Origin of the sequence: Streptosporangium sp. NPDC006930, assembly GCF_040635605.1 — a bacterium.
Classification (GTDB): domain Bacteria; phylum Actinomycetota; class Actinomycetes; order Streptosporangiales; family Streptosporangiaceae; genus Streptosporangium.
Genome location: NZ_JBEYID010000018.1, coordinates 1 through 56,725, shown reverse-complemented (window position 1 = coordinate 56,725; position 56,725 = coordinate 1). Strand labels below are relative to the sequence as shown.

54 protein-coding genes and 1 riboswitch (1 of these 55 cut by a window edge) are annotated in these 56,725 nt (G+C 70.6%); of the genes, 20 read left to right on the top strand and 34 right to left on the bottom strand.

The window, feature by feature from the left end:
- Positions 1–1,024 carry the 3' portion of an aminoglycoside phosphotransferase family protein gene (locus tag ABZ664_RS27855; RefSeq protein WP_362516013.1) on the top strand. It extends 245 nt beyond the left edge of the window, so the window shows 1,024 of its 1,269 coding nt (coding positions 246–1,269); the start codon falls outside the window, past its left edge; the stop codon is at positions 1,022–1,024.
- A 114-nt stretch (positions 1,025–1,138) separates the two neighbouring features.
- Here the strand turns inward: ABZ664_RS27855 and ABZ664_RS27850 are convergent, their stop codons facing one another.
- Positions 1,139–1,324, bottom strand: a complete 186-nt coding sequence (locus ABZ664_RS27850) for a hypothetical protein (RefSeq protein ID WP_362516011.1) — start codon at positions 1,322–1,324, stop codon at positions 1,139–1,141.
- 532 nt (positions 1,325–1,856) lie between these two features.
- Between ABZ664_RS27850 and ABZ664_RS27845 the strand changes: the two genes are divergently transcribed.
- Both ABZ664_RS27845 and ABZ664_RS27840 read left to right on the top strand, forming a co-directional pair.
- Positions 1,857–2,984 carry a S1 family peptidase gene (locus tag ABZ664_RS27845; RefSeq protein ID WP_362516007.1) on the top strand — a complete coding sequence of 376 codons (1,128 nt, stop codon included), beginning with the start codon at positions 1,857–1,859 and terminating at the stop codon, positions 2,982–2,984.
- A 65-nt stretch (positions 2,985–3,049) separates the two neighbouring features.
- Complete coding sequence (locus ABZ664_RS27840) at positions 3,050–3,616, top strand: snapalysin family zinc-dependent metalloprotease (RefSeq protein ID WP_362516005.1); 567 nt, start codon at positions 3,050–3,052, stop codon at positions 3,614–3,616.
- Positions 3,617–3,743: 127 nt separating this feature from the next.
- Here the strand turns inward: ABZ664_RS27840 and ABZ664_RS27835 are convergent, their stop codons facing one another.
- Positions 3,744–4,235 carry a GNAT family N-acetyltransferase gene (locus tag ABZ664_RS27835; protein WP_362516003.1) on the bottom strand — a complete coding sequence of 164 codons (492 nt, stop codon included), beginning with the start codon at positions 4,233–4,235 and terminating at the stop codon, positions 3,744–3,746.
- 253 nt (positions 4,236–4,488) lie between these two features.
- Between ABZ664_RS27835 and ABZ664_RS27830 the strand changes: the two genes are divergently transcribed.
- Positions 4,489–4,932, top strand: a complete 444-nt coding sequence (locus ABZ664_RS27830) for an SRPBCC family protein (protein WP_362516001.1) — start codon at positions 4,489–4,491, stop codon at positions 4,930–4,932.
- On the opposite strand, the gene ABZ664_RS27825 is transcribed toward ABZ664_RS27830, so the two are convergent.
- The 4 genes from ABZ664_RS27825 to ABZ664_RS27810 form a co-directional block, all read right to left on the bottom strand.
- Positions 4,919–5,482, bottom strand: coding sequence for an FxsA family protein (locus ABZ664_RS27825; protein WP_362515998.1), 564 nt, complete (start codon positions 5,480–5,482; stop codon positions 4,919–4,921). The genes ABZ664_RS27830 and ABZ664_RS27825 overlap by 14 nt on opposite strands.
- Before the next feature lie 213 nt (positions 5,483–5,695).
- Entirely contained in the window at positions 5,696–6,448 is a 753-nt protein-coding gene (locus ABZ664_RS27820; RefSeq protein ID WP_362515996.1) for a polyprenol monophosphomannose synthase, read from the bottom strand.
- Positions 6,448–8,403, bottom strand: coding sequence for an apolipoprotein N-acyltransferase (gene lnt / locus ABZ664_RS27815; RefSeq protein ID WP_362515994.1), 1,956 nt, complete (start codon positions 8,401–8,403; stop codon positions 6,448–6,450). Before lnt ends, ABZ664_RS27820 begins: the two co-directional genes overlap by 1 nt.
- Before the next feature lie 595 nt (positions 8,404–8,998).
- A complete protein-coding gene (locus ABZ664_RS27810) occupies positions 8,999–11,110 on the bottom strand; it encodes an ATP-binding domain-containing protein (RefSeq protein WP_362515991.1) in 2,112 nt (703 codons plus the stop codon).
- 409 nt (positions 11,111–11,519) lie between these two features.
- On the opposite strand from ABZ664_RS27810, the gene ABZ664_RS27805 reads away from it, so the two are divergent.
- The 4 genes from ABZ664_RS27805 to ABZ664_RS27790 all read left to right on the top strand — a co-directional run bounded on the left by ABZ664_RS27805 (position 11,520) and on the right by ABZ664_RS27790 (position 15,276).
- Complete coding sequence (locus tag ABZ664_RS27805) at positions 11,520–12,716, top strand: ROK family transcriptional regulator (RefSeq protein WP_362515989.1); 1,197 nt, start codon at positions 11,520–11,522, stop codon at positions 12,714–12,716.
- Between the two features lie 99 nt (positions 12,717–12,815).
- The gene (locus tag ABZ664_RS27800) at positions 12,816–13,052 is read left to right on the top strand and encodes a hypothetical protein (protein WP_362515987.1); all 237 of its coding nucleotides are present in this window, start codon (positions 12,816–12,818) and stop codon (positions 13,050–13,052) included.
- A complete protein-coding gene (locus ABZ664_RS27795; protein ID WP_362515984.1) occupies positions 13,049–14,308 on the top strand; it encodes a 6-phospho-beta-glucosidase in 1,260 nt (419 codons plus the stop codon). The genes ABZ664_RS27800 and ABZ664_RS27795 overlap by 4 nt, the downstream gene beginning before the upstream one ends.
- A complete protein-coding gene (locus ABZ664_RS27790) occupies positions 14,305–15,276 on the top strand; it encodes a BadF/BadG/BcrA/BcrD ATPase family protein (RefSeq protein WP_362515982.1) in 972 nt (323 codons plus the stop codon). The genes ABZ664_RS27795 and ABZ664_RS27790 overlap by 4 nt, the downstream gene beginning before the upstream one ends.
- A 94-nt stretch (positions 15,277–15,370) precedes the next feature.
- On the opposite strand, the gene ABZ664_RS27785 is transcribed toward ABZ664_RS27790, so the two are convergent.
- On the bottom strand, positions 15,371–16,288 hold the full coding sequence (locus ABZ664_RS27785; protein ID WP_362515980.1) for a LysR family transcriptional regulator: 918 nt from the start codon (positions 16,286–16,288) through the stop codon (positions 15,371–15,373).
- Between the two features lie 223 nt (positions 16,289–16,511).
- Here ABZ664_RS27785 and ABZ664_RS27780 point away from each other — a divergent pair, with 223 nt between their 5' ends.
- Entirely contained in the window at positions 16,512–17,570 is a 1,059-nt protein-coding gene (locus ABZ664_RS27780; protein WP_362515978.1) for an SDR family oxidoreductase, read from the top strand.
- Here ABZ664_RS27780 and ABZ664_RS27775 read toward each other — a convergent pair.
- The 3 genes from ABZ664_RS27775 to ABZ664_RS27765 all read right to left on the bottom strand — a co-directional run bounded on the left by ABZ664_RS27775 (position 17,560) and on the right by ABZ664_RS27765 (position 20,826).
- Positions 17,560–18,531 (bottom strand): nucleoside hydrolase, encoded by a 972-nt coding sequence (locus ABZ664_RS27775; RefSeq protein ID WP_362515975.1) that lies wholly within the window; start codon positions 18,529–18,531, stop codon positions 17,560–17,562. The two genes, ABZ664_RS27780 and ABZ664_RS27775, sit on opposite strands and share 11 nt — an antisense overlap.
- A 176-nt stretch (positions 18,532–18,707) precedes the next feature.
- Entirely contained in the window at positions 18,708–19,184 is a 477-nt protein-coding gene (locus tag ABZ664_RS27770; RefSeq protein ID WP_362515973.1) for an Lrp/AsnC family transcriptional regulator, read from the bottom strand.
- A 46-nt stretch (positions 19,185–19,230) separates the two neighbouring features.
- On the bottom strand, positions 19,231–20,826 hold the full coding sequence (locus ABZ664_RS27765; protein ID WP_362515969.1) for an ATP-binding protein: 1,596 nt from the start codon (positions 20,824–20,826) through the stop codon (positions 19,231–19,233).
- Between the two features lie 163 nt (positions 20,827–20,989).
- On the opposite strand from ABZ664_RS27765, the gene ABZ664_RS27760 reads away from it, so the two are divergent.
- Positions 20,990–21,952: a pirin family protein gene (locus ABZ664_RS27760; RefSeq protein ID WP_362515967.1), complete on the top strand. Its 963-nt coding sequence runs from the start codon at positions 20,990–20,992 to the stop codon at positions 21,950–21,952.
- Between the two features lie 233 nt (positions 21,953–22,185).
- Complete coding sequence (locus tag ABZ664_RS27755; protein ID WP_362515964.1) at positions 22,186–23,595, top strand: NAD(P)/FAD-dependent oxidoreductase; 1,410 nt, start codon at positions 22,186–22,188, stop codon at positions 23,593–23,595.
- A gap of 111 nt (positions 23,596–23,706) precedes the next feature.
- On the opposite strand, the gene ABZ664_RS27750 is transcribed toward ABZ664_RS27755, so the two are convergent.
- Positions 23,707–24,822: a Xaa-Pro peptidase family protein gene (locus tag ABZ664_RS27750; RefSeq protein ID WP_362515961.1), complete on the bottom strand. Its 1,116-nt coding sequence runs from the start codon at positions 24,820–24,822 to the stop codon at positions 23,707–23,709.
- Positions 24,823–25,114: 292 nt separating this feature from the next.
- Here ABZ664_RS27750 and ABZ664_RS27745 point away from each other — a divergent pair, with 292 nt between their 5' ends.
- The 3 genes from ABZ664_RS27745 (at position 25,115) to ABZ664_RS27735 (ending at position 28,727) form a co-directional block, all read left to right on the top strand.
- Positions 25,115–26,263: a SpoIIE family protein phosphatase gene (locus ABZ664_RS27745; protein WP_362515959.1), complete on the top strand. Its 1,149-nt coding sequence runs from the start codon at positions 25,115–25,117 to the stop codon at positions 26,261–26,263.
- Between the two features lie 17 nt (positions 26,264–26,280).
- Complete coding sequence (locus ABZ664_RS27740; protein ID WP_362515957.1) at positions 26,281–27,183, top strand: 5'-3' exonuclease H3TH domain-containing protein; 903 nt, start codon at positions 26,281–26,283, stop codon at positions 27,181–27,183.
- Positions 27,184–27,299: 116 nt separating this feature from the next.
- The gene (locus ABZ664_RS27735) at positions 27,300–28,727 is read left to right on the top strand and encodes an RNB domain-containing ribonuclease (protein ID WP_362515954.1); all 1,428 of its coding nucleotides are present in this window, start codon (positions 27,300–27,302) and stop codon (positions 28,725–28,727) included.
- A gap of 113 nt (positions 28,728–28,840) precedes the next feature.
- Here ABZ664_RS27735 and ABZ664_RS27730 read toward each other — a convergent pair whose 3' ends face one another.
- The 4 genes from ABZ664_RS27730 to tatA form a co-directional block, all read right to left on the bottom strand.
- The gene (locus tag ABZ664_RS27730) at positions 28,841–31,570 is read right to left on the bottom strand and encodes a DEAD/DEAH box helicase (protein ID WP_362515951.1); all 2,730 of its coding nucleotides are present in this window, start codon (positions 31,568–31,570) and stop codon (positions 28,841–28,843) included.
- 127 nt (positions 31,571–31,697) lie between these two features.
- The gene (locus tag ABZ664_RS27725; RefSeq protein WP_362515949.1) at positions 31,698–32,573 is read right to left on the bottom strand and encodes a YegS/Rv2252/BmrU family lipid kinase; all 876 of its coding nucleotides are present in this window, start codon (positions 32,571–32,573) and stop codon (positions 31,698–31,700) included.
- A gap of 17 nt (positions 32,574–32,590) precedes the next feature.
- A complete protein-coding gene (gene tatC, locus ABZ664_RS27720; RefSeq protein ID WP_362515947.1) occupies positions 32,591–33,532 on the bottom strand; it encodes a twin-arginine translocase subunit TatC in 942 nt (313 codons plus the stop codon).
- 58 nt (positions 33,533–33,590) lie between these two features.
- The gene (tatA, locus tag ABZ664_RS27715; protein ID WP_362515943.1) at positions 33,591–33,926 is read right to left on the bottom strand and encodes a Sec-independent protein translocase subunit TatA; all 336 of its coding nucleotides are present in this window, start codon (positions 33,924–33,926) and stop codon (positions 33,591–33,593) included.
- A 74-nt stretch (positions 33,927–34,000) separates the two neighbouring features.
- Here tatA and ABZ664_RS27710 point away from each other — a divergent pair, with 74 nt between their 5' ends.
- Positions 34,001–34,156, top strand: coding sequence for a hypothetical protein (locus ABZ664_RS27710; protein ID WP_362515941.1), 156 nt, complete (start codon positions 34,001–34,003; stop codon positions 34,154–34,156).
- A gap of 48 nt (positions 34,157–34,204) precedes the next feature.
- On the opposite strand, the gene ABZ664_RS27705 is transcribed toward ABZ664_RS27710, so the two are convergent.
- The gene (locus ABZ664_RS27705) at positions 34,205–35,161 is read right to left on the bottom strand and encodes a WYL domain-containing protein (protein ID WP_362515939.1); all 957 of its coding nucleotides are present in this window, start codon (positions 35,159–35,161) and stop codon (positions 34,205–34,207) included.
- Positions 35,158–36,114 (bottom strand): WYL domain-containing protein, encoded by a 957-nt coding sequence (locus ABZ664_RS27700; protein ID WP_350948310.1) that lies wholly within the window; start codon positions 36,112–36,114, stop codon positions 35,158–35,160. Before ABZ664_RS27700 ends, ABZ664_RS27705 begins: the two co-directional genes overlap by 4 nt.
- A gap of 39 nt (positions 36,115–36,153) precedes the next feature.
- Here ABZ664_RS27700 and ABZ664_RS27695 point away from each other — a divergent pair, with 39 nt between their 5' ends.
- Positions 36,154–37,257: a DUF3866 family protein gene (locus tag ABZ664_RS27695; RefSeq protein WP_362515937.1), complete on the top strand. Its 1,104-nt coding sequence runs from the start codon at positions 36,154–36,156 to the stop codon at positions 37,255–37,257.
- On the opposite strand, the gene ABZ664_RS27690 is transcribed toward ABZ664_RS27695, so the two are convergent.
- Entirely contained in the window at positions 37,203–37,679 is a 477-nt protein-coding gene (locus ABZ664_RS27690; RefSeq protein WP_362516249.1) for a DUF3291 domain-containing protein, read from the bottom strand. The genes ABZ664_RS27695 and ABZ664_RS27690 overlap by 55 nt on opposite strands.
- Positions 37,680–37,711: 32 nt before the next feature.
- Positions 37,712–38,353, bottom strand: a complete 642-nt coding sequence (locus tag ABZ664_RS27685; protein ID WP_362515934.1) for a transcriptional regulator — start codon at positions 38,351–38,353, stop codon at positions 37,712–37,714.
- Between the two features lie 293 nt (positions 38,354–38,646).
- On the opposite strand from ABZ664_RS27685, the gene ABZ664_RS27680 reads away from it, so the two are divergent.
- A complete protein-coding gene (locus ABZ664_RS27680) occupies positions 38,647–38,847 on the top strand; it encodes a hypothetical protein (protein WP_362515932.1) in 201 nt (66 codons plus the stop codon).
- 197 nt (positions 38,848–39,044) lie between these two features.
- Here the strand turns inward: ABZ664_RS27680 and ABZ664_RS27675 are convergent, their stop codons facing one another.
- The 9 genes from ABZ664_RS27675 to ABZ664_RS27635 form a co-directional block, all read right to left on the bottom strand.
- Entirely contained in the window at positions 39,045–39,629 is a 585-nt protein-coding gene (locus tag ABZ664_RS27675; RefSeq protein ID WP_362515928.1) for a hypothetical protein, read from the bottom strand.
- Complete coding sequence (locus ABZ664_RS27670) at positions 39,626–40,255, bottom strand: MauE/DoxX family redox-associated membrane protein (protein WP_362515925.1); 630 nt, start codon at positions 40,253–40,255, stop codon at positions 39,626–39,628. Before ABZ664_RS27670 ends, ABZ664_RS27675 begins: the two co-directional genes overlap by 4 nt.
- On the bottom strand, positions 40,245–41,228 hold the full coding sequence (locus ABZ664_RS27665) for an MvdC/MvdD family ATP grasp protein (RefSeq protein ID WP_362515923.1): 984 nt from the start codon (positions 41,226–41,228) through the stop codon (positions 40,245–40,247). Before ABZ664_RS27665 ends, ABZ664_RS27670 begins: the two co-directional genes overlap by 11 nt.
- A 458-nt stretch (positions 41,229–41,686) precedes the next feature.
- Entirely contained in the window at positions 41,687–42,643 is a 957-nt protein-coding gene (locus ABZ664_RS27660; RefSeq protein ID WP_362515921.1) for an FKBP-type peptidyl-prolyl cis-trans isomerase, read from the bottom strand.
- A 95-nt stretch (positions 42,644–42,738) separates the two neighbouring features.
- Positions 42,739–44,097, bottom strand: a complete 1,359-nt coding sequence (gene pafA, locus ABZ664_RS27655; protein ID WP_350948306.1) for a Pup--protein ligase — start codon at positions 44,095–44,097, stop codon at positions 42,739–42,741.
- 161 nt (positions 44,098–44,258) lie between these two features.
- Complete coding sequence (locus ABZ664_RS27650) at positions 44,259–44,888, bottom strand: hypothetical protein (protein WP_362515919.1); 630 nt, start codon at positions 44,886–44,888, stop codon at positions 44,259–44,261.
- 432 nt (positions 44,889–45,320) lie between these two features.
- Entirely contained in the window at positions 45,321–46,121 is an 801-nt protein-coding gene (gene prcA, locus ABZ664_RS27645) for a proteasome subunit alpha (protein ID WP_362516247.1), read from the bottom strand.
- A 25-nt stretch (positions 46,122–46,146) separates the two neighbouring features.
- Positions 46,147–46,965: a proteasome subunit beta gene (prcB, locus tag ABZ664_RS27640; protein ID WP_362516245.1), complete on the bottom strand. Its 819-nt coding sequence runs from the start codon at positions 46,963–46,965 to the stop codon at positions 46,147–46,149.
- Positions 46,966–47,473: 508 nt separating this feature from the next.
- Positions 47,474–47,683: a ubiquitin-like protein Pup gene (locus tag ABZ664_RS27635; protein ID WP_329079325.1), complete on the bottom strand. Its 210-nt coding sequence runs from the start codon at positions 47,681–47,683 to the stop codon at positions 47,474–47,476.
- A 230-nt stretch (positions 47,684–47,913) separates the two neighbouring features.
- Here ABZ664_RS27635 and ABZ664_RS27630 point away from each other — a divergent pair, with 230 nt between their 5' ends.
- The 3 genes from ABZ664_RS27630 to ABZ664_RS27620 all read left to right on the top strand — a co-directional run bounded on the left by ABZ664_RS27630 (position 47,914) and on the right by ABZ664_RS27620 (position 50,418).
- Positions 47,914–48,318 (top strand): hypothetical protein, encoded by a 405-nt coding sequence (locus ABZ664_RS27630; RefSeq protein ID WP_362515917.1) that lies wholly within the window; start codon positions 47,914–47,916, stop codon positions 48,316–48,318.
- Positions 48,319–48,520: 202 nt separating this feature from the next.
- Positions 48,521–49,315 carry a serine/threonine-protein kinase gene (locus ABZ664_RS27625; protein ID WP_350948302.1) on the top strand — a complete coding sequence of 265 codons (795 nt, stop codon included), beginning with the start codon at positions 48,521–48,523 and terminating at the stop codon, positions 49,313–49,315.
- Positions 49,316–49,530: 215 nt separating this feature from the next.
- Positions 49,531–50,418: a serine/threonine-protein kinase gene (locus ABZ664_RS27620; protein ID WP_362515914.1), complete on the top strand. Its 888-nt coding sequence runs from the start codon at positions 49,531–49,533 to the stop codon at positions 50,416–50,418.
- A 230-nt stretch (positions 50,419–50,648) separates the two neighbouring features.
- On the opposite strand, the gene ABZ664_RS27615 is transcribed toward ABZ664_RS27620, so the two are convergent.
- The 6 genes from ABZ664_RS27615 to ABZ664_RS27590 all read right to left on the bottom strand — a co-directional run bounded on the left by ABZ664_RS27615 (position 50,649) and on the right by ABZ664_RS27590 (position 56,383).
- A complete protein-coding gene (locus ABZ664_RS27615; protein ID WP_362515912.1) occupies positions 50,649–51,971 on the bottom strand; it encodes a cobyrinate a,c-diamide synthase in 1,323 nt (440 codons plus the stop codon).
- Positions 51,965–52,567, bottom strand: coding sequence for a cob(I)yrinic acid a,c-diamide adenosyltransferase (gene cobO / locus ABZ664_RS27610; RefSeq protein WP_362515910.1), 603 nt, complete (start codon positions 52,565–52,567; stop codon positions 51,965–51,967). Before cobO ends, ABZ664_RS27615 begins: the two co-directional genes overlap by 7 nt.
- Before the next feature lie 113 nt (positions 52,568–52,680).
- Complete coding sequence (locus tag ABZ664_RS27605; protein WP_362515908.1) at positions 52,681–54,807, bottom strand: VWA domain-containing protein; 2,127 nt, start codon at positions 54,805–54,807, stop codon at positions 52,681–52,683.
- Between the two features lie 64 nt (positions 54,808–54,871).
- Positions 54,872–55,444: a histidine phosphatase family protein gene (locus ABZ664_RS27600; protein WP_362515906.1), complete on the bottom strand. Its 573-nt coding sequence runs from the start codon at positions 55,442–55,444 to the stop codon at positions 54,872–54,874.
- On the bottom strand, positions 55,441–56,181 hold the full coding sequence (locus tag ABZ664_RS27595) for a CbtA family protein (RefSeq protein ID WP_362515904.1): 741 nt from the start codon (positions 56,179–56,181) through the stop codon (positions 55,441–55,443). The genes ABZ664_RS27600 and ABZ664_RS27595 overlap by 4 nt, the downstream gene beginning before the upstream one ends.
- Positions 56,182–56,188: 7 nt before the next feature.
- Positions 56,189–56,383 (bottom strand): CbtB domain-containing protein, encoded by a 195-nt coding sequence (locus ABZ664_RS27590; protein WP_362515902.1) that lies wholly within the window; start codon positions 56,381–56,383, stop codon positions 56,189–56,191.
- 34 nt (positions 56,384–56,417) lie between these two features.
- A riboswitch (cobalamin riboswitch) is annotated at positions 56,418–56,548 on the bottom strand.
- Positions 56,549–56,725: the final 177 nt, after the last annotated feature.

Sequence of the window (56,725 nt, the reverse complement as noted above, 5' to 3'; positions counted from 1 at the left end):
GGCCGGTCTGGCCCGCCTCCGGCCCGGCGCCCCGGACACGATCGGCAGGCCGGTCCCGGGAGACCTGGCGGGCCCCGTGGCGCACCGGGCGGAGTGGGCGAAGGCGTCGGGAGTGCGCGAGGCACTGGCCTGGGCCCAGGCCGCGCTGCGTGAGGCGGGCAGGCCCGCCGAGGGGCCTGCCCGGCAGGTGAAGACCTGGAACCTGGCGGGGCTGTTCCGCATCCCCACGCGCCCGGGACCGGTCTGGCTGAAGATCACTCCTGGGTTCGCCGCCGACGAGGCCCGCGCGATCGGGATGCTCGCGGCGAAGGATCCCGGTCTGGTGCCCGCGATCGTGGCGGCCGACGTCCCGAACCGGCGGGTGCTCCTGGAGCACGTGCCCGGCGGCGACTGTCACGGGGCGTCGCGGGAGATCGTCGCCGAGGCGGTGAGCCGCCTGGCGAGGGCACAGGCGGCTCTCGCCGAACACGGGTGCGGGCCACCCGATGGACTTCCCGACCGCACCCCCTCGGCTCTGGCCGCGCTGGTGGGCGAGCTGCTCACCGGTGAGGCGGCCGACGACCTGAAAGCCGGGGAGTTGCGCCTCGCCCACCGGCTCGCCGATCGTCTGCCGTCGCTCGCCGCCTCGCTGGAGTCATGCGGCCTGCCGTGCACGCTGGTGCACGGCGACTTCCATCCGGGCAACTGGATGGCGGGACCGCGCGGCACCGTCGTGCTGGACCTCGCCGACAGCCACTACGGCCATCCCGTCCTCGACGGCCTGCGCCCCCGTGACTTCCTGCCCGCCGACCTCTGGGAAGCGGCCGCGGAAGCCTGGTGCGAGACGTGGGCGGCGGCCGTCCCCGGCTGCCACCCGGCCCGCGCACTGATCCTGGCGGAACCTCTGCAGCACCTCGCGTACGCCGTCCGCTATCAGGAGTTTCTCAACAACATCGAGCCCAGCGAGCGGCGGTACCACGAGGGCGACCCGGCGCAGGCCGTCCGCGCGGCCGTGGCCGCCGCCGAGGCGATCGGCGTTCTCTGAAGGACGCCTGTTCTTCAGAGAGGCCTCCCGCCGGAAGGTCATCGGGGACGGCGCGGCGCCGCCGGACCTCTCCGCGCCCGCGGGCCGTTTCCCCGCCGGCCGTTCGATCGCCTGTCACTCACCCGCGCACAGGACGGGAGCCTTCTGGTGCGGGTAGACGTGGTCCAGATCGTGGCCGGGAGGCAGGACGCAACGGCGCTCGCCGCCCTCGGTGTGCGGGCACCGCAGCGCGTCGCTGCGGCGCGGCAACGTCGCCGTCTCCTCGCTCCCGGCGTCGGTGACGACGGCTTCGTCAGTCATGATGCGTGTCCTTCTGTGACGTCCGGGCGGTGACGGCCGGATGGTGGGCGGCCTGGACGACGGCCCGCGCGGGAGAGGAGGGGAACGGGCGTCGTGAGGACTCCTGTCCACCGATCGGCCGCACGTGCGGCGCGGCGATGCGTCCTCGCGAGTTCCGGATGCACAGAACAAGTCATTGACGCTGCTCTGTTTGGTCACTGTTGGTCACTGTTGGTCACTGTTGGTCACTGTCGAGAATCGGCACCTGCGCGCCGAAGGCGCGGCGACCAGTCTTTCAGAGTCCCGCCCGACCGCGCGAGTAGGGGGGAGCACCCGATCGTCACTCACTCCCTCGCCGTTTCGGCCACATTCCTCGGCTGTTTCGGTCGCATCATCTCTCCGGGAGGAAGGTGTTCGCGAGCGCCGTGCCCTCCAGCTCACCCCAGGCCCTAAGGTGATCAAGCCCCCATAACATCGCGATAGGGATTTTTTGGGAGATCCCTCCGCATGCTTCTCACTAATACCTTGACATCACCCCTCACAAGGAGTGTGCATGTTACGTCGAGGTACCCTTCTGGCTGGAGCCGCCACCGTGGCTCTGTACCTGGTCGCCACCGTGTCGCCCGCCGTCGCGACGACCGCCCCCCCTGCCCCTGCCCCCCAGCCTCCGGCCGCGATGCTTGAGGCTCTCCAGCGCGACCTCGGCCTCACCGCCGAGCAGGCCGTCCAGCGCCTGGCCAACGAGCACCGCGCGGCCGCCTCGGAGTCCGCCCTGACCCGGGAACTGGGCGCCAAGTACGGCGGCGCCTGGCTCAACGGCGACGCCTCCCAGCTCTCCGTGGCCACCACCGACGCCTCCGCCGCGGCTGCCATCAAGGCCAAGGGCGCGCAGCCCGTGGTCGTCAGCCGCTCCCTCGCCGACCTCGAGGCCGTCAAGGCCAAGCTCGACGGCGCGTCGGCGGAGGCGAAGGCCGGCGCCTCCCTCTGGTACGTCGACGTCACGACCAACAGCGTCGTGATCCTCACCGGCGACCAGGCCGCGGGCGAGGCCCTCGCCGCGGCCGCGGGCGCGGACAAGGGCGTCGTGAAGGTGACGCTCTCCACCGAGAAGCCCGAGCCCTTCATCGACATCATCGGCGGCAACGCCTACTACATCGGCGGCAGCCGCTGCAGCATCGGCTTCTCCGTGTGGCGGGGCAGCACCCCCGGCTTCGTGACCGCCGGTCACTGCGGCAGGGCGGGCAACACCACCACCAGCCCGTCCGGCACCTTCCAGGGCTCGTCGTTCCCCGGTAACGACTACGCCTGGGTCGCCACCCCCGGTCACACTCCGCGGCCCTGGGTCCGCGGCTCCGGCGGCGCCAACGTGGTCGTCCGCGGCTCCACCCAGGCCTCGGTCGGCTCCTCGATCTGCCGCTCCGGCTCCACCACGGGCTGGCGCTGCGGCACCATCCAGCAGCACAACGCGAGCGTCACCTACGCGCAGGGCACGGTGAGCGGCCTGACCCGCACCAGCGCGTGCGCCCAGCCAGGCGACTCCGGCGGCTCCTTCATCTCCGGCAACCAGGCACAGGGCGTCACCTCCGGTGGTTCGGGCAACTGCTCCATCGGCGGCACCACCTACCACCAGCCGGTCAACGAGATCCTCTCTGCGTACGGGCTGACACTCGTCACCGGCTGATCTCGCCTCCTCACCAGCCTGCTCCCCGTGAGCAACCCCCCGATGGCCGAGGAGGCCCGCCAGAAATGTCAAGGATCATTCGCTCCTGCGTCGCCCTCATCCTGGGGCTGGCCTTCCTGGTGACGGTCACCCCCGCCCAGGCCGCGCCCGCCCACGCGGCGGACGCCCGCACGGCAGCGGTTCGCGTGCTCAGGTATGACGCGAGCAGGGCCGCGGAGTTCCGATCCGCCGTCGACCAGGCGGCCCAGATCTGGAACTCCAGCGTCTCGAACGTACGACTGGTGGCCGGCAGCCCCGCGGACTTCGTGGTGCTCGCCGACAACGGCTGGCCCCGTGCGCAGCCCACCAGCCTCGGCCGCGGAACCGTGTGGATGGGCCGTCAGGCGACCGCGGAGGGTCACAACCCACTGCGGATCGCCGCCCACGAGATCGGCCACATCCTGGGCCTGCCCGACCGGCGTACCGGCCGGTGCACGGACCTGATGTCCGGTGCGAGCGCGGGTACGAGTTGTACCAACGCGAACCCGAACGCGGCGGAGAAAGCCGAGGTCCAGCGCAACTTCGCCGGATTCGCCCCGGCGGTCGACTTCGGTCGGATCTACGTCGACAGTCCCGAGCACGCGGCGTCCTAGACTCCCGCGAGCACCTCGCCGGTCCGGCCGTCCCCTCGGCCGGGCCGGCGAACCCGTGTCCGGGCACCGGCCCGGCCCGGCCCCGGCGCCCCGGAGAGCCGCCCTTCGCCGCGAGCGAAAGGGCGGATCAAAGAGGCTTCTCGAAGCAGAGGGAGCCCGGGAGACGGTCGTAGGGCGGGAAGACCGGGACGGGCGTGTAGCCCTCCCTCTCGTACATCCTCACCGCGTCCGGCTGGCGGGGACCGGTCTGCAGGACGACCCGGGGCGCGCCCAGCGCGCGGGCGGCGTCCTCGGCGGCGGCCAGCAGGGCCCGCGCCACGCGGGTGCCCCGATGGGACGGGGTCACGAACATCCGCTTGAGCTCCAGGTCGCCACCGAGCCTGCGCAACGCCACGTGCCCGACCGCGACGCCCTCCGCCACATAGGCGACCCCGGTGTAGGCGACGGTCTCCGGCTCGACGTTCATGCCATCGGGCACGAGGCCGATGACGGCGAGCAGGTCGGCGTAGCGGGCGTCCATCTCCTCCGTCATCGCTCCGCGGAGCGCCACGGCCGCCGCGTCGTTCCAGCCGACCGGCCTGACCTCGACCAGGCCGGCTCCCTGTGCGAACGCGGTCATCGCGAACCCGCCCCTCTCCACACTCTCCCGGTGTCGTTCTTCCCGCCGCGAACCGTCCCGGGCGCGCCGTGCGTCACGTCTTCACACCCTCACGGTCCACAATCACACTAAATCCCGACCTAAAAAGAAGAAAAACGGGATTCTCCATCACCTTCGTCGGCGCCCGTCATCGTCCACGGCAGGATCTCACGGGCACAGGGGCACGGCGAGGTGTCCGGAGGGTCGGCCGGCGGAGACGGGGAAGGAACCGGGGATGACCCGTTCCCACATCAGCGTCTCCGTGGACGCGCACGCCCGGCCCGAGCAGGTGTTCTCGGTCCTGACCGACTGGCCGAGGCACCACGAGTGGATGGTCCTGACCCGGGCGCGCGTCACCGCCGGGGACGGTCGCGGCACCGGGAGCCGTCTGGAGGCCTTCAGCGGGGTGGGACCGGCCGGGTTCCTCGACACCATGGAGATCACCGAGTGGGATCCGCCGAGGAGCGTGGGAGTCCGCCACACCGGACGACTGGTGCGCGGCACCGGGGTTTTCCGCGTGCTGCCCCGCGAGGGCGGCGGCAGCACGATCGTCTGGAAGGAGGACCTCGACGTGCCGTTCGGCGCGGCCGGGCGGCTCGGCTGGCGGGTGATCAAACCGCTGAACGCGGCCCTGTTCCGGCTCTCGCTGCGCCGCCTGGCCGCGCTCAGCGACCGATGATCCCCCGGTCGGAGTCCTTGGTCCCGCCTGGACCTCCCGCGTCACCCGGCTCGTCGCGGATGACCTCGCCGTGGACGACCGGCCCGGAACCCGGGGGCCTCCCGCCGTCGCGCAACACGTCGAAGGGCGAGCCCGCGCCGAACGGCGAGCCGAGCCCGGCACCCCCCGCGTTCCTGGCGACGAGGGTGCGGATCCGGCGGGCGAGAAGCCAGGATCCGAGCCCGCGGACCATCGGCCGGGTGAACGGCAGCAGGCACAGGAGACCGAGGACGTCCGAGAGGAATCCCGGAGCGATCAGCAGCATGCCGCCCACGAGGGTCAGCCCGCCACCGGCGAGCTCGCGCTCGGGTGCCCGGCCGCTCTGCAGCGCCTCCTGGAGGCTGCGCCAGGCCCGGCGGCCCTCGCGGCGCACGACCCAGGCGCCGAGCAGGCTGCCGGCGAGCAGGAGGGCCACCGTGGGCCACCCGCCGATGAGCTGACCGACCTGGATGAGCACCCATATCTCGAGGAACGGCACCACGAGAAAGGTCAGGAACAGCAGAATGCGCATTTTTCGCCTCAACTCGTGCGACAGCCGTACGACATGAACAACGTCCCGGAGCGGCGGCGCGTTCCGCGTTCGCTCAGCGTGGACGGTTTCCTCACCGTCCTCACCGTCCTCAGCCGACTCTCAGGACGGCGCTCCCCTCCGAGCCGGGGGCGGCCTCACGGAAGCGGCGCGGGCGGCCAGGATCGGCCGGTCGCGCGACCGCGGGGCCAGGGGTCAGCGACCTCGGCGGCGGCGCAGGCGGGCGGGCAGGCCGGTGACACCCCAGACGGTGACCCGCCACAGCGCCTCGACCACGATGCCGCGGCTCATCTTGCTCGCCCCGACGGTGCGCTCCACGAATGTGATGGGCACCTCGGTGACGCGCATCCCACCGCGAGCCGTACGCAGGGTCAGGTCCACCTGGAAGCAGTAGCCCCGCGACTCGACGTCGTGCAGGCTGATCTCCTCCAGGGCCGAGGCACGGTAGGCGCGGAAGCCCGCCGTGGCGTCCCGGACCGGGAGGCCCAGCATCAGCCGGGTGTAGACGTTCGCACCGCGTGACAGGAACTCCCGCGAGACCGGCCAGTTGACGACCTTGCCACCGGGCACCCACCGGGAGCCGATCGCCAGATCGGCCCCCTCGGCCAGCGCGTCCAGCAGCTTGGGCAGCTCTTCCGGCTGGTGGGATCCGTCGGCGTCTATCTCCACGAGGACGCCGAACCCCTCCCCAAGACCCCAGTGGAAACCCGCGATGTAGGCGGCGCCCAACCCCTGCTTGCCACCCGGCCGGTGCAGCACGTGGACGTGGTCGTCGTCGGCCGCCAGCTTGTCGGCGATCGCCCCCGTGCCGTCGGGGCTGTCGTCGTCCGCGATCAGGAGGTGGGCGTCGGGGACGGCCTCGCGCAGCCGCCGGGTGATCAGCGGCAGGTTCTCCCGCTCGTTGTACGTCGGGACGATGACGAGCACCCGACCAAGCATCCGCTCCATCACGCGTCTCCCACCTGCTGATCGTCCTCCCGGTTCGCGAGGTGCCCCGCACCGGGCGTCCGGCGCCGCCAGGCGGTGGCCACCGCACCCGCACCCACAAGTATCAAGGCCCACTCGGGCAGCGCACCCACGCGTGTGGCGATGGTTTGCGCGGTCCTGACCGGAACGGTCAGGACGTTCATGGCGGGAACCAGCTCGCCGGTACGCCAGGCGATCGAACCATTCGGGGTCACATATGCCGATATACCAGTAATTGCGGAAGTGATCACAGCCCGATTGTGCTCCACGGCCCGCAACTGGGACATGGCGAGTTGCTGCGACGGCAGGTTGGTCAGGGCGTAGGTGGCGTTGTTGGTCTGCACCACCAACGGTGTGGCACCCGTCCTGGCGGTGTCGCCCACGATGCCGTCGAAGGCCACCTCGTAGCAGTTGATCGCGCCGACGGTCACCGGACCCAACCTGAGGTCGCCGTCGCGGGTGCCCGCCACCGACTGCTTGCCGACCAGGGAGGCCCGCTCGAACAGGGCGAGCACGAGACCCTGGAGCGGGGTGAACTCCCCGAAGGGGACCAGCTGCTGCTTGTCGTAGTGGGCGCCAGGGCCGGTGACCGGGTCCCAGACGATGCTGCGGGTCGCCCGGTTGTTCTCCCCGATCCCGACCACGGCGCCGACCAGGACGGGCACCCCGATGTCCTTGACCGCCGCGTCGATCTCGCTCCGGGCGAACTCGTTGCGCAGCGGGTCGATGTCGGTGGAGTTCTCCGGCAGCACGACCAGGTCGGGACGGGGTGTCCTGCCCTCTCGCACATCCCGTGCCATCTGGTGGAGCATCCGGGTGTGGTTGCCGAGGACCACGGCGGGCTCGTCGCCCAGCGGGTGCATACCCCGGCCGGGAACGTTGCCCTGGATGACGCCGACGGTCACGCTCCTGCCCTCGTCGCCGTACCGGGGAACGGCGAGGGCCGCGACCGGCACGGCCAGCGCCCCGGCGAGCGGCAGGGCCAGTGCCCGCCCCCAGCGCGAGTCCCGGGCACGACGGGAGCCGGGAACCACGGGAGAGCCGGAGGATTCGGGCGGAACCTCGGCCGAGGCCGGGAGCCGATCCTTGCGCGAGAGCGAACCTTGGGACTCGGCCGGGGTCGGAACCTGAGCCGAGGCCGTGCTTGGGGCCGGGGCCGGGGCCGGGGCTGTGGTCGGAGCCGGGGCCGGGAAAAAGCGCAGCGCCGCCAGGGCGAGCAGGCCACCGCACAAAGCCACCGCGAAGCTCACCAGCGGCGCCCCGCCGAGCGCGGCGTACGGGGTGAAGATCGACTCTCCCTGGCTGAAGGCCACTCGCGCCCAGGGAAATCCACCGAAGGGGAACTGCCCCCGCGCCCACTCGGCCGCCACCCAGAGCGCGGCGCCCCACAGCGGCCACAGACGCAACCGGGTCACCACGGCGACGCCCGTCCCCCATGCGGCGTAGAAGGCGCTCTCCATGGCGACCAGACCCAGCCAGGCGTCGGTGCCGATCGGGCTCACCCAGTGCAGAGCGGGCAGCAGCAGGGCGAGCCCGGTGAGGAGGCCGAGCCACGTGCCCCGGCGCGGGCGAGTGCCACGTACCGCCAGGATCGCCGAGGCCATGCCGAGCGGCGCGAGGAACCAGAGCCCGAGCGGCGGGAAGGCGAGGAACATCAGCAGACCGCCGACCACCGCGCCCGCGGCCCGGGCGAGCGGCACCAGGCGCGACCCGGGGGACGAAACCTCCGCGCCGGGCGGGACGTCCGCGACACCGTCTACCGAAGCGGCCGCAGGTACGGCCGCGGCATCCTCCACCGAGCCGTCCACCGAACCGGTGGTCGCCCTCCTCGCGGGGCCGGTCGCCAAGCCGGCCACGGAACCGGCCGCCGCACCTCCCGCGGGAACGCCCCGCGCGGGCCGCTCCGGTACCGGAGCGGCCGTCTTGTCCTGCACCACGGGCGAGGCTCCTTGCGATGTCGTGCGGCGGTTGACGTCTGGCCTTCCTGACCGGTCTTGCTAGCCGGAACGCTACCGTCCAGCAGGCACGCCCCCAAAAGTTCTCCGCCACATTAATCAGAAACAACACCAAAGCACTTCAAACCCAGCAAAACCACGATAAGCAGACTCCAGACGCGGCAACGGGGCGACCCGGGATGTCGATGGACACCCCGGGCCGCCCCGACGCTTGCGGCGCTCGCACGGGAGCGGGAAGAGGGCCCGGACGACCCTTCGGACCGGTTCCGTCCCGTCGGCGGCGAGCGCGGATTGCCGTTGTCTACTGGGTGCCCGGACCCCTCCTGGGTCCAACCCCCCGCCCGGAAGGAGTGCCCCGCCTCGACGGACTGCAGGCCCTGCGCCTGGCTGTACGGACGGGGGAAACCCCCGTCACGGGCGCAGGAGACTGCTATGTCGAAAAGCGGCCGACCGGCCAGTCCCGTGCTGGACTGGGCAGCAAACTACCGAGCCCAGCGCAGATGTCAACCGTGTCACTAACAGCGGAAACATCAAGTTTTCGCAGCTGGGACATGATCGACGAGAGCCGTCAATGCTCTCATGTGATCCGATGTCGCTCAAGTCGAACGAGGGCACCGGGAAGCGGGCCGTCGTGCACGACGCCAAGCCGCTGGGTGGCGCGGGTCAAGGCCACATAAAGATCGCTCGCCCCGCGCGGGGACTCGCCCAGGATCAGCTCCGGTTCGACCACGACGACCGCGTCGAACTCCAGCCCCTTGGCCTCGGCGACGGTCAGCACCGCCACCTGCGCGTCCAGGGCCGCCGCTCCCGGTCCGGCCACCGCGCCGTCGACGGAGCGGACCACGATCGTCCCGAACTCCTCGGCGCGCGACTCGGGGACGATCACGACAAGCCGCCCGCCCTCGACGACCTCGGCCTTGACGACCTCGGTGAGGGAGGCCGTCGGGGAGGCCGCCCACGGCCGCGCCCCCGTCTCCCTCACCGAGGCCGGGGCGCTCAGCGCCGGATCCACCAGGGTGAGCACGTCGGCGGCCACGGCCATCAGCTCGGCCGGGGTGCGGTAGTTGACGCTGAGGGTCTCCTCACGCCAGCGTCCCGCCACGTACGGATCCAGAACCCGCCCCCAGGAGCGCGCCCCGGCCGACGAACCGGTCTGGGCCAGGTCGCCGACGATCGTCATCGACCGCGTCGGGCAGCGGCGCATCAGCATGCGCCAGTCCATCGGCGACAGCTCCTGCGCCTCGTCGACGATGACGTGCCCGAAGGCCCAGGTGCGGTCGGCCGCCGCGCGCTCGGCGGTGGTCAGGAAGACGTCGTCACCGAGGTGACGGGCGGCGAACCTCTCCGCGTCCATGATGTCGGACAGGCCGGTCAGCTCCAGGACCTCCTTGGCGTAGGCGAGCTGGTGCTGTCGTTCGTCGAGCGCGGCGGCACGCTGCGCGGCCTGTTCCTCCTCGGCCATCCACGCTCCGGCCCGCAGCACGGCGGGGTCGATGTCACCGAGCAACTCGGCGGCCTCGTCCAGGAGCGGTACGTCGGACTCCGACCACCAGTCCTCCCCCTTGCGGGGCGGCTCGCGCAGCATCAGCTCCCGCTCGGCCTCGCCGAACTCGGACGCGGCGTGGTCGAGGCGCTCGCGGGAGGTGAACAGCCCGATCAGGAGCTGCTGCGGGGTGACGTAGGGCCACAGCCGGTTCAGTGCCGCCTTGACGGGCCGCTCGGTGCGAAGGTCCTCACGGATGTCGGCCAGCTCGTCGTCGTCGATCATCCCCTTGCCGAGCTGCCTGGCGGCCTGCCGGGCGAGCGCGTTGAGCAGGTGGCGGACGAAGACCGCGCGGGCCTCGTTGTGCGCCCTCTTGGAGCGGGCCGCCCGACTGCGGGCGGCCTCCAGGACGTTTCCCTCCAGCTTGAGGGTGTAGCGGTCGAGCTTGATCTCGATCGGCTTGCGCGGCACCCGCTGCCGCTCGCGCACGGCCCGCGCGACGACCTGGGCCATCCGGGCGTCCCCCTTGACCGCGGCCACCTCCGCACGTTCCCTGCGGCGGGGGACGACCCCCGGGTACAGCTCGGAGACGGTCGACAGCAGCACGTCGGTCTCGCCCAGGGAGGGCAGCACCTGCTCGATATAGCGCAGGAAGGTCAGGTTCGGACCGAGGATGAGCACGCCCCTGCGGGCCAGTTTCTCCCGGTGGGTGTAGAGGAGGTAGGCGGCGCGGTGCAGCGCGACCACGGTCTTACCGGTGCCGGGACCGCCCTGCACGACCAGCACCCCGTTGAGGTCGGAGCGGATGATGCGGTCCTGTTCCGACTGGATGGTGGCCACGATGTCACGCATCCGGCCGGTGCGCTTGGCCCCGAGGGAGGCCAGCAGCGCGGCCTCCCCGTTGAGGGTGGCCACGTCCTCCTCGGTGAGGCTGTCGAGGTCGAGGAGGTCGTCGTCGATCCCGATCACCGTACGACCCTTGGTCTGCAGGTGCCTGCGCCGGGTGACGCCCATCGAGGCCGCGGGAGTGGCGCCGTAGAAGGGCTGCGCCACCGGCGCCCGCCAGTCGATCAGCATCCGGCGCTGGTCGTCGTCGGCCATGCCGATGCGGCCTATGTAGAGTGAGGTGTCGTCGGCGTTGTCGAGCCGGCCGAAGCACAGGCCGTTCTCGACCGCCCACAGACGGCCCAGGCGTTCGGCGTACATCCCCGCGAAGCTGTCGCGCTCGGAGCGGTTCTGGTGCGTGCCGCCACTTCCGCCCTGCGCGAGAACACTGTCCAGCTGTCGCTGAGTGCGCTCGCGCAGCAGATCAAGCCGGGCATAAAGGCGGGAAACATACTCCTGCTCCCTGGCCAGCTCGATTTGACGGGTTGCCGTCGCTCCATTATCGTTACTAGTAATGGGATACTCCGGGCCATTGCACTGGTTGTTATGACAAACCATCACCCTAGCAGGTCCGTCGAGAAGTTTACCCACCCCGCCGTCATCACAGCTTGATTGCGGCCTCCCCTGCCCGCTTGACGAGAATCCGTTGGGTTCCTTAACTTCACTCGAAGTTAGGAAACTTTCCTAACTTCGCCTCACAGGTGGACGCGAGGACGTACGCGGAGGACCAGTGACCCAGCCGACGCCCGGCACCCCCAGCCTGCTGCGCGCGATCAACGACCGGGCCGCCCTGCAAGCGCTGCTGGAGCGCGGCCCGCTGACCCGCCCGGAGATCGGCGCCCTCACCGGCCTGTCCAAGCCCACCGCCTCGCAGCTCCTCATCCGCCTCCAGGAGGCGGGCCTGGTCATGCTCGACGGCATCCGCGAGGGGCTGCCCGGCCGCACCGCCGAGGTCTACCGGCTCAACCCCGCCGCCGCGCACGTCGCCGCGCTGGACGTCACACGCGCGGGCATCGACGTCAGGGTCGCCGACATCACCGGCACCGTGACCGGCGAGCACCACCTGCCCAGCTCCGGCCGCTCCGGCGGCGACGCGCTGGAGCGGGTCCGTGCCGCGCTGCAGGGCGCGAAAGCCCCCGCGGCACTGCGGCGCGTGGTCATCGGTGTGCAGGGCACGATCGACCCCGGCACGGGAAAGATGGCGTACGCCACCAGCAAGGACATGCCCGGCTGGCACATCCCCGACCTGGTCCGCACCCTCGGCGACGGCCTCGGCGTGCCGGTCTCCGTGGAGAACAACGTCAACCTCGTCGCCCAGGCCGAGCAGGCGCACGGCGTGGGCCGCGGGCACAGCGACTTCGTGCTGCTCTGGGCCGACGAGGGTCTGGGCGCCGCACTGGTCCTCGGCGGCCGGTTGCACCGGGGCGCCACCGGCGGCGCCGGGGAGGTCGGCTACATGCCCACCCCCGGCGCCCCGACCGCCAGGGACACCGGCCGCTACGCCAACCACGGCTACCAGGCCCTGACCGGCGGCCCGGCGGTACTCAAGATCCTCAGATCGTACGGCGTGCGCGGCACCACGCCCGCGCAGGCGGTGCTGAACGCCGTGCGGGCCTCCACCTCCACCGGCAGGCGTGCCGACGACGCCCGCGCGGGGCTACGCGACATCGCCTCCCGGCTGGCCGTCGGACTGGCCTCGATCACCTCGGTCGTCGACCCCGAGATCATCGTGCTGACCGGCGGAACCCTCCTCTCCGGCGGCGACACCCTGCGTGAGCTCGTCGAACACGAACTTCACGCGCTCACCATCCCCCGGCCCCCGCTGCTGCTGTCGACCGTCGAGGGCAACCCCGTCCTCGCCGGCGCGCTCGACCTCGCCCTCGCGACCGCCCGTCACGAGGTCTTCGGCTCCACCGTCCCCTCCTGACCCTCCCTGCCCTCGGCTGCCCTCCCCACCTCGTACGAAACCTCGCACGGAACTCCCCGGCAACTCGCCCGGATCCACCGCCATCAGGAGGCAGCCGTCGTGCACCGACGCCTTCCCACCTTCGCCCCGACCCCCCTGACCACCCGCACAACGGCCACAGCGAAGGAGAACCGGACGCTCTTTCCCGGGCCGATGTCCTCGCGAGCACCTCGCGGTGTGCGGTGGAACCCCACCGAGGTGACGCCCCTGCCCGTCATGGCCCCGCTGATCGTCGTTTTCCTCTTCGCCCGGAAGGTCTTCATCGAGGGCGTCACGCTGACAGGAGTAAAAGGGTGAAACTCGCCGTTGTCGGAGGCGGTTCGACATACACGCCGGAGCTGATCGACGGTTTCGCACGGCTGCGCGACGAGCTGCCGCTGAGCGAGGTAGCGCTGGTCGATCCGGACACCCGGCGGCTGAAGTCGGTGTCCGGCATGGCGCGCCGGATGCTGGCGCGGGCCGGGCACCCGGCCACGGTCGTCGCGACCACCTCGGTCGAGGAGGGCGTCACCGGAGCGCACGCGGTCCTGCTGCAGTTGCGCGTCGGCGGCCAGGCGGCGCGCAACGTGGACGAGACGCTGCCGTTGGAATGCGGCTGCGTCGGCCAGGAGACGACCGGCGCCGGTGGGCTGGCCAAGGCGCTGCGCACGGTGCCGGTGGTGCTGGACATCGCGGAGAAGGTCAGAAGGCACGCGCCCGGCGCCTGGATCGTCGACTTCACCAATCCGGTCGGCATCGTCACCAGGGCGCTGCTGGAGGCAGGGCACCGGGCCATCGGCCTGTGCAACGTGGCCATCGGCTTCCAACGTCGCTTCGCCGCCACCCTGGGCGTGGCCCCCGCGAGGATCTCGCTGGGTCATGTCGGTCTGAACCACCTCACCTGGGAGCGGGCCGTCCACCTGGACGGGGTGGACGTGCTGCCCAAGCTGCTGGAGAGCCACGCCGAGGAGATCGGCGGGGACGTCGGCCTGCCCGCCGCGCTCATCCGCCGCCTGGGCGTGGTGCCCTCCTACTATCTGCGCTACTTCTACGAGCACGACCTGGTGGTGGAGGAGCAACGCACCAGACCGTCACGCGCGGCCGAGGTCGCGGCGATGGAGGCGACACTGCTTGAGCTGTACGCCGACCCCGCCGTGGACACCAAGCCCGAGCTGCTGGGCGAGCGCGGCGGGGCCTTCTACTCCGAGGCGGCGGTGGCGCTGATCGCCTCGCTGACCGGCGACCGCGGCGACACCCAGGTGGTCAACCTGCGCAACGACGGCACGTTGCCGTTCCTGCCCGACGAGGCGGTCATCGAGGTACCGGCCACGATCACCTCGGCGGGCGCGGCCGCACTGCCCGTCGACCCGGTGGAGCCCCTCTTCGCAGGGCTCATCGCCCACGTCACGGCGTACGAGACGCTGGCGCTGGAGGCCGCGCTGCACGGCGGCGAGGACCGCGTCGCCGACGCGCTGCTCGCCCACCCGCTGATCGGCCAGGCCTCGCTCTCCGGCGACCTGGCCAGGCGCCTGGTCGAGGCCAACCGCGGGCACCTGTCCTGGGCGACCGCGTGAGAACGGTCCTGGCGGTCGACGGCGGCAACAGCAAGACCGACGTCGCGCTGGTCGCGGAGGACGGCTCGGTCCTCGCCACCGGACGCGGCGGCGCCTTCCAGCCGCAGACCACGGGGGTGGGCGTCGCGATCGACGTGATCGGCGACACCGTGCGCTCCGCACTCGGCCCGGGCACGGTCACACCGTACGCCGACCACGTGGCCGCCTACGTGGCGGGCGCGGACCTGCCCGTCGAGGAGGAGGCTCTCCGCGCGGAGATCCTCTCCCGGGGGTACGGCAGGCGGGCGACCGTCGGCAACGACACCTTCGCTCTGCTGCGCGCCGGGGCCTCCGGGCCCGCGGGGGTGGCCGTGGTCTGCGGCGCCGGGGTGAACGCGGTGGCGGTCTCCTCCTCGGGGGAGGTGGCGAGATACCCCGCGCTGGGACGGATCACCGGCGACTGGGGTGGCGGTCTCGGCCTCGGCGAGGAGACACTCTGGCACGCCGTGCGCGCCGAGGACGGCCGGGGCCCGGCCAGCGCGCTGGCCGCCGCGGTCCGCGAGCACTTCGGCACCCGGACCGTCGAGGAGGTGTCCCTCGCCATCCACTTCGGCGAGTTGCCCTACGGCAGGCTGAACGAGCTGGTCCCGGCGCTGATGGCGGCCGCGAACCGGGGTGATGCGGTGGCCCGATCGCTGGTGACGCGGATGGCCGAGGAGGTGGTCGTGCTCGCGGTGGTCGCGATGCGACGCCTGGACCTGCTCTCCGTCCCCACGGAGGTGGTCCTGGGCGGAGGCGTCCTCACCGCCCGCGACCCGCTGATGAGCGAGCTGCTGGAGCGAGGCTTCGCCGAGCACGCCCCGCAGGCCAAGCCGATCGTCTCCGACGTCGCGCCCATCATGGGCGCCGCCCTGCTGGGCCTGGACGCCCTCGGCGCCACCGAGGAGGCCAGGGCCCGGCTGCGGGCCCACTTCCACACCCTGACATGACGCTCCCGGGCGGCCTGGCATGACGAGGTGACATCGCGCCGCGCACGGCCCACGTCTCCCGGCGCGGGCCGCCGTGTGCGGGAAGCCCGAACGCTCAGAGAGCAGGGGGGGTGTCCGGCGGAGGGGGAAGGAGGATGGCCGCCGCACTCTCGGCGAGCAGGGTGAGGAAGGCCCCGCCGAGGGCGTCGAACCCGGTGCACGCGTAGGCGGTGAGGACCCTGGTCACGGCGGGCCTCGGCCGAAGAACGCGGCCCTCGTACTGCCCGGGCACGATGTTGGCGGGGATGAGGGCGGGTCCGAGACCGGCGGCCGCGAGGGTCGGGGCAGACGCCGTCTGCTCGGTGCGCACCGCGATCCTGGGCTGGAACCCGGCCTCTGAGCAGGCGCGGTCCATGATGTCGGCCAGGCCGTTGCCGGGGGCGTAATGAACCCAGCGGCGGTCACGCAGGTCGCTCAGGTCCACCGAGGACGCCCCGTCGGACGCGAGTGGATCGCCGGAGGAGACGGCTACGACGAACTCCTCGATACCGAGCGCGCGCACCGGCCCCGCCCAGGACGCGGGCCGGGGACCGACCGCGAGGTCGGCCTGCCCACTCGCCATCGCCTCCGCCAGTTCGTCTGCGTGGCGGTGCTCGAACAGCCTGACGTCGACCCCGGGATGGAGACCGCTCCAGGCGCGCAACGCGGCGGGCAACACGCCCAGGCTGACCGAGTAGACCGTCGCCAGTCTCAGCTCTCCCCCGGCCAGCCCGGTCGTCCGGTGTACGGCCGACAGGGCGCGATCCGCGTCGGCCAGGGCGGCCCGCGCGTGGGGGAGCATCGCGCGCCCGGCCGCCGTGAGGCGGACGGCCCTGGGGAGCCGTTCGAGCAGCGGGGCACCGACCGACCGCTCCAGCGCCCGGATCTGGTGTGACAGGGCCGGTTGCGTGACGTGGAGGATCTCGGCGGCCCGCGTGAAGGAGCCATGGTCGACGATGGCCGCCAGGTATTCGAGTTGCCGCAGGCTCAGCATGCATAAAAATTATCAGAGACACATAAATCATAACTTTGAATTATGTGACGCGAGCGTCGGGACGCCGCCGGATCACAACGGCTGCCATAAGTGATGTTCATGACCGCGACAAGAAACAAGCCTTGGACTCATGGAACGGGAGGCGTGCAGGATCGGATCGCACGGAACCGGCACGGGAGCGTGACCGCGTGCCTGCCCATCCGTACCGATCGGGAGAAGAACAATGAGCAGCCAACCCAAGGTCGCCCTCGTCGTCGGCGCCCAGGGGGTGATCGGCCGCAACCTGGTGGACCACCTCGCGACACTCGGCGACTGGGACGTGATCGGCCTGTCGCGCCGCGGCGGGGAGAGCACGGGACGGGTCCGCCACATACGGGTCGACCTGCTCGACCGGGACGACTGCGCCAAGAAGCTCGGCGAGCTCACCGAGGTGACCCACATCTTCTACGCCGCCTATCAGGATCGGCCGACCTGGGCCGAGCTCGTCCCGCCCAACCTCGCCATGCTCGTCAACGTCGTCGACGCGGTCGAACCGGTGGCAACAGGCCTGCGGCACGTCAGCCTCATGCAGGGATACAAGGTCTACGGCGCGCACCTGGGTCCCTTCAAGACCCCGGCCCGCGAGAGCGACCCGCACCACATGCCACCCGAGTTCAACGTCGACCAGCAGAACTTCCTGGAGGAGCGGCAGAAGGGCTCGGGATGGACGTGGACGGCGATCCGCCCGTCCGTGGTGTGCGGCTTCGCCCTCGGCAACCCGATGAACCTGGCCATGGTGCTCGCGGTGTACGGCGCGATCTCGAAGGAACTGGGCCTGCCCCTGCGCTTCCCGGGAAGACCGGGTGCCTACGACACACTGCTGGAGATGACCGACGCGGGACTGCTGGCCAGGGCGACCGTCTGGGCGGCGACCGACGAGCGCTGCGCCAACCAGGCGTTCAACGTCAACAACGGCGACCTCTTCCGCTGGAACGACATGTGGCCGAAGATCGCCAGGTTCTTCGACCTGGAGGTGGCACCTCCCCTGCCGATCTCGCTTGACGTCGTCATGGCCGACAAGGGACCGCTGTGGGAGGCCATGACCGAGAGGTACGGACTGGAACCGCACCCGTACGCGGAGGTGTCCTCCTGGGCCTTCGGCGACGCCGTGTTCTCCTGGGACTACGACTTCTTCGCCGACGGTTCCAAGGCCCGGCGTTTCGGCTTCCACGAGTACGTCGACACCGAGGCGATGTTCCTGGACATCCTCGGCGACCTCCGCCGTCGCAGGATCATCCCCTGAGGGTTCCGTTCCCGGAGCGGCCTGGCCAAGGCTCGATGGACTCGGCGACTCCGGCGTAGACGGTCAGCAGCAGGTCCCAGAAGCGGCCCACGTCGAGGGAGGTGCCGACCAGGGCGTTGGGAACGCGGCCCCGGAGGGCGAAGTCGGTCACGGTCATCCCGGCGGTGAAGCGGCCCGCCGTCTCGACGTCCACGACGGCGGGCTCGAGGGTGATGAGCGACGGATCGATCAGGTGGGCGATCGCGCAGGCGTCGTGGATCGCGGGGCCGCCCTCGGCGGTGATCATGCCGTAGAACCGCACGCACGGCAGGAGCAGATCGGTGCCGAGCCTGCCCATCGCCGCCATGCGCTCCGCCACCGCCTCCGTGGTCACGGCGCCGCGGCTCACGTCGAGACCGATCATGGTCACCGTCCAGCCCGCCCCGAAGACGATCGCGGCGGCCTCGGGGTCGGCGGCGATGTTGAACTCGGCCGCGGGAGAGAAGTTGCCCCTGGTGTAGGACCCGCCGAGGATCGTGAGCCCCCGCGCCCAGTTCACGACCGCGGGCTCCCTGAGTACGGCGAGCGCCACGTTGGTCAGCGGGCCGATCGCGACCAGGGTCACCTCGCCCGGGTCTGCCCTGAGCGTCTCGATGATGAAGTCGGCCGCGTGCCCGGCGGCCGGCGGGAGCGACGCCGCGGGCAGCAGCGCGTTCCCGAGGCCCGAACCCCCGTGCACGTCGGCCGCGTCCACCCGGGGGCGCAGGAGGGCGCCCGCGCTGCCCGCGACGACCGGCACCTCGCCGAACCCGAGGAACTCGCGGAGCCGCAGCGCGTTGTCGGTGGTCCTGGCCAGTTCGACGTTGCCGCCGACCGTGGTGATCCCCAGGATCTCCAGCTCAGGGCTCCCGTGGGCGAGGACGAGCGCCAGCGCGTCGTCGATTCCCGGGTCGCAGTCAATAATGATCTTTCTGGGAGGCACCCGTCCAGCTTGGATCAATTGCCTCACCTCGGCAAATCACGAACAACCTCCCAAAAGGGAGAGCGAGCCGGTCACCGTGCCCGGAAGAACCCCCGGCGGCCCCTCGCGAGCCCGCTCCTCACCCGAGAGGACGAGCCCGTCCGGGGCGACCTCTCCCCGGACCCGGCGGGAAAAGGTCAGGCGCGCTCCTCGGGCTTCCCCTCGTCCTGCCCCGCCGGCTCAGGGGTCCGATGCTCGTACGGCGTGCTGAGCACGACCGTCGTGCGGGTGGAGACGTTGGCGGCGGTGCGGATCTGGTTCAGCAGCTCCTCAAGCGCGATGGGCGAGGCCACCCGCACCTTGAGGATGTAGCTCTCGTCCCCGGCCACGCTGTGACAGGCCTCGACGGCGCTCAGGTGGGCCAGCCGCTCCGGTGCGTCGTCGGCGGCGGCCGGGTCGATCGGTTTGATGGAGACGAACGCGGTGAGCGGGAGCCCGATGGCGTCGTAGTCGACCAGCGCGGCGTACCCGCGCAGCACCCCGCGCTTCTCCAGCCGGCGCACCCGCTGGTGCACCGCCGACACCGAGAGCCCGGTCTCCCTGGCGAGATCGGTGAAGCTCATCCGGCCGTCCCCGGCCAGCAATGTGACGATACGACGGTCGATCTCCTCCATCCGGTAAACGGTAACGGCATTCGGGTCGGCGCGCGCCGTCCGTGTGTCACGGCACGGTCCCAACCGTGATCTCCGAAGAATCCTCCTGCCGCTCCGGCTCGACGGCCTCGGCGGGGAGCGTGATGACGAAACGGGCGCCCTCGTCGTACTCGGTGTCCAGCCTGATCGTGCCGCCGTGCTGCTCCACGATCTTCCTGCAGAGCGCCAGGCCGATCCCCGTGCCCTCGTAGGCGTCCCGCTGGTGCAGCCGCTGGAAGATGATGAAGATCTTTTCGGCGAAGGTGGGCGAGATGCCGATGCCGTTGTCGGTGACGGTCATCCGTACATCCCCGTCGATCCGCTCGGACTCGATCGTGACCCGGGGCGCGCGGTCGGGATCGCGGAACTTCAGGGAGTTGCCGATCAGGTTCTGCCAGAGCATCACGAACTGGGTCCGGTCACCGACGACGGCGGGCAGCTCACCGACCTCGATCTCGGCCCCTGACTCCTCCACCGCCGCGGAGAGGTTGGACAGAGCCCTGTCGATCACGTCGTTCAGGTCCATCTCGACGGGCTCCCTGGTGATCCGGCCCACCCGGGAGAAGGTCAGCAGCTCGTTGATGAGCACCTGCATGCGCTTCGCGCCGTCCACGGCGAAGTCGATGTAGGTGTTGGCCCTCTCGTCGAGCTGGGAGGCGTACCGCTGCTGGAGCATCTGGCAGAAGGAGGCGATCTTCCGCAGCGGCTCCTGCAGGTCGTGTGAGGCCACGTAGGCGAACTGCTCCAGCTCCGCGTTGGAGCGCTTCAGCTCCTCGGCCTGGGCCGCGATCCGCAGCCGGGAGCCGCGTGCCTCCTCCAGCTCGTTGACGATACGCCCGCGCATCGCCTCCATGTCGTCGGCCAGCTCCGCGAGGTCGGCGGGGCCACCGGTGTCCACGTGGTGCGCGAAGTCCCCCATGGTGACCCTGCGGGAGGCCTCGCGCAGACGGGCCAGAGGGCCGAACACCGCGATTCTCAGCAGCACCGCCACCGTGATGATGGTGATCAGGAAAGCGGCCAGGATGCCGAAGAAGGTGGCGTCCCTGACCGAGTGGGCGGCCTCCAGATCGGCACGGGCCGACTGCCTCGCCTGGCCCCAGGCGGTGTTCTGGGCGTCGATCGCCTTTCTGACGGCGTCGAAGGAGCGCTTGCTCTCCTCCGACTGCTCGGCGCTGACGCTCTTCGGACTCTCGTCCCTGACCTTGGCGATCATCGGTTCCGCGTAGCGGGTCCGCCACTCGGCGGCCAGCCGTTCCACCTCCTGGAGCGCGAGCAGCGGTTCCGCGCCCGGCGCCAGCTGCCCGATCTGCGCCGACACGGCGAGCTCGTCGCGCCGCCCGTCCACGTACGGCTGCAGGAACTCCTCCTTGCCGGTGAGGACGAAGCCCCGCACCCCGGTCTCCTGGTTCAGCAGGGTCGCCTGCAGGCGTTCGGCCTGGATCCTGCCCACCGAGATGTGGTCGATCAGCCTGGTGGACGCGGCCGCCGCGTTCCGCAGGACCGTGGCACCGACGATCGCCGACAGCCCGAGCAACAGGGTCATGGCGAGCAGCACGACGTTGAACCACGTCTGCGCGCTCCATCGGCTCTTCCGAGATCCGCTCGGAGGTGTCTCGGTGGTCATGCGGCCTCTCACTTCACACGATGTCCGTCCCACCAGGGCGGTGGGCGACCGGTGGGGTGGACGAAAGATACCGGAACCGGGCGCCGACCACGCACATGATCCTCACCCGGGAATTGTGCCACCCCGTACCCGGCGGGACCGGATCGCACCGTACATTCGCAAAATGAGCAACCTGGAAACGGATCCGCGGGAGTCGGCCTGCGGCGGCCTCGCGGACGTGTCGGCGAGACCGGTGAACGAGCTGCTGACCGGCCGGGACGTGGTGCTGGGCGGGCCCCGGGCGATGAAGGTCACCAGGACCCTGCCGAACCGGGACGTCAGGATGATCGGCGCGTGGTGCTTCATCGACCACTACGGTCCCGAGCGGGCGACGATGCACGTCCCCCCGCACCCGCACACCGGCCTGCAGACCGTCAGCTGGCTCGTGGAGGGCGAGGTCCTGCACCGCGACAGCCTCGGCAGCGAGCAGCTGATCAGACCGGGCCAGCTCAACCTGATGACCGCCGGGCGGGCCATCTCCCACGCGGAGGAGTCTCCGGCCGAGGCCGTACTGCACGGGGTCCAGCTGTGGGTGGCGCTCCCCTCCGCCGCCCGCGAGACCGCCCCGGCCTTCGAGCACCACCCGGCGCTGCCCACGCTGACCGCGGCGTCGTCACCGGGCGTCACGGTGACCGTCATCATGGGCGAGCTGGGCGGTGTCACCTCCCCGGCGACGGTCCACACCCCGCTGGTCGGGGCGGAGATGACACTGGAGGCGGGCGCCGGGACCTCGGTCCCGCTCCGTCCCGGCTTCGAGTACGCCGTACTGGCCCTGTCCGGCACCATACGGGTCGGCGAGACGGATCTCGCCCCCGGCCCGCTGCTCTACCTGGGCAGCGGGCGCTCGGAGCTGACCGTGAGCGCCGAGGGGGCCGGGCGGCTGCTCCTCCTCGGCGGCGAGCCGTTCGAGGAGCGGATCGTCATGTGGTGGAACTTCGTCGGCCGCAGCCACGAGGAGATCGCCGGGTTCCGGCAGGAGTGGATGGAGGGCGAGGGGTTCGGCACGGTGCCCGGCACGGGAGCCGCCCCGCTGCCCGCCCCCGAGCTGCCCCTCACCCCCCTCAAGGCGCGCGGCCGCCGCCGCTGACCTCGCGTTTCGCACATCCCCCTGATCGACCTGGAACGACCGGAACGGACGACAAGGCCGGAAGCGGAAAAGCCGGGGAAAGGACCGGACGGGTCCGCACACGGAGGCGGCCCGCCCCGGACCCGCCGCGGTCCTGAAGACGTGACTCCGGCCGAGGGGTGCGAAGCTGGTACGACCGGCGTCGCCGGAGGCGGCGCGCGGTCGATGGGCCGGTTCTCTCTGGGAGGTAAGTCGTGTCGGACGAGTTCGACGTGGTGGTTGTGGGCGCGGGCCCCGCAGGCGAGAACGTCGCCGACCGCGCGGTCAAGGGAGGGCTGACCGCCGCGATCGTCGAGAGGAACCTGGCCGGGGGCGAGTGTTCCTACTGGGCGTGCATCCCCAGCAAGGCGCTGCTGCGCCCGGTGGAGCTGGCCGCCGAGGTCTCCCGGGTACCCGGCCTGACGCTGGGCCCGATCGACACCGCCGCCGTGCTCGCCCGGCGCGACGAGGCGGTGGCCCACCTCGACGACGGCGGCCAGGTCGAGTGGATCAAGAGCGTGCCGGCGGAGTTCGTCCGCGGGCACGGGCGGCTGGACGGTCCCAAACGGGTCGCGGTCACCGCGAAGGACGGCTCGGTCCGCACGCTGACCGCCCGGCGGGCGGTCGTGCTGGCCACCGGCAGCGGCGCGGCCGTCCCGCCGATTCCCGGCCTGGCGGAGGCCTCACCGTGGACGAGCCACGAGGTGACGGCCGCGAAGAGCGTTCCTGGACGGCTGGTCGTGCTGGGCGGCGGCGTGGTGGCCTGCGAGATGGCCCAGGCCATGCACGGGCTCGGCGCCCGGGAGACGACGGTGCTGGCGCGTGGCGGGCTGCTCGGCAGGATGGAGCCTTTCGCGGGTGAGCTGGTGGCCGAGTCGTTCGCCGAGGCCGGCATCACGGTGCGCACGGGCGTCCAGGTGACGAAGGTCGAGCGGCCCACGCCCGGGGGTCCCGTGACCGTCCACCTGTCCGAGGGCCCGCCCGTCGAGGGCGACGAGCTGCTCGTGGCCACCGGCAGGCGTCCGGCGACCGGCGACCTCGGCATGGAGACCATAGGTCTGGAGGCCGGGCGCTCGGTGGAGGTCGACGACAGCATGCGCGCGACCGGCGTCCCCGGCGACTGGCTGTACGCGGTGGGCGACGTCAACGGCCGCGCCCTGCTCACCCACATGGGCAAGTACCAGGCACGGGTGTGCGGCGACGTCATCGCGGCGCGGGCCAAGGGCGAAACCGACGACCTGCCGGGCCTGCGCGACGTGGCGGACGCGTACGGCGCGCCGCAGGTGGTCTTCACCGACCCGCAGGTGTGCTCGGTCGGCCGGACCGAGGCACAGGCCCGCGCCGAGGGGTTCGACGTCCGCACGGTCGAGTACGACCTGGGCAGGGTGTCGGGGGCCTATCTGCAGGGTGACGGCTACCGGGGCAGGGCCAAGGCCGTCGTGGACGAGCGGCGCCGCGTGCTGCTCGGGGTGACCTTCGCCGGTCCGGCGGTGGGCGAGATGCTGCACTCGGCGACGATCGCCGTCGTCGCCGAGGTGCCCCTCGAACGGCTCTGGCACGCGGTCCCGTCCTTCCCCACGGCCAGCGAGATCTGGCTGCGGCTGCTGGAGACCTACGGGCTCTGACACGGCGTCCCGGCCGGTAGCCGACACGCTTTCGGCTCGGACCGCCGCCGGGACCGTGCGGCCGGTCACCGGCGCGCGGACCTCTCCGACGTCGGAGAGGTCCGCTCCGCCCTAGACGACCACCAGCTCGCGAGGGCGGTGGTTGACCCGCTCGCCGCCCTCGTCGGTGCAGACGAGGATGTCCTCGATGCGGGCGCCGTGGGCTCCCGGCAGGTAGATGCCCGGCTCGACGGAGAAGGCGAAGCCGGGCGCCAGCGGCTCGGCGTTGCCCGTGACGATGTAGGGCTCCTCGTGGGTCTCCAGGCCGATGCCGTGACCGGTGCGGTGGATGAAGTAGTCGCCGTAGCCCTCGGCCGTGATCACCTCTCGCGCGGCGGCGTCGACCGCCTCGCACGGCACCCCGGGGCGCACGGCGTCGCAGGCGGCCTGCTGGGCCCGCCTGAGCACCTCGTAGTACTTCAGGAAGCCCGCCGGAGGCTCGCCGATGGCGTAGACGCGCGTGGAGTCCGAGCAGTAGCCGTCGGGCATCTGGCCCCCGATGTCGACCACGATCGGCTCGCGCTCCTGCACGACGCGGTCCGACAGCTCGTGGTGCGGGCTGGCACCGTTGGGCCCTGAGCCGACGATGACGAAGTCGACGGTGGAGTGACCGGTCGCGATGATCGCCTCGGTGATGTCCCTGCCGATCTCGCGCTCGGTCCTGCCGGCCCGCAGGAAACCGGGCACCTGGGCGTGGACGGCGTCGATGGCGGCCCCCGCCCTGCGCAGCGCCGCCACCTCGGCCGGGGTCTTGCGCATCCTCAGCCCGCGCAGGACGGTCCCGGCGAGCACCTGCTCGGCGCCGGGGATCGCGTCGCGCAGGCGCAGCGACTGCATCGCCCACATCCGGTCGGCGAGACCGACCTTGCGGACCGCGCCCAGCCGCCGGCCGACGACCGCGTACGGGTCGTCGGTCTCGTCCCACGGGACGAACTCGACGCCGAGCCGCGACGCCGGTGAGCGCTCGGCCGCCGGCAGCTCCAGTCGGGGCACCATCAGGAACGCCTCGCCCTCGGCCGGCAGCACCAGGCAGGTGAGCCGCTCCAGCGGCAGCGCCTCGTACCCGGTCACGTAGCGAAGGTCGGGGCCTGGCGTGAGTAGCAGCGCGTCGAGCCCGGCGGTGGCGGTCGCCTCGCGGACGGCGGCCAGGCGGGTCACGGGATAGAGGTCAGAGGGCTCCGTCGTCACGCCGACCAATCTAATCCCCGGCGGAACGGCGACGCATCCGGGCCCGGCCCCGGAACCGAAACTCAGGGAAAGGAAGGCACGAGAGCAGCCTCACCACTACAATCTGTTGAAGTACGATCACACTTTGTTGGCAAAGTATCCATAAAGCCACACATCGAGAGCGAGCTACATGGTCGGCGTAGTGGGCGGCCACCAGCCACCCCTCCACCCACGAAACGACCAGGTGACCGGTCCGGCCTCATCGACCGCCGCTGAGACGGCACAGCGGTCACGTGGTGAAGCGGACGAGCACATGGCCGTTGAGCGACACCTCCTCACCGCACGCCTGGCACACGCGGAGCGCATGGGTGAGATGGGCTGGGCCGAGTGGGATCTCCAGACCGGAGGGTCCACCTGGTCCGATCAGGCGTACACCATATTCGGCCGCGCTCCCGGCGACGGCCCGATCCACCTGCGTGACCTGATCGGTCACGTCGAGGCGGCCGACCGGCCCGACCTCGACCGGCTGCTGTGGTCCGTCGTGCACCGGGCCCAGGCCGGGGAGGCCGAGTTCCGCATCCGCCGCCGCGGTGAGCTGCGCCACCTGCGCGTCGCGCTCGACCCCGTCGTGAGCGACGGGCATCTCAGCGTGCACGGCGTCGTCCAGGACATCACCGGCCGCCGCCGCGCCGAGCGGATCATGTCGGAGTCGCGCAGCAAGCTGCTGCGGATCCGCGAGCAGGTCGCGGAGGAGCACGACATGAGCGTGACCCTGCGCGAGGCGATCATGCCGGGTCTGGGAGACAGCATCGACCTGCCGCACGCGCGCATCGCGGTCCGCTACGTCGCGGCCGGGGTCGACCCCGGCCTGGGCGGCGACTGGTACGACGCCGTTCCCCTCGCCGACGGCAGGGTACTGCTCGCCATCGGCGACGTGTCCGGACACGGGATGCCCGCGATCTCCCAGATGGCCCAGCTGCGCCACGCCCTGATCGGCCTCGCGATGACCGGCCGCTCCCCCGCCAGGCTGCTCGCCTGGCTCAACGACCTCGTGCTGCACCGGATGCCCGAGACGACGGCGACCGCGGTCGTCGGCCATCTCGACCCGGACACCAGGACGTTCACCTGGGGGCAGGCGGGGCACCCCGCGCCGATCCTGGTCCGTGAGGGGACGGCCACCCAGCTCGACTCGCCCGCCGGGGTGCTGCTGGGCGCCACCCCTGACGAACCGTACGAGACGGCCGGGGTCGAGCTGCGGGAGGGTGACCTCCTGCTGCTGTTCACCGACGGGCTGGTGGAGCGGCGCACCCGCGACATCGACGAAGGGCTCGCGCTGACCATGGAGGCCGCGGCCCTGCTGAGAGGAGACCCGGACAACGGGCTCGACCGGCTCATCGAAGTGATCGGCGGCCCCAACCCCGAGGACGACACCTGCGTTCTGGCAATCGGAGTGCTCGGCTGATTGGTTAAATGGTCGCCATGCCCGGCCTGATGCTCCTTGACACCCCCTCGCTGTACTACCGCGCCTTCTACGGCATCCCCGAGTCGATGACCGCCCCCGACGGGATGCCCGTCAACGCGGTGCGCGGCGTCATCGACATGATCGCCATGCTGGTCCGGCGGCACTCCCCCACCGAGCTCGTCGCCTGCATGGACGCCGACTGGCGCCCGGCCTTCCGGGTGGCGGCCATCCCGACGTACAAAACCCACCGGGTCGTCGAGGACGGTGCCGAGGAGACTCCCGACACGCTCGCCCCACAGGTGCCGGTGATCGAGCGGGTGCTCGGCGCGGTGGGCATCGCCCTCGTCGGCGTGCCCGGCTACGAGGCCGACGACGTGATGGGCACGTTCACCGCGCGCGCGAGCGGCCAGGTCGACGTCGTCACCGGCGACCGCGACCTGTTCCAGCTGGTCGACGACTCCCGGCCGGTCCGGGTCCTCTACACCGCGAGGGGGGTCAAGAACCTCCAGCTGGTCGACGAGGCCGCCGTCACCGAGAAATACGGTGTCCCGGGCCGCTCATACGCCGACTTCGCCACCCTGCGCGGCGACCCCAGCGACGGTCTGCCGGGCGTGCCGGGGGTGGGCGACAAGACCGCCGCGGCCCTGATCACCCGGTTCGGCTCGCTGGAGGCGCTGCTGCGGGCCCTCGACGGGGGCGAGGGAGGCGATGACCTGACCGCCGGGCAGCGCGCCAGGCTGTCGGCGGCCCGCGACTACCTGCGGGTGGCCCCCGAGGTGGTCCGGGTCGCCCGCGACGTCCCCCTTCCCGAGGCGGACATCGCGCTTCCCGCCAAGCCCCGTGACCCGGAGGCCCTCGCGGCCCTGAGCGAGCGCTACGGCCTGTCCGGGCCGCTGGAGCGCCTGACCTCGGCGCTCTGACGGCTCATCCCCCGCCTTCCCGGTCTCCCGCCTCCGACCTGCTCTTCCGCCGTGCCGATCACCGCTGTCCCGACCGGCCGGTGAGGAGTCCGCCGCGAGCCGGTAGGTTGCTCCCTGTGCCTCACAAGAGCATCCTGGTGCCCGAAGGGTCCCATCCACGGCTCGGCGACGGTTTCGAGCGGATCCGCCGTGAGATGAAACTGCCCGACGGATTCCCCCGGGCGGTGATCGACGAGGCCGAGTGGGTCGCCGAGGTGCCCGCCCTGCCCCGGCTCGACCGTACCGACCTGCCCCTTATCACCATCGACCCTCCGGGCGCGATGGACCTCGACCAGGCCGTGCACCTGGAGGAGCGGTCCGGCGGCTACCGCGTCTGGTACGCCATCGCCGACGTCGGGGCGTTCGTCAGGCCCGGTGGGGCGATCGACGCCGAGGCCCGCCTCCGCGGCGAGACGGTCTACATGCCCGACGGGCGCGTACCGCTGCATCCGCCCGTCCTGTCCGAGGGCGCCGCCAGCCTGCTGCCGGGTGTGACCCGGCCCGCCGCGCTGTGGTGCGTCGACCTGGACGCCGAGGGCCTGATCGTGGGCGCGGACGTGAGCAGGGCACTGGTACGCAGCCGCGAGCGGCTCGACTACGACTACGCGCAGGCCGCGGTCGACACCGGCACCGCCGACGGCACTCTTCGGCTGCTGGCCGAGATCGGCCGGCTCAGGCTCGCCCAGGAGCGGGCCAGGGGCGGCGTGACGCTGCCCACCCCCGACCAGGAGGTCGTCCCGGAGAAGAACGGCTACCGGGTCGAGTTTCGCGCCCCTCTGGCCGCCGAGGCGTGGAACGCACAACTCTCGCTGCTGACGGGCATGGCCGCCGCCTCCATGATGCTGGACGCCGAGATCGGCCTGCTGCGGGTGCTGCCGCCCGCCCCCGTCGAAAGGATCACCCAGGTCCGCCGGGTGGCCGCCGCTCTGGGCGTGCCCTGGCCCGAGGGCGCCGGGTACGGCGACGTCGTCCACTCCCTCGACCCGAGGATCCCCGAGCAGGCCGCGTTCCTGCAGGAGTCGACGGTGCTGCTGCGCGGCGCCGGATACGTCGCCTTCAACGGCGAGCCGCCCGCGCAGGCGGAGCACGCCGCCGTGGGGGCACCGTACGCGCACGTGACCGCTCCGCTGCGCCGCCTCATCGACCGCTACGCCACGGAGATCTGCCTGGCCATCGCGGCGGGCGAGCCGGTGCCCCAGGAGATCCAGAGGACCATGGGCGAACTGCCGGAGATCATGAATGCCACCGGGCGCCGCGCGGGCGGCGTCGAGCGGGCGTGCGTGGACCTGGTGGAGGCCTTCGTCCTGCGCGAACGGGTGGGCCAGACGTTCGACGCCGTGGTGATCGACGTGGCCGAGGACCGGCCGTGGGGTCAGGTGCAGGTCACCGACCCCGCGGTGGTGGCCCGCTGCGACGGCGAGGGGCTCCCGCTGGGGGAGGCCGTACGCGTGCGGCTGACGCGCGCCGACCCGGCCACCCGCGAGGTCCGCTTCAGTCTGACCTGACCCGTTCCCGGACCGGCCCGAGATTCCGCGAAGCTCTCCGCCGAGCCTCCGCGACCGGGTTTCCGGCCGCGTAGGCCCGCCGGAGAGGGAGGAAACAGGCCGGAGGCAGGAGCTCAGGTCAGGGACGAGTAGGCCACCACCCCGCGCCGCAGGGCGTCCATCGACTTGCCCGCGGTCTGCTTCACCTTGCTCCCCGCCGGGGCCGCGTCGGAGATCTGGCCGAGGAGGTCGAGCAGCTGCTTGGTCCAGCGGACGAAGTCTCCCGCGGCCAGTTCCGCGCCGGCCACACCGTCACGGAGCACGGCGTCCAGGCTGTGGCCCTTGGCCCAGCGGAAGGCCGCCCAGGCGAAGCCGAAGTCGGGCTCCCTGATGAACGACAGGCCGTGATCGCTCTCGATCGACTCCAGCTCACCCCACAGGCGCACCATGTCCGCCAGCGTCTTCTGAGCCGCTCCCGCGGGAATCCTGGGCTGGCGGGCGTCGTCGGCCTGCCGCGACTCGAAGACCAGTGACGACACGCACGCGGCCAGCTCGGCCGGGTCCAGGTTGTTCCAGAGCCCCGCGCGCAGGCACTCGGCGGTCAGCAGGTCCAGCTCGGTGTAGAGCTGGGCCAGGCGGCGGCCCTCCGCGGTGACGCTCTCGCCGTCGAGGTAGCCGAGCTGGTCGAGCACCCCGCAGACCTTGTCGAAGGTGCGGGCGATGACATGGGAGCGGCCCTCGACCCTGCGGCGCAGGCCCTCGGTCTCGCGGAGCAGCTTGTAGTAGCGCTCGGCCCAGCGGGCGTGGTCCTCGCGCTCGTCACACCCGTGGCAGGGATGCCGGCGGATCTCCGTGCGCAGCCGGTTGATCTCGTCGTCCTCCGCGGCGTGGTCGCGTGCCCTCACGGGCTTGCCGAAGTCACGGTCGCCGATCTTGGCGTGCACGGAGGAGACCAGGTTGGCCCGTTCCTTGGGCGAGCGGGCGTTGAAGTTCTTCGGGATGCGCAGGTGCTCGACCGGCTCGACCGGGACGGGGAAGTCGGCCGGTGACAGCTTCTTGACCTGCTTGCCGATGGTCAGCACCAGGGGTGAGGGCCCCTCTCCCCTGGAGTTGAGGCCGGGGTCGAGGACGACGGCCAGACCGGCCCTGCGCCCGCCGGGCACCCTGATGATGTCACCGGGTTTGAGCGCCTCCAGCGAGCGCAACGCCTGCGTCCTGCGGGCCGCGCCGCGCCGGCGCGACAGCTCGGCCTCCCGGTCGGACAGGGCCCTGCGCATCGCGGCGTACTCCTCGAAGTCGCCCAGGTGGCAGGTCATCGCCTGGCGGTAACCCTCCAGGGCCTCCTCCGCGCGACGCACCTGCTTGGCGATGCCCACCACGGCCCGGTCGGCCTGGAACTGCGCGAACGAGGACTCCAGGAGGGTCCTGGCCCGCTCCCTGCCCACCTGGCCGACGAGGTTGACGGCCATGTTGTAGGAGGGACGGAAGCTGGAGCGCAGCGGGTAGGTGCGGGTGCTGGCCAGGCCGGCGACCTGGAGCGGGTCGGTGCCCGGCTGCCACTGGACGACCGCGTGGCCCTCCACGTCGATGCCTCGGCGCCCGGCCCGTCCGGTGAGCTGGGTGTACTCGCCGGGGGTGAGGTCGGCGTGGGTCTCGCCGTTCCACTTGTCGAGTTTCTCGATCACCACGGAGCGGGCGGGCATGTTGATGCCCAGCGCGAGCGTCTCGGTGGCGAACACGGCCTTGACCAGACCCCGGGTGAACAGCTCCTCGACGACCTCCTTGAAGGTGGGGAGCATCCCCGCGTGGTGGGCGGCCAGGCCGCGCTCCAGGGCGTCGCGCCACTCCAGGTAGCCGAGCACCCCCAGGTCCTCGTCGGGCAGGTGCGCGGTGCGCTCGTCGACGATCTGCCGGATCTCGTGACGCTCGGCGTCGGTGGTGAGCCGGATGCCGTCGTGCAGGCACTGCATGACGGCGGCGTCGCAGCCCGCCCTGGAGAAGATGAACGTGATCGCGGGCAGCAGGGCGTCGGCGTCCAGGCGCTCGATCGCCGCGGCACGGTCCGGCGGGCCGTTCCTGCGAGGCCGCGAGTAGCCGCGGCGCCCCCTGCCGTACGCCTGGCGCTCCTCGTCCTTGGCGATGCGCAGGAGGTTGGGGTTGATCTGCGGGCGCCGGTCGTCGTCTCCGGTGACGAACAGGTCGTAGAGGCGGCTGCCGACGAGCATGTGCTGCCAGAGCGGGACCGGGCGGTGCTCGTCGACGATGACGCTGGTGTCGCCGCGGACCTCGCCCATCCACTCGCCGAACTCCTCGGCGTTGCTGACCGTGGCCGACAGGGCGACCAGGCGCACCGACTCGGGCAGGTGGATGATCACTTCCTCCCAGACCGCGCCGCGGAACCGGTCGGCGAGGTAGTGGACCTCGTCCATGACCACGAAACCGAGCCCCGCCAGGGTGGAGGACCCGGCGTAGAGCATGTTGCGCAGCACCTCGGTCGTCATGACGACGATGGGGGCCTCGCCGTTGACGCTGTTGTCACCGGTGAGCAGGCCCACCTTGTCGATGCCGTATCGCTTGACCAGGTCGTTGTACTTCTGGTTGGACAGCGCCTTGATCGGGGTGGTGTAGAAGCACTTGCGGCCCTCTCGCAGGGCGAGGTGCACCGCGAACTCGCCCACGACGGTCTTGCCCGAGCCGGTGGGCGCCGCCACGAGGACCCCGTCACCGGCCTCCAGCGCCCGGCAGGCGTCGAGCTGGAAGTCGTCCAGCTCGAAGTCGTAAAGACCTCGGAACGAGGTCAGCGCCGGCCCGCTCTCAGCCTGGCTCTGACGGAAGGCAGCGTATCGTTCCGCTGGGGTCGTCATGGCTCCAGCCTACCGATATCGGGATTCCGGCCCGTCCCCCTTCTCCCCGGATCCCGTCGATCGCGAGGGCCGCCCCGGCGGGCCGTCCGGGCGGCGCCGGACGGACCGCCGACGTACGCCGGCGACCCTAGACGAGGACCGCCAGCGCGCCGGGGACGATCTCGCATGTCAGCGGGGTGGGGCCGACCCGCTCGCCGTCGGCGTAGGCGATCACTCCCGGGGCCTCCAGGGTCACCCGGCGGGCGCGGAGCATGGTGACGGCGGGATGGGCGCCGTGGGAGCCCCGGTAGACGCGGGGGAAGGTGCGCAGGAACTCCATCTTGGGGATGGCCCCGAGGATCGTCACGTCCAGCAGGCCGTCGTCGGGGATCGCGCCGGGACACACGCGCATGCCCGCGCCGTAGGAACGGGTGTTGCCGACCGCGACAAGCATCGCCTCACGCTCGACGATCTCATCGTCCAGGCCGATCCTGAACGGGATGGGCCGAAAGGAGCGCAGCTCCTCGGCGAGGGCGACGAGGTATCTGGCCATACCCGGCGGCCAGGTCATGCTGTTGGCCCGCTCGTTGACCCGGGAGTCGAAGCCACAGGCCAGCACTCCGGCGAACCACTCGTCCTCGCCCGCCTTCACGGCGTCGACCGTGCGCACCCGCCCGCGCAACACGGTGTCGGCCGCGGCGAGCGGCGCCTTCAGGGGGATGCCGAGCGCGGCGGCGATGTCGTTGCCCGTGCCCACGGGGATGACGCCCAGCGGCACGCCGCTGCCCGCGACCGCCTGGACGGCGAGGTGGACCAGGCCGTCGCCGCCGAAGGCCACCAGCGCCTCCGGCTCCTCGGCGACGGCCGTGCAGGCGCGTTCCAGTGCGTCGGAGGCGGACTCTCCGAGGATCACCGAGACCTCGCGCCCGCCCTGCCGCAGGCGGTCGAGCACCGGGGAGAGCAGCCCCCGCGAACGGCCGCCGCGGGCGGCGGGATTGACGAGGACTGCGATCTCTGCGGGCACAGACCGGAACTTATCCGCTATTTGCCGGGATCGGTGTCGGTCGTTCTCGAATCGATAGGAGCCGGATCGTCGACGGGGGTCACGGCACCAACGGGCGAGACGTCGTCGTCGAGCGAGGAGGCCTCGTCGTCGGAGAGGTGGGAGAAGTCCTCGCCCTTGGACCGCTGTCTCTTCTCCCTGAGATACATGAACCCCTCGGCCAGGCCGAACAGCAGCACCATCGGGATAGCCAGGGCAATCATCGAGAACGGGTCGGTGCTCGGGGTGGCCAGGGCGGCGAAGACGAACATGAGGAAGATGACCATGCGGCGGTGCTTGGCCACCAGCGAGCGCGGCAGCACCCCGATGATGTTCAGGAACACCATGAGCAGCGGCAACTCGAAGGAGATACCGAACACGATGATCATGATCAGCGCGTAGCTGAGATACTCGTCGATCGTGAGGCCGACCACCGTCCCCGGCGGAGCGAAGCTCAGCAGGATCGACAGGCCCTTGTCCATCACGAAGTAGGCCAGGGCCGAGCCCGCGAGGAACAGCGGGACGGCCAGCGCCATGAACAGGAACGAGTAGCGCTTCTCGTTGCGGTACAGGCCGGGGGTGACGAAACCCCAGATCTGCCACAGCCAGATCGGCGAGGAGACCACGAGGCCGAACATCGCCGCGACCTTGAGGTTCACGAAGAAGGAGTCGAAGACGCCGAGGATGAGCATCGTGCACTCCCCGGACCGCAGTTCCTGCGCCTGCGGGAGCCCGCAGTAGGGAGCCGACACGAACTCCCAGATCGGGTCGAAGAAGACGAAACCGACGATGGTGCCGGCCACCAGGCCGAGCAGGGCGATGACCAGCCGGTTACGCAGCTCGCGCAGGTGCTCCATGAGCGGCATGCGACCGTCGCCCGCCTCGGCGGGCGACGGTGCCGCCCCGTTCCGGCCCGATTTGGGCCATTTCAGCAGCGCCATTCGCGAATCCTGGGGTGACGAGTCGAGTGATGGGGGTAGATCTTCAGGCTACCGCCGATCACTGCTGCTTGGACGCTCCGGCCTGGGCACGCAGCCGGGCGGCCTGCTCCTCGAGCCGGCGGGCCTCCTCCTCGACGCTCAGCGCGGGGGCCGGGGGCTGGGTCGCCGCGGGGATCGGCTGCGGAGCCGGGGCGGCGGGCTGGGGCTGGGCCTGGACGACCGTGGCGGTCGCGGTCTCCGTGTCGTCCTCGTCGCGGAGCTTGGCGGTCTCCGACTTGAAGATGCGCAGCGACCGGCCGAGCCCGCGGGCGGCTTCCGGCAGCTTCTTGGCACCGAAGAGCAGCACCAGGATCAGGCCGATGATGATCAGCTCAGTGGGTCCGAGGTTGGGCATTACACATCCTTACGCCGGGCGACGTGCAGTCTCTGTCTTCGATCGTACGCTCCCTCAACGATAGACTCATCCCTTTGTCCCCGTACAGTCGCCGTACGCTCACCGAACAGGACCCGGACGGGTTCCAGCCTGCCCTCCGTGCGATCGACCTCGCGGCCCAGCGCGGTGGCCGCGCGCAGCACGCGAACGGCGAGGAACCCCAGCAGGGCAAGCCCTCCGAAGGCGAGTGAGACCGCGGCGATGATCCAGCTCATGTCGGGAGACTCCGGCTCCGTGCGTCAGGAAAGCGACTCATAACGATTCAGCGCGGCGGTGGCCGCGGCCCGGACACTCTCATCCAGCGAGGCGGGAGAGACCACCCTGCCGGTGTCCCCGAGGCGCAGCGCCAGGCGTACCAGCCAGCCCTGGTCCCTGGCTCGCAGTGCCACCCGCACGCGGCCCTCGCCGAGCTCGGTGACCCGCTCGCACGGGTAGTACTCGGCGACCCAGCGGCCCGCGGGGGTCAGTTCGAGCTCCACCAGCTCGTCGGTCGGCGAGGGCCGGAACACCCCGGGCGTCACCTCGTCGGCCACGGCGTCCGCAGGCGGGTCGGCGGGCACGTCGAGCACGTCGACGGAGAGCATCCGGTCCAGCCGGAACAGCCGGACCGCCTCGGCCCGGTAACACCAGCCCGACAGGTAGGGGCGGCCGTCCACGACGACCAGACGCATCGGGTCGACCTCACGCGGGGTGATCTCGTCGCGTCCCGGCACGTAGTAGCGCAGCGACAGCCGTCTGCCGCGCCGCAGCGCCTCGTTGACGACGGGCAGCGCGTCGGGCGCGGCGTCGACCTCCACCGCGACCTGGCTGCTGACCGCCGCAGCGCCCTCTCCCGAGGCCTGCTCGAACTTGGCGATGACCCGGGCCAGCGCGTCGCGCTCCCCGAACTCCGGCATCTCCGCGAGCAGGCGCAGGGCGACCAGCAGGGCACTGGCCTCGTCCACGCCCAGCCGCAGCGGGCGGGCGATGGTCTCGGCGTTGTCGATGACGATCTCCCCGCCGTCCCACGACACGTCGATCAGGTCGCCGGGGGTGTGGCCGGGCAGTCCGCACATCCACACCAGCTGCAGGTCGTCGATGAGCTGCTTCTCGCTCAGCCCGAAGATCTTCGCGACCTCGGGGACCTGGGCCCCGGGGTGCGACATCAGGTAGGGCACCAGTGCGAGCAGCCTGGGCAGGCGGTCGGCCGTGCTCACGCGAGAGCTCCCTTCAGGCGGCAGATGACCGCGTCACGGGCGTCCGGGGGGCCGACGACCTCCGCGTCCGCGGCGAAACCCACGATCCATCCGGCCAGCCTGCCCGGGTCGGTGAAGTCGACGTCCAACTCGTCCCAGTCCTCACCTGCGGGCCGCACCGCCTTCGCCACCTGGCGCAGCCCCTGGCAGGTGTCCCGCCTGACCCGGATGAGGGCGGTGCGCTCACGAACGGCTGCGTCGCTGTAGACGACCATGGACTTGATGTCGACGTCCTCGGGCACCACCACCGAACCCGGGCGGCCGAGGGTGGTGACCGGCCCGCTGATGCGGCTGAGCCGGAAGACCCTCGGCGCCTCCCGGTCGCGGTCGTGGCCGACCATGTACCAGCGGCCCCGGCGGCTGACGACGCCCCACGGCTCCACCGTGCGGGTCAGCACGTTCTGGCTGGCCGCCGCCCGGTAGGCGAAGCGGACCGCGCGCCGGTCGCGCACGGCCTCCCACAGCGCGGGGAAGGACGGGTCCTGGGTGTCGACGCGCAGCTCCAGCGCACCGCCGAGCACCCCGTGGGCCTCGTCGGTCTGCACGCCCCCCGCGCGCAGCTTCAGCAGGGCCCCGCTGGCCGCCTCGGCCAGGCTGGCCCGCTGCCACACCTGCGCCGCCAGGCCGACCACGGCGGCCTCGTCGGGCTCCAGGGTGATCTCCGGCAGCTCGTACGCCGAGCGGACGATCCGATATCCCGGATCCTCCTCCCAGGGGTCCTTGTGGACCTCGATCGGGATGCCTATCTCCCGCAGTTCGTTCTTGTCCCGCTCGAACATCCGCTGGAAGGCCTCGTCGTTGTCGGCGTCGTAGCCAGGCACCGCCTGGCGGATGTGCTCGGCACTGAGCGGCCGCCGCGTGGCCAGCAGGCAGATCACGAGATTGAGCAGCCGCTCGGTCTTCCGGCGCGACATCCGGCCTCCTTCCTGTTCGAGTGACGCTACCCTTCCCCCGTGATCAGATGGCGCAGGGGCGAGGTCGTACGGATCCGGCGCGAATGGCCGGGGGCGGTGGAACTCGACGTGACCACCGAGGACGGTGAGGCGCGCGCGCTCGCCTACCCGGCCCTGGTGGGACGTCCCGAGCCCGGTGACGTGGTGCTGCTCAACACGACCGCGCTCGCGATGGGTCTCGGTACGGGAGGCTACGCCATGGTGGTCGCTGTTCCCGACCGTTTGCCGCAAGATCCTCAAGGCCCCGGACACCTGGTGAAGGCACGCTACACCCCGTTGCAGGCCACCGTCCTCGGCGCGGACGAGCAGGATTCGCCCTTCCACGAGGTCCTGCGCGACGCGGACTCCGTTGACGGCATGCCGGTGATCGTCGCCGACCTGCACTCGGCCCTGCCCGCGATCCTCTGCGGCCTGTACGGCCAGAACCCCCCGGAGCCTGGCGAAAGCGACTCTGAGCGCGGACGATCTCTCAGGGTCGCCTACGTGATGCTCGACGGGGGCGCGCTGCCCGCCTGGTTCTCCATGTCGTGCGCACGACTGCGGGAGACCGGCTGGCTGTGCGGGGTCGTCACCGTGGGCCAGGCGTTCGGCGGCGACGTGGAGGCGGTGACCCCGCACACGGGCCTGCTGGCGGCCAAACACGTCCTGGACGCCGACGTCGCGATCGTCACCCAGGGGCCCGGCAACCTGGGCAGCGGCACCCGCTGGGGTTTCTCCGGAGTCTCGGCCGGCGAGGCGGTCAACGCCGCCGCCGTCCTGGGGGGCCGCCCTGTGGCGGCGCTGCGGGTCAGCGAGGGCGATCTGCGCGAGCGCCACATCGGGGTCTCGCATCACTCGCTCACCGCCTACGGCCGGGTGGCGCTGGCCCCGGCCCACATCGCCGTACCCGTGCTGCCCGGCGACTTCGGCAGGCGGGTTGCCGAGCAGTCACGCCCGCTCGCCGCCCGCCACGAGTTGGTCGAGGTGCCGGTGGAGGGTCTGTACGAGGCGCTCCAGGGATCTCCGGTGCGCCTGTCGACGATGGGCCGGGGGCTGGACGAGGACCTCGCCTACTTCCTCGCCTCGGCCGCCGCCGGGCGCCACGCCGCCTCGCTGCTGTCGTAGAAGTTTTTAAAGGTGAAGGCCTCGAGCGTGGGGCCTTCGGCCCTCAGCCTCTCCAGGCGCTCCATCCCCTCGGGAAGGGTCGGCTCGTACCCCTCGGGGATCCACCACATCACCGAGTACGGCTCCGCGATGCGCAGGAACCACTCCCTGCGCCGCTGCAGGAACGCCAGGTGGTCGCTGCGGTAGACGTAACTCCATAGCGCGTCACGCGACCGCCACACGGAGTAGTTGATCAGCAGGTGGTCGCCGTATATGTGCTCGACCGTGTCCTCGGGGCCGTCACCCCCCTTGAGGCGCCACACGAAGCCGGGGTCGGCCTCGGCGAGCCGGTTGAGGGGGTCGAGGCCCGCCATGAAGGAGGCGAGTTCGGGGGAGTCCTTGGGCGCGCGCATGTGGGCGATGTTCAGCTGGGCCAGGTGCATGGACACAGCAGATCATCTGCGGCCTTTCTATGTCAATCTTCATTATTTTTAGAAAAAGCGACGCAGCACTCCCCGGGACGCGGGTCCAGCCTGGCTGTCGAGGCGTCCTGTCCGAGCGCGTCGAGCATCCCGCGGCACAGCCCCAGGTTCACCGAGCAGACCAGCAGCGGATGCTCCTCGGCGGGCACGTGGAACGGGCAGTTGCGCAGCCGCACCCGGCCGTCCTCCTCGTAGGGCTCGTATCCGCGTCGCCTCAGCACACCGGCGAGGTCCTCCCCCTCGTCGGCGAACCGGGCCCCCGCGCGCCGGGCGACCTGCTCGGCCCTCTCGTCCCCGCCGAGCGACTCGACCGCCTCCGCCAGCACCAGGGCGAGGGTGCGATAGTCCCTGGCGGGCACGTTGACCTGCCACTCCCCCCGCGCCCTGCGATAGACCTTCGCCGGCCTGCCGCTGCCGGGCCCCGTCCGCTCCGTCAGCCGCCGGAACCCGCTCTCGAGCAGGCCCACCTCGACGAGCCTGTCGAGGTGGAAGGCGGCCAGGGTTCGCTGCACCCCTACCGCCTCTGCCGCCTCGTTGCGTCCCACGTCGTGGCGCTGGAAGGCCACGTAGTCGTAGACGGCCCGGCGCACCGGGTCGTGCAGTATCGCCACCGTGTCGAGATCGTCGCCACTCACAGCCCGGATTATAGGCCGCGGATTTCGGGGAGAAATCCGGCGCATCCCGCACCCCGTACTCGGGAAACCCCCGGACCGACTTGATGGAAGCGTAATCCCAAAATCAAACACTCTCCGCACACTTCCATCAACCCAGCGCTAATATGAAACATTTTCGGCATACCCAAAAAGGGATCTTATTTTTCAGAAAATCAGCGCCGTCCTGTTTAGGACATGCGACCTCCTTGCACGACATGGATCGGCCATGTAACACTAAATCCGTTTGCTTGCCAGCCTCAAACGAGGAGTGACAATTGGAAATTCCTTTCGCCCTCAACACAGTCTCCTCTGGCGCACAGCAGGTTCTCGACCCTCCCACAATCACGGGAGAGTACGACGAGGAGCAGCAGCTTTGGGTTGGGCGGTCGAATGAGCAGGCCGAGATCTGTCTCTGCTCGAACAGCAACTTCAGCTGGTACCAGTGTTTTGACGTTTTCTTCGGCGACTGGTGCTGATTTACTGCTCTTTCAAGAGAACCTTTAACGTCGAAGAATTTGGCGCCGGATTCTCCGGCAGACGCTCGACGTTGACCGGCCGCCGTTCACCACCGTGACCACCACGATGCGGTGACCAAGCGAGCAGAACGCGCCCGATCGTTTCCCACCGGTTCAGGCCGGCGAGCGATCGGGCGCGTTCGTGTCCCGGGTCACGGCTACCGGCCCGCACTCCCCTGACTCCTGGCCAGGGCCTGCCAGTACTTGACCATCTCCGCCCAGTTCTCCGTGTCGAGCGCTCCTTTCCTTCGGACCACGCCGTCCTCGACATGGTAGAAAAAGGGCGTCGCCCCCCGTGGGTTGTACAGACGGCGCAGCACGTGCTTGCGCGCGACGATCACGATGTCCGCGGTGATCTGGTGCCTGGCCCTGAGGACGTCGCGGGCCTCACGCGGGGAGAACGAATCGGTGAATCCGACCAGGACCATCCTCGTCCCCGAGACCTTCGCGATCCGGTTTATCTTCTCCAGGTTCGGAAAATGCGCACGGCAGCCCGCGCAGTCCTGCGAGACGAAGACCAGGGCGACGGACGACTCGGCCAAGTCCCCGAGGGAGAGGATCGCACCATCTATCGATTCGGCGTCGAACGGAGGCGCGGGAGCGTCCAGCGGGAGGGAGGGGATCTCCGGAAGCTCCTTCGGGGGATCGAACAACGGCCTGAGCTTCCTGATCACCCGGAAGAGCAGGAAGGAGTTGGCGAACACGGCGATCCACAGCAGCAAGACGAGGGTCTCGGTACTCAAGCCCTCTCCTCCCTGTCTTTCGGTGCGGAGCGGGGAAAGACGACGAGCGAGACGTCGCGAAGGTGAAGAAGGAACGCGAGGGTCGTCCCGCTCATCACCGTGACCGTGAGGAGTTCCAGAGGCTCGAATCCGGCACGAGGGGCCGGCGAGCCCGCCAGAAAGAGCGCGGAAAGCGCGGCGACGATGATCAGGATCGTGTTTCGCGCCACGTCGAACCCTGTGACCTGCTCCTTGCTCTTGCCGAAGCAGTTGCACGAAACCTTCCTGCCCTGCGCGAGGGAGACCACCAGAGCGGTCGTGAAGGCCCCCAACAGGAGCGCCGCCAGCGCGAACCCGAGAACCAGGAGGTCTCCGGCGATCAGCATGAGCACGACGACGCTCAGTTCCGCCAGGAACACCAGGCACAGCACCAGCCACACGGCGTTCCCGCGGATCGGCACCAGCGACCGGATGGCGGCGCGGAACGACGTGATGTCAGCCACTTTGCCGACGAGCGAGACGGCGAAGACCAGGCTTGTAAGAACACGGCAGAACAGGAACACATAGGGGTCGGAGAGCACATTCACGTCCGTGATCCCCGACCGCTTCGCGGGGGCCAGCTTCTGGAGCAGGGCGTCAAAGGGCACCGGTCCCGCGGGCCAGGCACGCCACCAGAGCGTCGGTCATACGCAACTCGGGCACCTTTCTCTCGACGAACATGAACTGTCCGACCGGATTGTTCTCCAGGAACACGAACCTGCCGTCCGGGGTGACGACGAGGTCGAGCGCACCAAAAGTGAGTCCGTAGCTGTGCACGAACTCCAGGCAGCGGGTCTCCACGCTCTCCGGGAGCACGGCCCTGCGGTAGGGGATCGTTATCCTCGCCTGCCTGAAGTCCACACTGGTCTCGGGAGACTCCTGGGAATGGATCTCGGCCGCGAAGATCTCATCGCCGATGACCGTGGCCCGTATCTCGTAGCTCTTGGGAATGTGCTCCTGGAAGAGGCAGGGGCTTATCCTTATCGCCTCAAGGCGGGACAGATCCTCCTCTGTGACAACCCGCACCGCGAAGTCGACCTCCTGCGGGCTCTCCCCGGCCCTCGCGGCCGAGGCAAGCGCCGTAGGGCCGGTCATGCTCTTGAAGACGATCCGGCCGGAACAGGCCTCATGGAATTCACGGACCGCGTCGGGATCGGTCGCTATGAGCGTGCGTGGCACCTCGAAGCCCATGCGTGCCGCCCTCTGCAGCTGCTCGGGCTTCCAACTGGCCGCGCGGATCACGTCTGGCCGGCTCATCCAGTAGCAGTCAACCGACTCCCACAGCCCTCCCATGGTATGCCGGGTCTCCGCGTCGGCGAATCTCCGTGAAACCGAGTCCAGATGGTGCGGAAAGACATAACCCTCCGGCCGCCGGACCAGGGCGGATTTCAATTCGGAGAGCTCGACGACCCGCCCACCACCAAGCCGAATACCACCGGTCCAGCTCTCCGAATCCAGGCGAAGCTCAATCAGCGTTTTCTGAGGAACGTCATCGGTGTTCAGCCTAACCACGCTTTGACGGATCTCGTTCAGCCTGCCGATGATGATGTCGCTGTGCGCGTCATTTCTGTTCGTGAACACCAGAATCTGCCGAATCAACGCAGAGTCACTCGCCCACCACTGCCAGCAAGAGCCCCTCCCGGAGAACGATGGCATGCCACGATAAACACGATCATTTATGCGACTATACGATCAGAATGAGCGATCATGCCACCCCATTAACACCGAAAATTTGATTCGGCAGGCACGCCGCTGTTTCGCGATATGCGATTTCGCCCCTGTCGCGCGAGGTAGGCCCAGCAATGCCGACGAGCGACCGGGGTACCGGCCAGGGACGCGCCCTGACTTTCCGGGGCGAGGGCGGTCCCGCCCCCAGCGCTCCGCTAGAAAATCCTTCAGCGGCCGGAGAGCATGCTCCTGAACCGGCGATCCCGAATCCGCAGGAGTGATCCGGGAAGCGTGAAGCCCGGCCGTGCGCTGGCACGGCCGGGCTTAGGGACGAAAGTTCACCTCGGCGCGATGGCCGACCGGTGTAATCGTCAGTAGGCGCCCAGCACGTCGACCAGGAAGACCAGGGTGTCGGTGCCCTTGATCTTCTCGCCGGAGCCCTCCTTGCCGTAACCGAGGTCCGGCGGGATGCTCAGCAGCACCCGGCTGCCGATCGGAACACCGACCAGCCCCTGGTCCCAGCCCTTGATGACCTTGCCGGTGCCGATCTGGAACATGATCGGCTGGGCGCCGCGGGACCAGCTGCTGTCGAACTCGACGTCCGATCCCCAGATCTTCCCGGCGTACTGGACCAGGATCGACTGGCCGGACTTGACCTCGGGGCCCGTGCCCTGGATCACGGTCTTGGCGACGAGCTCCTTGGGAGCCTTCTTCTTGGTCTTGGTGGTGAGCTTCGGCGCGGCGTCTCCGGCCGGGTTCTCCACCTTGACACCGTCGAGACCGGGGTCGGTCGCGGTGCCCTTGGCGGCCTTCTCCTGGGGGACGCCCACGACGTCGACCACGAAGACCTGCGACTGGCCGGGAGGGGCCTGTGCCTGCTGCTCGGCGGGCAGCGCGTCCTTGGCGACGACCGACATGAACCTGCCGCCGCCCTTGGTCTCGGCGAAGCCCTTACGGAGGATCTCCGGGACCTGCTCGTTGAGCGTGATGACCTGCGGCCCGCCCTCGTCGTAGGTCGAGCCGGCGAGCTTGTTCTCCTTGCCGTCCCAGGTGAAGACGGTGAAGTTGGCGATGACGCTGGCGCCGGGCTTGGCGGCCTCCCCCGTGGTGCCGGGGGTGAGCACCTTGTAGGAGGAGGTCTCGACGACCTTCGGCGGGAACGCGACGGTCGGCTTGGCGCCCGCCTGCCCGGTCACCTGCAGCTCGGTGACCCCGCCGGCGCTGCTGGCGGAACTGGAGGCGCCGGTGGCCGCGCCCCCGTCGGAGCCGCATGCTGCGGCGAATATCAAAGGCACTGCGGCCAGTACGGCCATGCTGCGGCGGCGCATAGGTATCCCTCAAGCAGACGTCAGGTTGGCGCCACATTACCCGTCCCGGCGTACGGAGGAGGTAAGGCCGGGACGAGCTTGCCGAAGTATGACCGTCACATTCCGGCGATGAGCTTGTCCACCCTCTCGTCGACGCTACGGAAGGGGTCCTTGCACAGCACGGTGCGCTGCGCCTGGTCGTTGAGCTTCAGGTGCACCCAGTCGACGGTGAAGTCGCGGCGCTTCTCCTGCGCCTTGCGGATGAACTCACCGCGCAGCCGGGCCCGGGTGGTCTGCGGCGGCACCGACTTGGCCTCGAAGATCTTCAGATCGGAGGCCACCCGCTCCACCGCACCGCGCTTCTGCAGCAGGTAGAACAGGCCACGGCGGCGGTGCACGTCGTGGTAGGCGAGGTCAAGCTGAGCCACCCTGGGGCTCGACAGCGGCAGGTCGTACTTCTGGCGGTAGCGCTCGATCAGCTGGTATTTGGTCACCCAGTCGATCTCGCGGGCGACCTTGTCGAGGCTGCCGGTCTCGACCGCGTTGAGCGTACGCTCCCACAACTCCAGCACCCGGTGGCTGACCTCGTCGCCGCCGCGGCGGTCGACGAAGTCACGGGCCTTGGAGAGGTATTCCTCCTGGATCTCCAGCGAGGACGCCTCCCGGCCGTTGGCCAGCCGCACCCGCCGCCGCCCGGTCATGTCGTGGGAGACCTCCCTGATGGCCCGGATCGGGTTCTCCAGGGACAGGTCTCGCATCACGGTGCCCGCCTCGATCATGCGGAGCACCAGGTCGGTCGCGCCGACCTTGAGCAGCATGGTCGTCTCGCTCATGTTCGAGTCGCCGACGATGACGTGCAGGCGGCGGAACCGCTCGGCGTCGGCGTGCGGCTCGTCGCGGGTGTTGATGATCGGACGCGACCGGGTGGTGGCGCTGGAGACGCCCTCCCAGATGTGCTCGGCCCGCTGGGAGACGCAGTAGACCGCTCCACGCGGGGTCTGCAGCACCTTGCCCGCCCCGCAGATGATCTGCCGGGTGACCAGGAACGGGATGAGCACGTCCGCCAGGCGGCCGAACTCGCCGTGCCGGCCGACCAGATAGTTCTCGTGGCAGCCGTAGGAGTTGCCCGCGGAGTCGGTGTTGTTCTTGAACAGGTAGATGTCGCCGGCGATCCCCTCCTCCCGGAGGCGTTTCTCGGCGTCGACGAGGAGACCCTCCAGAATGCGCTCGCCCGCCTTGTCGTGGGTGACGAGCTCCACGACGTTGTCACACTCGGGGGTGGCGTACTCGGGGTGGCTCCCCACGTCCAGATACAGGCGCGCCCCGTTGCGAAGGAAGACGTTGCTCGATCGGCCCCAGGAGACGACACGGCGGAATAGATAACGCGCTACCTCGTCGGGTGACAGCCGCCGCTGCCCCCTGAACGTGCAGGTGACGCCGTACTCGTTCTCAAGCCCGAAGATGCGACGATCCATTGCCTCACACTATTCGCCGAACCCCTCTCGCGGGAGGGATCATGGGGTTTTCGGTCGTACGGCTTATGCCCCAGGCTGTGAGCGGCTAAGCGCGGACACGGCCCGCGCCCGGTTCCCGCCGGGCGCGAGTGGTGCGAAGGCGCCGGGATCGACGGCCTCGATCAGCCTCCGCCCTGCCAGAAGATCTCGACAACCTTGGTGATCCTGCCGTTCTCCGTGGTGATCAGGGCCGGCCGGTAGAGGCCCTCGACTCCGGTCAGCGAGGCTGCCTCCCTGACGTTGTCGATCAACGTCTGACGGGTGCAGCTCTCGGTGCCGAGGTTGGTGGCCTTGTCGTAGGTCTGTGTCGTGCCCTCGCAGCCGCTGTCGGCGAGAAACTTCACGTCCTCGGCGATGGGCGCCAGGTAGCGGACCACGTCGCCTTCCTCGGGACCGTCGAAGTGACCGTCCTCGCCACCGCGCTGGACGAAGCGGATCGGCCGGTACTCGGCCACCCCGTTGTCGTCCACGTCGGTGAGCCAGCCCCTCAGGACGCCCTCGAAGGGCGGCGGACGCCCCTTGCTCCAGTCGTGTTCCGGAGCCGCCTGGAACTCGGTACCGAAGAGCTCGGGGACGGCCGCGGTGGAGCCTGGGGTGGGGGTCGGCGCGCTCGTCGAGGGAGCGGGCGCGGAGGAGGACGCGACCGGCAGAGGTGCGGAGGCGGACTCCGCGGCGCAGCCGGACGCCAGCGCCACGGCCGCGAGCAGAGCCAGCGCCACACCGGGCCGTCGAGGAGCCGCGAGGGCGGTCATACGGAGGGCGGATCCGGTCCGGGAGGTGTTGTTCACACGGAGTGTGACCACCGTGGGGCGGGGCCGGTTGTCCGGAGACGATGTGATCCAGGACACATCACAGCGACACTCCGCTCTCACCGTCCCCGCTCCGCCGGGAACGCCACCCCCGGCGAGGCGGAACACCGATGTCGCGGGCTGTCGCCCGGGTCGTCCGGCGCCGGCGCGCCACTTGCCCGAGTCGTGCTTTTTCGCGACCTCTTTGACGGCGCGGACCACGGCGTGCCGGTGACCGACCGTCCGGCGCGGGAGTGCCGTGCCGCCACCGTTCTCAGGCGTCCCGCAGGAGAAGACCTGCCTTCCGGCGCGGGGGTGCCGTCCCTTGGAGGACGGCACCCCCGCGCCGTGCGGTCAGACCACCCGGCGCGGCACCGGCGTCGCCCGCGGACGCGGTCAGCCGCTGGATCCGGTGTCGATGTCGCCGTCGGGCGCGGTCGGCGGGGCGCCTGGCGTCTCGGGTGCGGAGAGGGGGTTCTCCCCTCCTGTCTTGGCGGCCGGCTCGGCCGCGGGAGCACCTTCGGCCAGCAGTCGCTCCAGCCTGGGGCCGTTGAGCCGCAGGAACTTGCGGTGCGGGCGGTTGCGGTCGAGCACCGCCACCTCCAGCTGGTTCGCGGGGAAGCGCTCGCCTCCCGGCTCGGTCAGCGCGAACAACGCCGCCTCCAGCGCCTCGGTCAGCGACAGGCCGTCGCGGTAGCGCTCCTTGAGGCGGGCCGCCACCGTCTCGGCCTGGCCGCCCATGGCCACCAGCCCCGCCTCGTCGAAGACCGAGCCGTCGAAGGTCAGCCGGTAGATGTGGTCCTCGTCGGAGGAGTCGCCGACCTCGGCGACCACGATCTCCACCTCGAACGGCTTCAGCGACTCGGTGAAGATCTGGCCGAGGTTCTGCGCGTAGAGGTTGGCCAGGCCACGGGCGGTGACGTCGTCGCGAGCGTAGGTGTAGCCGTTGATGTCGGCGTATCGGATGCCGCCGAGGCGCAGGGCCTCGAACTCGTTGTAGCGGCCGACCGCGGCGAACCCGATCTTGTCGTAGATCTCACTGATCTTGTGCAGAGCGCGGGACGGGTTGGGAGCGACGAACAGGATGCCGTCCTCGTACTGCAGGACGACGACGCTACGGCCCCGCGCGATCCCCTTGCGCGCGTAATCCGCCTTGTCCCGCATCTGCTGCTCGGGCGAGACATATCCAAAAGGCATGGACACCTGGGGTGATCCTCTCGTGTTAGCGCAGCGGGGCGGTGGGGCCGTCGGGGTGGTCGGCCCGGGATTCGACCACGACCCGGACGAGCTCTCCGACCTCCTCGTCGGGAAGCCGGCGGTATCCGTCGGCGGTGATCACCGCGACGACGGGCCAGATCTTGCGGGTGACGTCGGGGCCGCCGGTCGCCGAGTCGTCGTCGGCCGCGTCGTAGAGTGCGTGGATCAGCATCAGCACGGTCTCCTCGGGGGAGGCACCCTCGCGGTAGAGCTTCTTCAGAGCGCCTCGCGCGAAGATCGAACCGGATCCGATCGAGTGGTAGTGGTGCTGTTCGTAGGGACCGCCGCCCACGTCGTAGCTGAAGATGCGGCCACCGTCGACATCGGGGTCGTAGGCGGCGAAGAGCGGGACGACCACGAGCCCCTGCATCGCCATCGGCAGGTTGCCGCGGATCATCGTGGCGAGCCGGTTGGCCTTGCCCGTCACCGAGAGCGTGCGGCCCTCGCGCTTCTCGTAGTGTTCGAGCTCCACCCGGTAGAGGCGGGCCATCTCGATGCCCGTGCTCGCCGTCCCCGCGATGCCCAGGCCCGAGTGGTCGTCGGTGCGGAACACCTTCTCCATGTCACGCTGGGAGATGATGTTGCCGGAGGTCGCCCGGCGGTCTCCCGCGATCACCACGCCGCCGGCGCACATCGCCGCGACGATCGTGGTGGCGTGCGGGATGCGATCGCCCACCGAGGTCGCCAGGACCTCGTTACGGCCAGGCAGCAAGTCCGGCGAATGGGACCTGACGAACTCGGTGAACGAGGAGCTCCCGGTGTCGGTAAAGATGTGATTCACCATGCCGGCGGGCAGGTCCCTGTGAGATCCCACGCGACTCCCTCCAAAGGTGCGGTCCTTTAAGGCCCGACCTTACTCATCTTGCCGTGTTGCTTGCACTTCCCTGGATCAGCTCAGCGCGAACCACACTCCGCCGGGCTTTTGAATCTTTACGGATGATCGGCTCCGGTCACCGGATCTCGCGCCGATCCTCCCCGGGGCACGGCGAACACGACGGGGTCGCGAAAACGGCGAAGGCCCGCCCGGCCCGCGTGGGAGGCGGGGCGGTGGCCGTGGAACGGCTCTCGATTCCCTCCGGGAGCATTCCCGGAGGGGTCTCCCCTGGTCGGCTCAGCGTGTTCGCGGCGATCGGAGGCGGAGCACCCACCAGGGCGCTCCCGGCGGGGTGCGGCCGCACGTCACCCGCCAGCCGGGCCCGGCGGGAGCCGAGCCGGGCCCGCGGTCAGAACGGGTCCTCCGACTCTCCGCCGGATCCGTCCTCACCTCTGACCTTTGACTCCAGCGGACGAACCTACTGTCCGCCCTTCTGCACGTAACTCCTCACGAACTCCTCTGCGTTCTCCTCCAGCACCTCGTCGATCTCGTCGAGAATCGCGTCGACGTCATCGGAGAGCTTCTCGTGACGCTCCTGAACGTCGGAGGTCTCCGCCGGGGCGGTCTCCTCGACTTCCTTGTCGGTCCGGCCGGTCTGCTTCTGGCCGCCGGTGTCCTTGCTTGCCATGTGTGGCACCTCCACCTGGGGGACGGATCTGATTCATATCTTCCCCGAACCGGGCGACATTGCGCGCGGATCATCCCGCGATCTTTGCGGGAGCCCGTACGGGCCGCGCCGAGCTCCTGCCCGTCAGGAGACCTCCTCCTGGTGGACATGAGGCGAAATCCACCCACCTTGACTGGATAGCAAGTCTATCCAATAATCGGATAGCACCACTATCCAAAGAAGAGGGGCCCATGTCACCGTCGTCGCTGAGCACAGCCGGAACGCTCCTCATCACCGTGCCCGCCGTGGCCTTCGGCGGGGTCTCCCTGCTCGCGCACATCATGCGCGGCATCCCCGGCTACATGGACAACCCGGTGCGGCGCGGCCTGTGGCGGGCCGGCCACGCACACGCGGGCGTCCTGGTGCTCTTCGCGCTCGTCGCCCTGCTCTACGTCGACCACGCGGATCTGCCCGGCGGCCTGAAGGACCTGACGCGGATCCTGATCGTGGCGGCGCCGATCCTGATGCCCCTGGGCTTCTTCCTGTCCGTCGTACGCCCCTCCGACACGAAGCCGAACCGGCTGATCTGGCTGGTCCCCGCAGGCGGGGTGGCACTGGGTGCGGGCACGCTGATGCTGGGGATCGGTCTCCTCTGAACCTCCACGAACCCGCGGCGACGCTCCCGGCGGCACCTCGATCTCCGCCGCTGCCTCCGCGACCGCGCACGAGCGTCCCGTGGCCCCGCATCGGCTTGTGTGAGCATCATCACTCACCGGATCCAGGCGAATTCGCCGCCCCGAGGGAGATCGGGAACGTTCCAGGTAGGTCTTCGCGACCGAAAACTGCGATCATTGGGGGGTGAGCACCATCATCGCGCGCAGGTACAAGCTCGTCTCACGCGTCGGACAGGGGGCGACCGGTGTCGTCTGGCGTGCATACGACCTGCTTCTGGAGCGAGAGGTGGCCCTCAAGGAGATACTTCTGCCACCCGGGCCCGCCGCGGCCGAGCAGCGGCGGCGGGTGGTCAGGGAGGCTCGCATGGCGGCGCGGCTGAGCCACCGGGGCATCGTGACGGTGCACAACCTCACCGAGGAGTCCGAGCGGCTCTGGATCGTCATGGAGTTCCTGGAGGCGCTGACGCTGCACGACACGCTCGTGCAGGCGGGCCCGCTCCCGGTGGATCTTGTGGCGGCGATGGGCTGCCGCCTGCTGGAGGCGTTGCGGCACGCGCACGACGGCGGGGTGATCCACCGCGACATCAAACCCGCCAACATCATGCTGACCGGTGATCGCGTGGTGCTGGCCGACTTCGGCTTCGCCGCGCCGGAGGGGGCGGCGACGACCTCGACCCGGGGCACCCCGGCCTTCATCGCGCCGGAGGCGCTGCAGGGCAGGGGCGGCACCCGCGAGGCGGACATGTGGTCGTTCGGCGCGACGCTGTACATGGCGGTGGAGGGCAGGACCCCGTTCCGCACGGTGAACTCGATGGCGGCGCTGGTCGCGGCCCTGCGCGAACCGCCGCGCGCGCCGAAGCGGGCGGGCGCCCTGGAGCCGGTGCTGCGCGGGCTGCTGCGCAAGGACCCGCGAGCGCGGCTGAGCGCCGAACGGACCTCGAAGATGCTTGAGGACGTGCGTTGCTTCAGCGCGGCCTGAGGCCGTTCACGAACGTTTCCGAAACGCTTTCACCACCCTCGGGAACGGTTTTCCCGAATCCGCAAACGGGCTTTACGGACGTGAAATAAAACGACATAAAGCCCGCGCACCTAAATCGTTACAGAGAATCACCCTAGGTAATCACCCAGTGCATCGTTCCAGATGGAAATATGAATCAGCTGAGGTGCCCGGCTTCTATGTGCAGCAGGTGATTCATGGGAACAGGTGCGAGGAAGGCACGCTTACTGGGTGATCGCTATCACCTGGCCTCGCCTATCGGGCGGGACGGTGTGGGCACGATGTGGCGGGCCCACGACTCCCTGCTCAGGCGGAATGTGGCGATCAAGGAGATCCAGCCTCGGTTCACCGAGGACGGGATGGACATGCACGACGCACGGCGGTGGGCCCTGCGCGAGGCGCGCTCGGCCGGGAGGCTGAACCACCCGGCGGTGATCTCCGTGCACGACCTGCTTGAGGAGGGCGGGCGGCTCTGGATCGTCATGGAGTTGCTGGAGGCCCTCACACTCAAGGAGACCGTGCGGCACCTGGGCCGCCTGCCGATCCACTGGGCGGCGTGGATCGGCTTCCAGTTGCTGGGCGGGCTGCGCCACGCGCACGGGGCGGGTGTCCTGCATCGGGACATCAACCCGCGCAACATCCTGCTCACCGGCGACCGGGTGGTGCTGGCCGACTTCGGCATCGCGGCGCTGCAGGGCGATCCGGGCGACTCCACGACCCTACCGTTCGTCCATGTTCCCTCCTTCGTCGCGCCGGAGCGGCTGCGGGGCAGCCCACCGACCCCGGCGAGCGACCTGTGGTCACTCGGTGCGAGCCTGTACTTCGCGGTGGAGGGCCGTCCTCCGCGCCCCACCTCCCGCACGCCTGCGCAGCGCCTTCCTGTGGGCGGCGGGTACGAGGATCCGGCGACACCGGCGGGAGTGCTGTGGCCCGTCCTGGAAGGGCTGCTCCGGCGCGACCCGGCTGCCCGCATCAGCATGGGACAGGCCGGCCGCATGCTGTCGGCGATCCTCCACACCGAGGGGGTGGCTCTGGCCCCACCACGGCTGCCCGCGGCCAGGCTGCCACCGGACGCCTTCGCCTAGGATCCCGCGGCGTTTCACCGGATGTTCGAGACAGGGAAAAGCGTCCTTGGCCTCTTCTTCCGCCGGGCGACCCCGGGTTTCGCGAAATCGGGCCGTCCGGCGGAGCACGCTTCTCGAATAAATGGACACAAGGCCGTGGCCGAGGCCGACAGATAAAGGCCGGTGGAAATGAAGGGAAGGCCGGATGCCGGAATTTCCGGCTCACGAACCGGCTCGAGCCGAGGGGGGTGTCAGACGGCCGGGACCCGGCGGCAGGCCTCGACGAACCTGGAGGCCAGGTGGGGACTGCCGGCCCAGTGCAGGTGCAGGTAGGAGGCGGTGATCCGGCCGTCGGCGAACCCGTCGGCGCCACCACGCCAGCGGAACAGCGGCCGGTCGGGGACGGGCTCGACCGCGGTGCGGTGGAACTCGTGGCCCCGGTAGCGCTCGCCGTTCCTGGTGAGCGGCGAGTCGCGGACGGCCACCGCGTCGCGATAGCCGAGGGTGAGGGTGCCGGTCATCCTGGCCTCGACGTCGAGGAGCCCGCACATCGGCCTGCCGTCCAGCCTCCTGGAGAGATACAGCAGGCCCGCGCACTCGGCCGAGATCGGCCCCTCGAACGCGGCGACCTGATCGCGCAGCGGCTCGTTGGCCGACAGCTCGGCCGCGTGAACCTCAGGGAAACCACCTCCGATCACGATCCCGCGAGTCCCCTCCGGGAGGGCCTCGTCGACGAGCGGGTCGAAGGGGACGATCTCGGCTCCCGCCGCCGCCAGCAGCTCGGCCTGCTCGGTGTAGCCGAAGGTGAACGCCCGCCCTCCGGCGACCGCGATCCTCGTGACGGGAGCGGCGGGCGGTCCGGGAGTCCACGGGACGGCGGGCAGCGGCGGCGCCCCGCGGGCGAGGCGCAGGAGTTCCTCCAGGTCGCAGGAGGCGGCTACCAGGTCCGCGACGGTGTCCAGGGCACCGGCGGCCTGGGTTCGGCGCTCGGCGGCGGGAACCAGGCCCAGGTGCCTGGAGGGGGTGGTGACGGCGTCGCTGCGGCGGATCGCCCCGAGCACCGGGACGCCGCTCTCGGCGAGCGCCTCGCGGCAGACGGCCTCGTGCCGCTCGGAGCCGATCCGGTTGAGGATCACCCCGCCGAGCCTGATCCGGGTGTCGTAGGAGGCGAACCCGTGCACCAGCGCCGCGACGGAGCGGCTCTGCCTGGCGGCGTCCACGACCAGGACCACCGGGGCCCCGAGCAGCCTGGCGACGTGAGCGGTGGAGGCGAACTCGGTGGAGCCCGCGCCGTCGTACAGGCCCATCACGCCCTCGACGACCGCGATGTCCGCCCCTGCCGCGCCGTGCAGGAACAGTGGGGCGACAAGGTCCTCTCCCGTCAGGAAGGGGTCGAGGTTGCGTCCGGGGCGGCCGGTGGCCATGGCGTGGTAGCCGGGATCGATGTAGTCGGGCCCCACCTTGTGCGGGGACACCGCCATGCCCTGGCGGGCGAGGGCCGCCATCAGGCCGGTCGCCACGGTCGTCTTACCCGCTCCTGAGGCGGGGGCCGCGATGACGATCCTGGCTACCATTCGATGCCTTTCTGTCCCTTCTGCCCGGCGTCCATGGGGTGCTTGATCTTGCCCATCTCCGTGACGAGGTCGGCGGCGTCGAGCAGCCGGGGGTCGGCGTCGCGGCCGGTGACGACGACGTGCTGGCTACCGGGGCGCCCGCGCAGGGTCTCGACCACCTCCTCGACGTCGATCCAGCCCCACTTCATCGGGTACGTGAACTCATCCAGCACGTACAGGCGGAACGTCTCGGCGGCGAGGTCGCGCCTGATCTGCTCCCAGCCCTCGCGGGCGTCGGCGGCGTGGTCCTCCTCGCTGCCGGGGCGCTGGATCCAGGACCAGCCCTCGCCCATCTTGTGCCAGGAGACCGCCCCGCCCTCACCGGAGTCGCCGAGCACCCGCAGCGCCCGCTCCTCTCCGATCCGCCACTTGGCGGACTTGACGAACTGGAAGACCCCGATCGGCCAGCCCTGGTTCCAGGCGCGCAGGGCCAGGCCGAAGGCCGCGGTGGACTTGCCCTTGCCCGGCCCCGTGTGCACGATCAGCAGCGGCCGGGTGCGGCGCTGTCTGGTGGTCAGGCCGTCCTCGGGCACGCTGACGGGTCTGCCCTGCGGCATCGTCGCCCTCCCCTCACTGTCATCCGGTTCACTGTCATCCGGCTCACTGTCATCCGGCACCGTCCATCCGGTACGGCCTCCTCGCCGTACTCACAGACCTCGGACCTTCGCGGTCACGCGGCGCCACGCCTCTCCCGGACCATCCCGGCCAGGTCGGTGAGGTCGTCGAGGCGTACGGTCTCCGCGCCCATCCGCGCCGCCAGGGAGGCGGCGAGGCCGAGGCGCACGGGCCCGCCCTCGCAGTCGACCACCACGCCCGCCACCCCGGCCAGCAGTCCCGCCGCGCGGTGGGACTCCTCGGCGGTTCCCGAGGTGGTCCGCCCGTCGGTGACCAGGACCACCAGCGGGCGTCTGGACGGATCGCGCAGGCGTTCGACCCTGAGCACCTCGGCGGCCCGCAGCAGACCGGCGGCCAGCGGGGTCCGGCCTCCGGTGGGAAGCTCGCGCAGCCGGGCCGCGCCGGCCTCGACGGAGGAGGTGGGCGGCAGTACCAGGTCGGCGCGGGCGCCGCGGAACGTGATGAGCCCGACCTTGTCGCGGCGCTGGTAGGCGTCGAGGAGCAGGCCGAGCACCGCTGCCTTGACCGCGCGCATGCGTTGCCTGGCGGCCATGGAACCGCTCGCGTCCACGACGAACAGCACCAGGTTGCCCTCGCGGCCCTCGCGGACCGCCTCCCTGAGATCGCCGCGGCGCAGCAGCAGTCCTGGCCCGTTCCTGCCCCGCGCGACCTGGTACGGGGCGGCGGCGCCGATGGTGGCCCGCAGATGAAGGGAACCGGTGTGGCCCTCGGGGACCCTGGCGCCCGTGGTACGGCCCAGGGGTGTCCTGGCGCGTGACCGGCGCCCGGGAGCTCCGGCGCCGACGCCTGGGACGGTGAACAGCCTGTTCCCGCTCCCGGGCTCGGCGTCGACGATCTGTTCGCGGGCCGGTGCTCCCCCGGCCGTCTCCGACGGCTCCCGGGGTTGTGCGGCCTGAGCCTCCCACGCCTCGGGGACGGGGGCGTCCAGGGCGTCCGCGGCCCCGTGCGGGGAGCCGTCCCCGCCGTCGTGCCCTCCAAAGCCGCCGGGATCGTCCGAGGTGGCGTCCCCGGCCTCGGAGCCGTGGTCGGATACGGGGTCCGAGCCTCCCTCCGTGCCCCCCTCACGGCCTCTGCCGGGATCGGTGCCGCCGGGGTCGTCCGGGTCCTGGGGACCGTCAGGATCGGGGCCGGGGTCGTCGGGGATCCTGTCCAGGAGATCCTGGAGCCTGGACTCGTCCAGGCCGGGCGCGTCGAAGGGGTCGCGGCGACGGCGGTGCGGGAGCGCGAGCCTGGCCGCCTCCCGGACGTCGTCGGCGGTGACGGAGGTGCGGCCCTGCCAGGCGGCGTGCGCGATCGCCGCGCCGGCGGTGACCAGGTCGGCCCGGAGCCCGTCCACCTCGAAGCCCGCGCAGACGGTGGCGATCCCGAGCAGCGCCGCCTCCGGCAGGACGACCTGGGCGACCCTGGCTCGAGCCTCGGCGATGCGCGCGGCCAGCGCCCGCTCCTCGTCCGACCAGGCGGCGGCGAACGCGGCGGGGTCGGCCTCGAAGGCCAGACGGCGCCGGACCACCTCCGCCCGCTGGGATGCCTCCCGCGAGGCCCTTACCTCAACGGTCAGCCCGAAGCGGTCGAGCAGTTGCGGGCGCAGCTCCCCCTCCTCGGGGTTCATCGTCCCGACCAGCAGGAACCGGGCGGCGTGCCGTACCGACACCCCCTCGCGCTCGACGTAGCAGGTGCCGAGGGCCGCGGCGTCGAGCAGCAGGTCCACCAGGTGGTCGTGGAGAAGGTTGACCTCGTCGACGTACAGGACGCCCCGGTGGGCGCCCGCGAGGAGACCGGGTTCGAAGGATTTCACGCCCTCGGTGAGGGCACGCTCGATGTCGAGGGAGCCGACGAGGCGGTCCTCGGAGGCGCCGACGGGCAGCTCGACCAGGCGGGCGGGCCTGATGGACCGGGCCGCCGGTTCCGCCGGGACCTCGTGTGGCCCGTCGGGACAGGCGGGGTCGGGGGCGGCGGGGTCACAGGAGAACCGGCAACCGGTCACCACCTCGACAGGCGGCAGGAGAGCGGCCAGCGCCCGCACGATCGTGGACTTGGCGGTGCCCTTCTCCCCTCTGACCAGTACTCCCCCGACGCGGGGGGAGACCGCGTTGAGGATCAGCGCGAGTTTCAGGTCCTCCAGCCCCACGATCGCGGTGAAGGGATAGCGGGGGTTACGCACCTTGGGGATCTCCTTCGCGTCGCCGGGGTGTTCATCGCGTTCACGTCGTCGGGTGGTCGGGCCGTCAGGGGAGGTGGTTGAGCCGCCAGCGCCCGCCGCGCCCGGTGAGTGCCACGCGGGCCAATGGCGCGACGTCGACGCGCCAGAAGGACCGGGCGGGGGCACCGAGGGCGTGGACGACCGCGGCACGGATGACCGCCGGATGGGTGATCGCGACGGCCCTGCCGGGGGTACGGACGGCGAGCCAGCCGGAAACCCTGGCGAGGAGCGCGGTGATCGACTCCCCGCCGTGGGGCGCCGCGCCCGGATCGCCGAACCAGGACGCGAGCGCCTCGGGCTCCGCTGCCTCGACCTCGCCGAGCGTCATGCCACTCCAGCGGCCGTGGTCGCAGTCGGCGAGCAACGGGTCGTGCTCCACCCGCAGGCCGAGCGCCGCCGCCGTCTGGACGCAGCGCAGCTCGGCCGGGCAGGCCGCGGGACCGGGGTCTGCCCCGCCGAAGTACCGCGCCATCCTCTCGGCCCGGCGCAGGCCGCGTTCGTCGAGTGGTTCGTCGACGGGGAACGCGGCCCGCGCCGTCGCCGAGGTGGAGGCGTGGCAGACCAGGAGCAGGCGGGTGACCCCCGAGGGGGTCGTCACACCGGGCCGCGCCTGCGGGCGGCGAAGGCGAACAGCGCGCCGACACCGGCCCAGAAGACCGCCTGGGTCCCTATCGAGGCGATCCGGAAGTCCCACAGGAGATCGGCGGGGAAGCCCTGGGGCACCTCCGAGATCTCCGGCAGGAGGATCCAGGCCGCGACGACGGGGACCAGGAAGGCGGCGCCCGCCGACAGCCAGCGCACCCACGGTTCGCTCCGCGAGGCGTAGCGGTAGGCGGCGGTGCCGGCGGCGACGGCGAGGATCCCGATCACCACGGCGACCAGATAGAGCACGGTGCGCTGGTCGATGGTCTCCGGGTCACCGACTGCCGGTGGGTTGGCGGGATATTTCATGAAAGGGATGAGGACGACGGAGGTGAACGCGGCGGCGGCGAGCGTGACCGCGAGCACCGGTTCCGAGCGAGGTCCCGCCCGGCCGCGTACGGCCGCGTAGACGAGGGAGAACAGCCCTCCGACCGCCAGGCCGTACAGGCCGAGGGCGAGGAAGAGCCCGAAACGCTGCCCGTCCCTGCTGACGAGGGCCTCCTCCTCGTCGTGGGAGTGGGCGGCGGTCCCGGTGTCGTCGTGTGGTTCGGCCCCGGAGGCGGCCGCGGCCGCCTCCTCGAGCGCGATGGCCTGGTCGATGCGTGGTTCGCCGACGGTGTAGGCGAAGACGGCCGCGAGCAGCCCTGCGAGCAGTCCGGCGACGAGGCCCCGGACGATGAGTTTGGAGATCACCTGTGGCTCAGTGGCACGGTACGCCGAGCAGGTGACGCCCGTCGTGCATGAGTTCGTGCAGGTAGTTTCCCGCCTGGGAGATCGCCCCCTGGTCGAAGGTGACCAGATAGGCGAGAAGCAGCAGCACCGGTACGGCGAGCAGCCAGCGGGTGAGCGAGTGCCATGGGATGGGCTGGGTGTGCGGTGCCGAGATCTGGCTCACGGCCACCTCCTCCGGGATTGACGCGTCCCTTTTCGTAGGTCGGTGGCGGCCGAGTGTGACCTGGCTCCCGGCCCTCGCGGGCCGGATTACAGTGGCGCGACCGCACCGGAATTTCACCGGATTTCCCTCGCACCGCCACAAAGCACCCGGAACGTATCCCGATTTCCCGTCCCCCGTCAATCCAGGTGTCCGGTTTAACAGGATTCGGTGGGCACGAAGAGGGGGGAGGTGGGCCCGGCCGGGCCCCCCCCCCCCACAGGGCCGCACATCGCCCCCGGGAGGCGCGGCACCACCACCCCGGCGGGGAAGCACACCGCCAAAAACGAGCCCCCCAGGGCCGCG

Coding starts and splice junctions, on each gene's coding strand:
- ABZ664_RS27785 (WP_362515980.1), bottom strand. CDS start 16,288: ATGCTGAGCCTGCGGCAACTCGAATACCTGGCGGCCATCGTCGACCAT.
- pafA (WP_350948306.1), bottom strand. CDS start 44,097: ATGGATCGTCGCATCTTCGGGCTTGAGAACGAGTACGGCGTCACCTGC.
- ABZ664_RS27830 (WP_362516001.1), top strand. CDS start 4,489: ATGACCCGTTCCCACATCAGCGTCTCCGTGGACGCGCACGCCCGGCCC.
- cobO (WP_362515910.1), bottom strand. CDS start 52,567: ATGCCGCAGGGCAGACCCGTCAGCGTGCCCGAGGACGGCCTGACCACC.
- prcB (WP_362516245.1), bottom strand. CDS start 46,965: ATGGTGAATCACATCTTTACCGACACCGGGAGCTCCTCGTTCACCGAG.
- ABZ664_RS27660 (WP_362515921.1), bottom strand. CDS start 42,643: ATGCGCCGCCGCAGCATGGCCGTACTGGCCGCAGTGCCTTTGATATTC.
- ABZ664_RS27850 (WP_362516011.1), bottom strand. CDS start 1,324: ATGACTGACGAAGCCGTCGTCACCGACGCCGGGAGCGAGGAGACGGCG.
- tatC (WP_362515947.1), bottom strand. CDS start 33,532: ATGGCGCTGCTGAAATGGCCCAAATCGGGCCGGAACGGGGCGGCACCG.
- ABZ664_RS27765 (WP_362515969.1), bottom strand. CDS start 20,826: ATGACCACCGAGACACCTCCGAGCGGATCTCGGAAGAGCCGATGGAGC.
- ABZ664_RS27780 (WP_362515978.1), top strand. CDS start 16,512: ATGAGCAGCCAACCCAAGGTCGCCCTCGTCGTCGGCGCCCAGGGGGTG.
- ABZ664_RS27620 (WP_362515914.1), top strand. CDS start 49,531: ATGGGAACAGGTGCGAGGAAGGCACGCTTACTGGGTGATCGCTATCAC.
- ABZ664_RS27630 (WP_362515917.1), top strand. CDS start 47,914: ATGTCACCGTCGTCGCTGAGCACAGCCGGAACGCTCCTCATCACCGTG.
- ABZ664_RS27820 (WP_362515996.1), bottom strand. CDS start 6,448: ATGGAGCGGATGCTTGGTCGGGTGCTCGTCATCGTCCCGACGTACAAC.
- tatA (WP_362515943.1), bottom strand. CDS start 33,926: ATGCCCAACCTCGGACCCACTGAGCTGATCATCATCGGCCTGATCCTG.
- ABZ664_RS27650 (WP_362515919.1), bottom strand. CDS start 44,888: ATGACCGCCCTCGCGGCTCCTCGACGGCCCGGTGTGGCGCTGGCTCTG.
- ABZ664_RS27845 (WP_362516007.1), top strand. CDS start 1,857: ATGTTACGTCGAGGTACCCTTCTGGCTGGAGCCGCCACCGTGGCTCTG.
- ABZ664_RS27760 (WP_362515967.1), top strand. CDS start 20,990: ATGAGCAACCTGGAAACGGATCCGCGGGAGTCGGCCTGCGGCGGCCTC.
- ABZ664_RS27770 (WP_362515973.1), bottom strand. CDS start 19,184: ATGGAGGAGATCGACCGTCGTATCGTCACATTGCTGGCCGGGGACGGC.
- ABZ664_RS27745 (WP_362515959.1), top strand. CDS start 25,115: ATGGCCGTTGAGCGACACCTCCTCACCGCACGCCTGGCACACGCGGAG.
- ABZ664_RS27740 (WP_362515957.1), top strand. CDS start 26,281: ATGCCCGGCCTGATGCTCCTTGACACCCCCTCGCTGTACTACCGCGCC.
- ABZ664_RS27700 (WP_350948310.1), bottom strand. CDS start 36,114: ATGTCGCGCCGGAAGACCGAGCGGCTGCTCAATCTCGTGATCTGCCTG.
- ABZ664_RS27840 (WP_362516005.1), top strand. CDS start 3,050: ATGTCAAGGATCATTCGCTCCTGCGTCGCCCTCATCCTGGGGCTGGCC.
- ABZ664_RS27635 (WP_329079325.1), bottom strand. CDS start 47,683: ATGGCAAGCAAGGACACCGGCGGCCAGAAGCAGACCGGCCGGACCGAC.
- ABZ664_RS27615 (WP_362515912.1), bottom strand. CDS start 51,971: ATGGTAGCCAGGATCGTCATCGCGGCCCCCGCCTCAGGAGCGGGTAAG.
- prcA (WP_362516247.1), bottom strand. CDS start 46,121: ATGCCTTTTGGATATGTCTCGCCCGAGCAGCAGATGCGGGACAAGGCG.
- ABZ664_RS27810 (WP_362515991.1), bottom strand. CDS start 11,110: ATGTACGCCGAACGCCTGGGCCGTCTGTGGGCGGTCGAGAACGGCCTG.
- ABZ664_RS27825 (WP_362515998.1), bottom strand. CDS start 5,482: ATGCGCATTCTGCTGTTCCTGACCTTTCTCGTGGTGCCGTTCCTCGAG.
- ABZ664_RS27690 (WP_362516249.1), bottom strand. CDS start 37,679: ATGCACCTGGCCCAGCTGAACATCGCCCACATGCGCGCGCCCAAGGAC.
- ABZ664_RS27835 (WP_362516003.1), bottom strand. CDS start 4,235: ATGACCGCGTTCGCACAGGGAGCCGGCCTGGTCGAGGTCAGGCCGGTC.
- ABZ664_RS27730 (WP_362515951.1), bottom strand. CDS start 31,570: ATGACGACCCCAGCGGAACGATACGCTGCCTTCCGTCAGAGCCAGGCT.